This window comes from Sphingomonas sp., from assembly GCF_031361285.1.
In the GTDB taxonomy this organism is placed as follows: Bacteria; Pseudomonadota; Alphaproteobacteria; order Sphingomonadales; family Sphingomonadaceae; genus Sphingomicrobium.
The window spans coordinates 1-56,117 of the sequence record NZ_JANMCO010000072.1 but is presented as its reverse complement, the minus strand read 5'-3'; the positions used below and the strand labels follow the sequence as shown (position 1 = coordinate 56,117).

55 protein-coding genes, 1 tRNA gene and 1 pseudogene (1 of these 57 running past the window's edge) are annotated in these 56,117 nt (G+C 64.6%); 27 read left to right on the top strand and 30 right to left on the bottom strand.

Going from position 1 to position 56,117, the window contains the following annotated elements:
• Positions 1 to 922, top strand: the 3' portion of a protein-coding gene (locus tag RMO25_RS07450; protein WP_309661969.1) for a nitronate monooxygenase. 95 nt of this gene lie to the left of the window's left edge; the window shows 922 of its 1,017 coding nt (coding positions 96–1,017); its start codon lies beyond the left edge, outside the window; it ends in the stop codon at positions 920 to 922.
• Positions 923 to 1,021: 99 nt separating this feature from the next.
• Here the strand turns inward: RMO25_RS07450 and RMO25_RS07445 are convergent, their stop codons facing one another.
• Positions 1,022 to 1,234 carry a cold-shock protein gene (locus RMO25_RS07445; protein ID WP_309661968.1) on the bottom strand — a complete coding sequence of 71 codons (213 nt, stop codon included), beginning with the start codon at positions 1,232 to 1,234 and terminating at the stop codon, positions 1,022 to 1,024.
• A gap of 227 nt (positions 1,235 to 1,461) precedes the next feature.
• Between RMO25_RS07445 and ptsP the strand changes: the two genes are divergently transcribed.
• From ptsP to RMO25_RS07415, 6 genes are all read left to right on the top strand, one after another.
• The gene (gene ptsP, locus RMO25_RS07440) at positions 1,462 to 3,729 is read left to right on the top strand and encodes a phosphoenolpyruvate--protein phosphotransferase (RefSeq protein ID WP_309661967.1); all 2,268 of its coding nucleotides are present in this window, start codon (positions 1,462 to 1,464) and stop codon (positions 3,727 to 3,729) included.
• A gap of 69 nt (positions 3,730 to 3,798) precedes the next feature.
• The gene (locus tag RMO25_RS07435) at positions 3,799 to 4,692 is read left to right on the top strand and encodes a RodZ domain-containing protein (RefSeq protein WP_309661966.1); all 894 of its coding nucleotides are present in this window, start codon (positions 3,799 to 3,801) and stop codon (positions 4,690 to 4,692) included.
• Between the two features lie 66 nt (positions 4,693 to 4,758).
• Positions 4,759 to 5,664 (top strand): tetratricopeptide repeat protein, encoded by a 906-nt coding sequence (locus RMO25_RS07430; protein ID WP_309661965.1) that lies wholly within the window; start codon positions 4,759 to 4,761, stop codon positions 5,662 to 5,664.
• 105 nt (positions 5,665 to 5,769) lie between these two features.
• On the top strand, positions 5,770 to 6,732 hold the full coding sequence (gene tilS / locus RMO25_RS07425) for a tRNA lysidine(34) synthetase TilS (RefSeq protein WP_309661964.1): 963 nt from the start codon (positions 5,770 to 5,772) through the stop codon (positions 6,730 to 6,732).
• Positions 6,733 to 6,827: 95 nt separating this feature from the next.
• A complete protein-coding gene (gene ftsH / locus RMO25_RS07420) occupies positions 6,828 to 8,771 on the top strand; it encodes an ATP-dependent zinc metalloprotease FtsH (RefSeq protein WP_405051857.1) in 1,944 nt (647 codons plus the stop codon).
• Positions 8,772 to 8,894: 123 nt separating this feature from the next.
• On the top strand, positions 8,895 to 9,269 hold the full coding sequence (locus RMO25_RS07415; protein WP_309661963.1) for a hypothetical protein: 375 nt from the start codon (positions 8,895 to 8,897) through the stop codon (positions 9,267 to 9,269).
• Here RMO25_RS07415 and RMO25_RS07410 read toward each other — a convergent pair.
• Positions 9,266 to 10,303: a DUF3667 domain-containing protein gene (locus tag RMO25_RS07410; RefSeq protein ID WP_309661962.1), complete on the bottom strand. Its 1,038-nt coding sequence runs from the start codon at positions 10,301 to 10,303 to the stop codon at positions 9,266 to 9,268. The genes RMO25_RS07415 and RMO25_RS07410 overlap by 4 nt on opposite strands.
• A 63-nt stretch (positions 10,304 to 10,366) precedes the next feature.
• On the opposite strand from RMO25_RS07410, the gene RMO25_RS07405 reads away from it, so the two are divergent.
• From RMO25_RS07405 to RMO25_RS07365, 9 genes are read left to right on the top strand one after another with little or no spacing between them, the layout of a single operon-like run.
• Positions 10,367 to 11,029 carry a nicotinate-nucleotide adenylyltransferase gene (locus RMO25_RS07405; RefSeq protein ID WP_309661961.1) on the top strand — a complete coding sequence of 221 codons (663 nt, stop codon included), beginning with the start codon at positions 10,367 to 10,369 and terminating at the stop codon, positions 11,027 to 11,029.
• Positions 11,030 to 11,060: 31 nt separating this feature from the next.
• The gene (gene rsfS / locus RMO25_RS07400; protein ID WP_309661971.1) at positions 11,061 to 11,423 is read left to right on the top strand and encodes a ribosome silencing factor; all 363 of its coding nucleotides are present in this window, start codon (positions 11,061 to 11,063) and stop codon (positions 11,421 to 11,423) included.
• A 4-nt stretch (positions 11,424 to 11,427) separates the two neighbouring features.
• Positions 11,428 to 12,270, top strand: coding sequence for a serine hydrolase (locus RMO25_RS07395; protein WP_309661960.1), 843 nt, complete (start codon positions 11,428 to 11,430; stop codon positions 12,268 to 12,270).
• Complete coding sequence (locus RMO25_RS07390; protein ID WP_309661959.1) at positions 12,271 to 12,690, top strand: 23S rRNA (pseudouridine(1915)-N(3))-methyltransferase RlmH; 420 nt, start codon at positions 12,271 to 12,273, stop codon at positions 12,688 to 12,690.
• On the top strand, positions 12,687 to 13,868 hold the full coding sequence (locus tag RMO25_RS07385) for a peptidoglycan DD-metalloendopeptidase family protein (RefSeq protein ID WP_309661958.1): 1,182 nt from the start codon (positions 12,687 to 12,689) through the stop codon (positions 13,866 to 13,868). Before RMO25_RS07390 ends, RMO25_RS07385 begins: the two co-directional genes overlap by 4 nt.
• Before the next feature lie 31 nt (positions 13,869 to 13,899).
• Positions 13,900 to 15,246: a S41 family peptidase gene (locus RMO25_RS07380; protein WP_309661957.1), complete on the top strand. Its 1,347-nt coding sequence runs from the start codon at positions 13,900 to 13,902 to the stop codon at positions 15,244 to 15,246.
• A 15-nt stretch (positions 15,247 to 15,261) separates the two neighbouring features.
• Positions 15,262 to 15,786, top strand: coding sequence for a disulfide bond formation protein B (locus RMO25_RS07375; protein ID WP_309661956.1), 525 nt, complete (start codon positions 15,262 to 15,264; stop codon positions 15,784 to 15,786).
• Positions 15,783 to 16,319, top strand: coding sequence for a demethoxyubiquinone hydroxylase family protein (locus RMO25_RS07370; protein ID WP_309661955.1), 537 nt, complete (start codon positions 15,783 to 15,785; stop codon positions 16,317 to 16,319). The genes RMO25_RS07375 and RMO25_RS07370 overlap by 4 nt, the downstream gene beginning before the upstream one ends.
• Positions 16,320 to 16,373: 54 nt before the next feature.
• A complete protein-coding gene (locus tag RMO25_RS07365) occupies positions 16,374 to 16,781 on the top strand; it encodes a hypothetical protein (RefSeq protein ID WP_309661954.1) in 408 nt (135 codons plus the stop codon).
• Between the two features lie 5 nt (positions 16,782 to 16,786).
• Here RMO25_RS07365 and RMO25_RS07360 read toward each other — a convergent pair whose 3' ends face one another.
• Positions 16,787 to 18,547, bottom strand: a complete 1,761-nt coding sequence (locus RMO25_RS07360; RefSeq protein WP_309661953.1) for a DUF885 domain-containing protein — start codon at positions 18,545 to 18,547, stop codon at positions 16,787 to 16,789.
• A 191-nt stretch (positions 18,548 to 18,738) separates the two neighbouring features.
• On the opposite strand from RMO25_RS07360, the gene RMO25_RS07355 reads away from it, so the two are divergent.
• From RMO25_RS07355 to RMO25_RS07345, 3 genes are all read left to right on the top strand, one after another.
• Entirely contained in the window at positions 18,739 to 20,136 is a 1,398-nt protein-coding gene (locus tag RMO25_RS07355) for a peptide MFS transporter (RefSeq protein WP_309661952.1), read from the top strand.
• 28 nt (positions 20,137 to 20,164) lie between these two features.
• Positions 20,165 to 21,676, top strand: coding sequence for a peptide MFS transporter (locus RMO25_RS07350; protein WP_309661951.1), 1,512 nt, complete (start codon positions 20,165 to 20,167; stop codon positions 21,674 to 21,676).
• A 102-nt stretch (positions 21,677 to 21,778) separates the two neighbouring features.
• Positions 21,779 to 22,657, top strand: a complete 879-nt coding sequence (locus RMO25_RS07345) for a DUF6662 family protein (RefSeq protein WP_309661950.1) — start codon at positions 21,779 to 21,781, stop codon at positions 22,655 to 22,657.
• Between the two features lie 9 nt (positions 22,658 to 22,666).
• On the opposite strand, the gene smc is transcribed toward RMO25_RS07345, so the two are convergent.
• Genes smc through RMO25_RS07330 form a run of 3 tightly spaced genes read right to left on the bottom strand, consistent with a single transcriptional unit; the run spans position 22,667 to position 27,406 of the window.
• A complete protein-coding gene (gene smc / locus RMO25_RS07340) occupies positions 22,667 to 26,074 on the bottom strand; it encodes a chromosome segregation protein SMC (protein WP_309661949.1) in 3,408 nt (1,135 codons plus the stop codon).
• 20 nt (positions 26,075 to 26,094) lie between these two features.
• Positions 26,095 to 26,844 carry a thioredoxin domain-containing protein gene (locus tag RMO25_RS07335; RefSeq protein ID WP_309661948.1) on the bottom strand — a complete coding sequence of 250 codons (750 nt, stop codon included), beginning with the start codon at positions 26,842 to 26,844 and terminating at the stop codon, positions 26,095 to 26,097.
• 4 nt (positions 26,845 to 26,848) lie between these two features.
• Positions 26,849 to 27,406 carry a DciA family protein gene (locus RMO25_RS07330; protein WP_309661947.1) on the bottom strand — a complete coding sequence of 186 codons (558 nt, stop codon included), beginning with the start codon at positions 27,404 to 27,406 and terminating at the stop codon, positions 26,849 to 26,851.
• 150 nt (positions 27,407 to 27,556) lie between these two features.
• Between RMO25_RS07330 and RMO25_RS07325 the strand changes: the two genes are divergently transcribed.
• Positions 27,557 to 28,486, top strand: coding sequence for an A/G-specific adenine glycosylase (locus tag RMO25_RS07325; RefSeq protein WP_309661946.1), 930 nt, complete (start codon positions 27,557 to 27,559; stop codon positions 28,484 to 28,486).
• Between the two features lie 50 nt (positions 28,487 to 28,536).
• Complete coding sequence (locus RMO25_RS07320) at positions 28,537 to 29,178, top strand: cytochrome c family protein (RefSeq protein ID WP_309661945.1); 642 nt, start codon at positions 28,537 to 28,539, stop codon at positions 29,176 to 29,178.
• Between the two features lie 3 nt (positions 29,179 to 29,181).
• Here RMO25_RS07320 and RMO25_RS07315 read toward each other — a convergent pair whose 3' ends face one another.
• The 6 genes from RMO25_RS07315 to sdhC form a co-directional block, all read right to left on the bottom strand.
• Entirely contained in the window at positions 29,182 to 30,042 is an 861-nt protein-coding gene (locus RMO25_RS07315) for an LOG family protein (protein ID WP_309661944.1), read from the bottom strand.
• Positions 30,043 to 30,099: 57 nt separating this feature from the next.
• Positions 30,100 to 30,351 carry an inner membrane CreD family protein gene (locus RMO25_RS07310; RefSeq protein ID WP_309661943.1) on the bottom strand — a complete coding sequence of 84 codons (252 nt, stop codon included), beginning with the start codon at positions 30,349 to 30,351 and terminating at the stop codon, positions 30,100 to 30,102.
• A 201-nt stretch (positions 30,352 to 30,552) separates the two neighbouring features.
• The gene (locus RMO25_RS07305; RefSeq protein ID WP_309661942.1) at positions 30,553 to 31,512 is read right to left on the bottom strand and encodes an MBL fold metallo-hydrolase; all 960 of its coding nucleotides are present in this window, start codon (positions 31,510 to 31,512) and stop codon (positions 30,553 to 30,555) included.
• A gap of 99 nt (positions 31,513 to 31,611) precedes the next feature.
• Positions 31,612 to 33,411, bottom strand: coding sequence for a succinate dehydrogenase flavoprotein subunit (gene sdhA / locus RMO25_RS07300; protein WP_309661941.1), 1,800 nt, complete (start codon positions 33,409 to 33,411; stop codon positions 31,612 to 31,614).
• The gene (sdhD, locus tag RMO25_RS07295) at positions 33,408 to 33,803 is read right to left on the bottom strand and encodes a succinate dehydrogenase, hydrophobic membrane anchor protein (RefSeq protein WP_309661940.1); all 396 of its coding nucleotides are present in this window, start codon (positions 33,801 to 33,803) and stop codon (positions 33,408 to 33,410) included. Before sdhD ends, sdhA begins: the two co-directional genes overlap by 4 nt.
• A complete protein-coding gene (gene sdhC, locus RMO25_RS07290) occupies positions 33,800 to 34,195 on the bottom strand; it encodes a succinate dehydrogenase, cytochrome b556 subunit (RefSeq protein ID WP_309661939.1) in 396 nt (131 codons plus the stop codon). The genes sdhD and sdhC overlap by 4 nt, the downstream gene beginning before the upstream one ends.
• 187 nt (positions 34,196 to 34,382) lie before the next feature.
• Here sdhC and RMO25_RS07285 point away from each other — a divergent pair, with 187 nt between their 5' ends.
• From RMO25_RS07285 to RMO25_RS07275, 3 genes are all read left to right on the top strand, one after another.
• On the top strand, positions 34,383 to 35,672 hold the full coding sequence (locus tag RMO25_RS07285; RefSeq protein ID WP_309661938.1) for a methyl-accepting chemotaxis protein: 1,290 nt from the start codon (positions 34,383 to 34,385) through the stop codon (positions 35,670 to 35,672).
• A 130-nt stretch (positions 35,673 to 35,802) separates the two neighbouring features.
• On the top strand, positions 35,803 to 36,507 hold the full coding sequence (locus tag RMO25_RS07280; RefSeq protein ID WP_309661937.1) for an SDR family oxidoreductase: 705 nt from the start codon (positions 35,803 to 35,805) through the stop codon (positions 36,505 to 36,507).
• Positions 36,508 to 36,651: 144 nt separating this feature from the next.
• Positions 36,652 to 37,527 carry a 50S ribosomal protein L11 methyltransferase gene (locus tag RMO25_RS07275; protein ID WP_309661936.1) on the top strand — a complete coding sequence of 292 codons (876 nt, stop codon included), beginning with the start codon at positions 36,652 to 36,654 and terminating at the stop codon, positions 37,525 to 37,527.
• 433 nt (positions 37,528 to 37,960) lie between these two features.
• Here the strand turns inward: RMO25_RS07275 and ligA are convergent, their stop codons facing one another.
• The 8 genes from ligA to RMO25_RS07235 all read right to left on the bottom strand — a co-directional run bounded on the left by ligA (position 37,961) and on the right by RMO25_RS07235 (position 46,326).
• Positions 37,961 to 39,997 carry an NAD-dependent DNA ligase LigA gene (gene ligA, locus RMO25_RS07270; RefSeq protein ID WP_309661935.1) on the bottom strand — a complete coding sequence of 679 codons (2,037 nt, stop codon included), beginning with the start codon at positions 39,995 to 39,997 and terminating at the stop codon, positions 37,961 to 37,963.
• Position 39,998: 1 nt separating this feature from the next.
• On the bottom strand, positions 39,999 to 40,712 hold the full coding sequence (locus RMO25_RS07265; RefSeq protein WP_309661934.1) for a dienelactone hydrolase family protein: 714 nt from the start codon (positions 40,710 to 40,712) through the stop codon (positions 39,999 to 40,001).
• Positions 40,709 to 42,361 (bottom strand): DNA repair protein RecN, encoded by a 1,653-nt coding sequence (gene recN / locus RMO25_RS07260; protein ID WP_309661933.1) that lies wholly within the window; start codon positions 42,359 to 42,361, stop codon positions 40,709 to 40,711. Before recN ends, RMO25_RS07265 begins: the two co-directional genes overlap by 4 nt.
• A gap of 74 nt (positions 42,362 to 42,435) precedes the next feature.
• Complete coding sequence (locus tag RMO25_RS07255; protein WP_309661932.1) at positions 42,436 to 43,224, bottom strand: outer membrane protein assembly factor BamD; 789 nt, start codon at positions 43,222 to 43,224, stop codon at positions 42,436 to 42,438.
• A gap of 105 nt (positions 43,225 to 43,329) precedes the next feature.
• Positions 43,330 to 44,283, bottom strand: a complete 954-nt coding sequence (gene secF / locus RMO25_RS07250; protein ID WP_309661931.1) for a protein translocase subunit SecF — start codon at positions 44,281 to 44,283, stop codon at positions 43,330 to 43,332.
• A gap of 9 nt (positions 44,284 to 44,292) precedes the next feature.
• On the bottom strand, positions 44,293 to 45,885 hold the full coding sequence (gene secD / locus RMO25_RS07245; protein WP_309661930.1) for a protein translocase subunit SecD: 1,593 nt from the start codon (positions 45,883 to 45,885) through the stop codon (positions 44,293 to 44,295).
• Positions 45,885 to 46,220 (bottom strand): preprotein translocase subunit YajC, encoded by a 336-nt coding sequence (gene yajC, locus RMO25_RS07240; protein WP_309661929.1) that lies wholly within the window; start codon positions 46,218 to 46,220, stop codon positions 45,885 to 45,887. The genes secD and yajC overlap by 1 nt, the downstream gene beginning before the upstream one ends.
• Before the next feature lie 29 nt (positions 46,221 to 46,249).
• A tRNA-Pro gene (locus RMO25_RS07235) sits at positions 46,250 to 46,326 on the bottom strand.
• 100 nt (positions 46,327 to 46,426) lie between these two features.
• Between RMO25_RS07235 and RMO25_RS07230 the strand changes: the two genes are divergently transcribed.
• Positions 46,427 to 47,113 carry a TIGR02117 family protein gene (locus tag RMO25_RS07230; protein ID WP_309661928.1) on the top strand — a complete coding sequence of 229 codons (687 nt, stop codon included), beginning with the start codon at positions 46,427 to 46,429 and terminating at the stop codon, positions 47,111 to 47,113.
• On the opposite strand, the gene hslU is transcribed toward RMO25_RS07230, so the two are convergent.
• The 9 genes from hslU to RMO25_RS07185 all read right to left on the bottom strand — a co-directional run bounded on the left by hslU (position 47,110) and on the right by RMO25_RS07185 (position 53,312).
• Positions 47,110 to 48,405 carry an ATP-dependent protease ATPase subunit HslU gene (gene hslU / locus RMO25_RS07225; RefSeq protein WP_309661927.1) on the bottom strand — a complete coding sequence of 432 codons (1,296 nt, stop codon included), beginning with the start codon at positions 48,403 to 48,405 and terminating at the stop codon, positions 47,110 to 47,112. The genes RMO25_RS07230 and hslU overlap by 4 nt on opposite strands.
• Before the next feature lie 135 nt (positions 48,406 to 48,540).
• Positions 48,541 to 49,095 carry an ATP-dependent protease subunit HslV gene (hslV, locus tag RMO25_RS07220; RefSeq protein ID WP_309661926.1) on the bottom strand — a complete coding sequence of 185 codons (555 nt, stop codon included), beginning with the start codon at positions 49,093 to 49,095 and terminating at the stop codon, positions 48,541 to 48,543.
• Between the two features lie 59 nt (positions 49,096 to 49,154).
• The gene (locus RMO25_RS07215; protein WP_309661925.1) at positions 49,155 to 49,751 is read right to left on the bottom strand and encodes a TMEM175 family protein; all 597 of its coding nucleotides are present in this window, start codon (positions 49,749 to 49,751) and stop codon (positions 49,155 to 49,157) included.
• Positions 49,748 to 50,617: an alpha/beta hydrolase gene (locus RMO25_RS07210; RefSeq protein WP_309661924.1), complete on the bottom strand. Its 870-nt coding sequence runs from the start codon at positions 50,615 to 50,617 to the stop codon at positions 49,748 to 49,750. Before RMO25_RS07210 ends, RMO25_RS07215 begins: the two co-directional genes overlap by 4 nt.
• Positions 50,618 to 50,761: 144 nt before the next feature.
• Positions 50,762 to 51,307: a hypothetical protein gene (locus RMO25_RS07205; RefSeq protein ID WP_309661923.1), complete on the bottom strand. Its 546-nt coding sequence runs from the start codon at positions 51,305 to 51,307 to the stop codon at positions 50,762 to 50,764.
• Positions 51,304 to 51,729, bottom strand: a complete 426-nt coding sequence (locus RMO25_RS07200) for a hypothetical protein (protein ID WP_309661922.1) — start codon at positions 51,727 to 51,729, stop codon at positions 51,304 to 51,306. The genes RMO25_RS07205 and RMO25_RS07200 overlap by 4 nt, the downstream gene beginning before the upstream one ends.
• Positions 51,726 to 52,289 carry a glycosyl hydrolase 108 family protein gene (locus tag RMO25_RS07195; protein ID WP_309661921.1) on the bottom strand — a complete coding sequence of 188 codons (564 nt, stop codon included), beginning with the start codon at positions 52,287 to 52,289 and terminating at the stop codon, positions 51,726 to 51,728. The genes RMO25_RS07200 and RMO25_RS07195 overlap by 4 nt, the downstream gene beginning before the upstream one ends.
• A 204-nt stretch (positions 52,290 to 52,493) precedes the next feature.
• Positions 52,494 to 52,634, bottom strand: a complete 141-nt coding sequence (locus RMO25_RS07190) for a hypothetical protein (RefSeq protein WP_309661920.1) — start codon at positions 52,632 to 52,634, stop codon at positions 52,494 to 52,496.
• A gap of 12 nt (positions 52,635 to 52,646) precedes the next feature.
• Positions 52,647 to 53,312 carry an SMI1/KNR4 family protein gene (locus RMO25_RS07185; protein WP_309661919.1) on the bottom strand — a complete coding sequence of 222 codons (666 nt, stop codon included), beginning with the start codon at positions 53,310 to 53,312 and terminating at the stop codon, positions 52,647 to 52,649.
• Between the two features lie 186 nt (positions 53,313 to 53,498).
• Here RMO25_RS07185 and RMO25_RS07180 point away from each other — a divergent pair, with 186 nt between their 5' ends.
• Complete coding sequence (locus RMO25_RS07180) at positions 53,499 to 53,948, top strand: hypothetical protein (RefSeq protein WP_309661918.1); 450 nt, start codon at positions 53,499 to 53,501, stop codon at positions 53,946 to 53,948.
• 141 nt (positions 53,949 to 54,089) lie between these two features.
• Complete coding sequence (locus tag RMO25_RS07175; protein WP_309661917.1) at positions 54,090 to 54,545, top strand: hypothetical protein; 456 nt, start codon at positions 54,090 to 54,092, stop codon at positions 54,543 to 54,545.
• A 4-nt stretch (positions 54,546 to 54,549) separates the two neighbouring features.
• Here RMO25_RS07175 and RMO25_RS07170 read toward each other — a convergent pair.
• A pseudogene (locus RMO25_RS07170) lies at positions 54,550 to 56,117 on the bottom strand (helicase-related protein); the annotation flags it as partial.

The window sequence follows — 56,117 nt, the reverse complement described above, 5'->3', positions numbered from 1 at the left end:
GCTTAGCGAACGCCATCTGGTCGCGGCCATTTCCGACGCCGGCGGCTTCGGCGTCATCGCTTGCGGGGCGATGTCGCCCGACCTGCTCGACACCGAGATCGCGGAAACCAAAAAGCGCACGGCCAAGCCGTTCGGCGTCAATTTGATCACCATGCACCCGCAATTGAACGAGCTGATCGACACCTGCACCAGGCATCAGGTGACTCACGTCGTCCTCGCCGGTGGGCTCCCGCCAAGCGGCTCGATCGACCGCATCAAATCGGGCGGGGCCAAGCTCGTCTGCTTCGCCCCCGCCCTCAGCCTCGCCAAGAAATTGATGCGCTCGGGCGCCGACGCTTTGGTCATCGAGGGCATGGAAGCCGGTGGCCACATCGGCCCGGTGTCGACTTCGGTGCTGGCGCAGGAGATACTGCCCCACGTCGCCCACGACATCCCGGTGTTTGTCGCCGGTGGCATCGGCCGCGGCGAAGCGATCGCCGCATACCTCGAGATGGGCGCGGTCGGGGTTCAACTGGGCACCCGCTTCGTTTGCGCGACCGAAAGCATCGCCCACGCCAATTTCAAGAAGGTCTTCATCCGCGCCTCGGCCCGCGACGCCATCCCGAGCGTCCAGATCGATCCGCGCCTGCCGGTAATTCCGGTCCGCGCCTTGAAGAACCGTGAGATGGAGAATTTCGCCGCCAAACAGCGCGAGGTCGCGCAAAAGCTCGACGACGGGGTGATCGCCATGGCCGAAGCGCAGCTGCAGATTGAGCATTATTGGGCCGGCGCGCTCCGCCGCGCCGTCATCGACGGCGACGTCGAAACGGGATCGGTGATGGCTGGGCAGTCGGTTGGCATGGTGACGCGCGAGAAACCGGTCGCCGAAATCATTAAAGAGCTCGCCGACGAAGCCGCCGCGGCGCTAGAGAGCCGGGGCTAAATGCGAACGCACGCTAACCGCCCCAACGAGTCGCAAGCGACCCGTTGGGGCGGTTATTTGATTCATACGGCGTGATTGCAGGCGGTCGCCCGCCGGCTATTAGGCGTCGGCCGACTTCAGGTTGGTGGCCCTCATCTTCCCACGCTCGTCCTGTTCGATGTCGTAGGACAGCCGCTGATTCTCGTTCAGCGTGCTCATGCCGGAGCGCTCGACGTCGGAGATATGGACGAATGAGTCCGCTCCGCCGTCTTCAGGCTGGATGAAGCCGAAGCCTTTTTGTTGGTTGAAAAACTTTACCGTGCCGATCGGCATATCAATGCTCCTTCTCTTCTAAAAATTCGAGGATCGAAGTTTCTTGGCTTTGGCCAGCGCAGAATAGTTCCCAGCGGGCAACCCCTAACTTTCGCTCAACGCCCGATGCACAGCTTCGGTTCACCCGCAACTCCGTTCGAGGCCCCCCTTCTACCGATGGCGGACGTCACCGCAACTATCCGCGAGCCGATTGGCGCCGCGCGGCCCCATCTGATAGCGGTCCGGGGATGCCGCAAGCCGCCGCCACGTCCGCCCGCGAAATCCTCACCGGGCTGCACGAGGTGATGGCCGCGCGTGGTAATGCGCAGTCCAAGCTCGATCGCGTCGTCGACCTGATCGCCGAGGCGATGACCAGCGAAGTCTGCTCGATTTACTTGCTGCGTGACAACAAGCTTGAGCTGTACGCCACCCATGGACTTCGGAAAGAAGCGGTCCATGTCACTCGCCTGGCAATGGGTGAAGGACTGGTCGGCGCCATTGCAGAGGAAGGCCGCATCCTCAACCTCGCCGAGGCCGCCAGCCACCCCCAGTTCGTTTACCGGCCCGAAACTGGTGAGGAGAGTTTTCACAGCTTTGCTGGCGTGCCGATCATCCGATTGGAAAACCCGATCGGCGTGCTGGCGGTGCAGCATGCCGACCCGCGCCGCTACGAAGAGGTCGAGATCGAAGCGCTGCAGACGGTGGCGATGGTGCTGTCGGAAATGATCGCCGCCGCCCGGCTGGTCGACGGCGCGCGCCGCGGCCGCATGCGCAGCGCCGGCCCACTGCGCCTGTCCGGGCTCAAGCTGGTCGCCGGCATGGCCAAGGGCGAAGCCGTGTTTCACCAGCCGCGAGTGATCGTCGAGCACACCGTCGCCGAGGATACCGAGGCCGAGCGGGCGCGAGTTTACGCCGCCTTCCGCCGGATGCGCGAACAGATCGACACCATGACCAAGGAAGCCGAATTCGGCACCGTCGGCGAGCATCAGGAGATCCTCGAGACCTATCGCATGTTCGCTTACGACGAGGGCTGGTCGCGGCGAATCAACGAAGCAATCGACAGCGGCCTGACCGCCGAAGCGGCGATCGAGCGCGTCCAGCAACGCACCCGGTCGCGGATGCGGGAAATCGACGATCCTTTGCTCCAGGAGCGGATGCACGACCTCGAGGATTTATCGAACCGGCTGTTGCGCATCGTCTCGGGACGGATGGGCACCGCCGCCCAGACCGGACTGACCCGCGATACGGTGCTGATCGCCCGCAACCTCGGTCCAGCGGAGCTGCTCGAATACGACCGCCGGCGCCTGAAAGCAGTACTGCTCGAGGAAGGTTCGCTGACCGCACACATGACCATCGTCGCTCGCGCCATGGGCGTACCAGTCGTCGGTCGCCTCGCCGACATCCGCCATAGCGTCAATGACCGCGAAGTGATCCTGGTCGACGGCGACAACGGCAGCGTCATTATCCGTCCCAATCGCCAGCTGACCTCCGGCTTCGATCATCGCATGGCTTTGAGCCAGAAGCGCCGCGCCCAGTTCGCCGCGATACGCCAGCTGCCGGCATCGACCAGAGATGGCGTTCCGATCAGTGTCATGGTCAACGCCGGCCTCGCCGAAGATGCCGCCGCGCTCGAATTGACCGGCGGCGACGGCATCGGGCTGTTCCGCACCGAATTCCAGTTCCTGGTCTCGGCCACCCTGCCCGGCCGCGAACGGCAGCAGCGACTCTATACCAAAGTGCTGGAATCCGCCGGCGACAAGCCAGTCACCTTCCGCACGCTGGATATTGGTGGCGACAAGGCCCTGCCTTATCTCGCCGACGCCAAAGATGAGGCCGAGAATCCGGCAATGGGCTGGCGCGCGCTGCGCCTGTCGCTCGACCGATCGACGCTAATGAAAGCGCAGGCCCGGGCCCTGATCCAAGCCTCCGGCGGTCGCGTGCTGCGCGTGATGTTCCCGATGATTTCCGAACCGTGGGAATATGAGGAGGCGCGCAGCCTGATCGAAGAACAGCTCGAATGGGCGCGCAAGTCCAAACGCAAGCTCCCGACGCGGGTCGAATATGGCGCCATGCTCGAAGTGCCGGCCCTGGCCGAAATGCTCGACCAATTGCTGCCGCGCATCGATTTCCTGTCGATCGGCACCAACGATTTGACCCAGTTCCTGTTCGCCGCCGACCGCGCCGACCCACGGCTGGCCGAACGCTATGACTGGCTGAGCCCAGCAATCCTGCGATTCCTCAAACGCGTCATCGACGCGGCCCGTGAGGCCAAGGTCCCGGTGCGCTTGTGCGGCGAAATGGGCGGTCTGCCGCTGGAAGCGATGGCCTTAATCGGAATTGGCGCAGAAAGTTTCTCAATCACGCCAGCGGCCGTCGGTCCGATCAAGGCGATGGTCCGCTCGCTCGACGCTTGTGCGGTTCGCCAACGCCTCGACCATTTGCTCAAGCGCCCGCCGCGCAACTTGAGGAAGGCGCTGACCGACTGGGCGCGGCGCCATTCGGTGGCGATTACCTGATTAGGATCGTCGGGTGAGGCCTTCACCGGCAGTTGACACTCCGCCTGCACCCTTCGAAGGTGATCGGCGATGGCACGCAAAAAAGGGCAGGCAATGGTCGAGACGACCGACGAAGCGGTGAACGATCTGGCTGAGGCGGAGGTCGCGACCGTCGGTCAGCGCCTGCGCATTGCAAGAGAGAAAAAAGGCCTGTCGCTCGAGGATGTTGCGGCCCAAACCCGGATCCCCCGGCGCCATCTCGAAAGCCTCGAGACCAGCGATTGGGAGCGGCTTCCGGCGCCGACCTACACCAACGGCTTTGCCAAAAGCTATGCCACTGTAGTCGGGCTCGACCGGGTCGAGATCGGCGAGCAGCTCCGCGGCGAAATGGGCGGCATGCGCCCGACGACGATGGCAGAGGTATTCGAACCCGCCGACCCGGCGCGGACCATGCCCAAGTGGCTGGTGTTCGGCGCAATTGCGGCGGTAGTCCTGTTGGTGGCGGTGATGAGCTGGCTCAGCCAGCGATCGGTCCAGGGATCGGACGAGACGGCCACGGACAATGCCGCGGCCCTCGCCTCGGCCGCCCCTTCCGAGGCTGTTCCTGCCGTCGCCCAGCCGGCCGCGCAGGGTGCGGTGGTGATCACCGCCAACGAGCCGGTGTGGATCCAGGTCAAGGACGGCGCGACGACGCTCAAGGCGGGAGTATTGGAGGCCGGGCAAAGCTTTGAAATACCCGCCACTGCAACTGCCCCCAAGCTGACCACCGGCAAGCCCGAAGGCTTGCGCATTGCGGTCGGGACCGCCGATGCTCCGCCGGTCGGGCCAGCCGCGACTACCGTGCGCAACGTCAGCCTATTGGCTGCCGATCTGATGCGCGGCCCGCCAACGCCTGCCGCTGCCGCGCCGACCGTCCGCCAGGCCCCACCTGGCAATCCACCCGCGCCAGCCACTCCGCCGGTCGTTGAAAACACGACCCTTTAGCCAGATTCATCGCCGCGAAAGCTGGAGTTCCGCAGGGTGACGCAACTGTTCAGATTTGGGAGCACCATGACAGCCACGCGGCTCCGCTCGACGATCGCGATCACGGCCCTTCTAGTGGGCGTAACGCCAGCATTGGCGCAGCGCGAACAAGCGACGCCCGAGCAGCGCATCGAGCGACTCGAAAAGCAGTTGCGCCAGGTCCAGCGGCAGGTTTTCCCCAAGGGGCAACCGGCGGACACAGCGAGTTTTTCCGATGAGCCGGCGGCGACCCAATCGTCTTTCCGGACGCTTGACGAGCGCCTCAACGGGCTGGAGCGGCAGCTGGCCGACGTCTTGCGCCAGTCAGAAGAGAATGGCCATCGCGTCGTGGTCATGGAAACCGAGCTTGGACAACTGCGGTCGGACCAGGAACAAAGGATCGGTGCGCTCGAACGGGCCGCCGCTGCCGCAACCCAGGTTCCAGTGTCGGTGCCAGTCGCGGAACCGGCCGAGCTCGTCCAGAAACCCAAACCCCTGGTTACGACAGGCCAGAAACCCGCACCGGCGCAGCCAGTTGCGACCATTGCCCTCGACCCCGCCAACGACCCCGCCGAAATTGCCTATGACGAGGGCTTCCAGCTGTGGCGGGCGGAGAAATATGACGCGGCGATTGCGTCGCTCAAGGCATTCAGTTCTGCTTATCCCAAGCATCGTCGGACAAGCTGGGCCAATAATCTTGCCGGGCGCGCCTTGCTCGACAAGGGCGAACCGCGCGCGGCGGCCGAAGCGCTGCTGGCCAATTATCGCTCCAACCCGAAGGGCGAGCGGGCGCCCGACAGCCTCTATTATCTCGGTCAGGCGCTGATGCAGCTCAAACAGCCGACACAGGCGTGCAAGGCCTATTCGGAGCTTGAAGCGGTCTATGGCACGACTTTGCGCGCGGAATTGAAGCGCCTGCTCCCCCCCGCCAAGGCCGACGCACGCTGTAGCTAGGTCGCCATTCCACGACTCGTTCGGGGCGGGCTCGACGAAGCCCTGCCCTTCCTCGATTGCGAAGGGTAAGGACTACACTTCAACACGCTCGGGGCGAACGATGCCGTGACCAGTTCAAAGATTCTCGATGCTGCGACGATGGCGCGCTTCGCCGCCGACCTCGATGCCTTGGTCGCGCCGGGGTCGAAACTCGGCGTCGCGGTGTCGGGCGGGCCGGACAGCCTGGCGCTATTATTGTTGGCTGCGGCAGTGCGTCCGCAGCTCATCGCAGCCGCGACGGTCGATCACGGTCTGCGGCCGGAGAGCCGCGCCGAGGCCGCGATGGTCGCCAGCTTGTGTGCGCAGCGCGACGTTCCCCACAGCATCTTGACGGTCGCCTGGCCGGCACCACCGAAAAGCAACCTGCAGGCGCGCGCCCGCGAGGCCCGCTACGACTTGCTCGGCAATTGGGCGCTCGAAAGCGCACTAGGTGCGATTGCCACGGCCCACCATCTCGACGACCAGGCGGAAACGCTGTTGATGCGGCTGGCCCGCGGGGCCGGCATCGGCGGGCTCGGTGCAACGCGCGTCAGCCGGCCACTTATCGCGAATGTCCAGATTGTCCGTCCATTGCTCGGCTGGCGCAAGGCGGACTTGGCGGCGGTGGTTGCGGACGCCGGGGTAACGCCGGTCGACGACCCGTCCAATCGCGACCCGCGGCACGACCGGGTGCGGATGCGCGAATGGCTTAAGCGCGCCGATTGGGCGGACCCGGAGCGGCTAGCGGCCAGCGCCAATTGGCTCAACGAAGCCGACGAAGCGCTCGACTGGGCCCTCGCCCCACTTGTCCAAGCGCGAGTTACTCGCGACCAAGCGACACTGTCGGTCGACGCCTCCGAAATGCCGCGGGAGCTGCAACGTCGGCTGCTTTTGGCTGCCTTCGCCGAATTAGGCGCTGCCAAACCACGCGGGCCGGAACTCGCCCGGGCCCTCGACACGCTTCGCAAGGGCGGCAAGACGACACTTTCGGGCCTTAAGATCGAAGGCGGCCCAACCTGGCGATTGCGGGCCGCTCCGCCCCGCCGCTGAGTTTCGTTCACCCGCTTCTAAGCATTGGATTGTTATTGGGGCTCGAAGGCCTATTTTAAGGCAACGGCCATGGCGGTCGAGGCGCGAGAGAGATTATGAGCGAGAAGAAACCCGGCAATCCCTGGACCAAGAGCTTGCTGATCTGGGTCGGCGTGCTGTTCGGCCTGGTCCTGTTCGTGCAGATGATCGAAGGCCCGCGCGCCGCTGCCAACCCCGCGATCCCATATTCTGAATTCGTCCGCCAAGTGGACTCGGGCAGCGTCCGCTCCGTCACGACGTCGACAATTGCCACCGGCAACCAGGTCATCACCGGCAAGCTTGCCAGCGGCGAGACGTTTCGCACGCTGGCGCCCGCCGACGCTCAAGTGACCGATCGACTGTTGAAAGGCGGCGTGCAAATCCAAGCCCAAGAAGCCGAGCAATCCTCTTTCTGGCTGATTCTGCTTTACCAGTCGCTGCCGTTCCTGCTGATCCTTGGCATCAGCTTCTTCGTCATGCGCCAAATGCAGAAAAATGCCGGCTCCGGCGCCATGGGCTTCGGCAAGAGCCGCGCGCGCATGCTGACCCAGAAGGAAGGCCGCGTGACCTTCGCCGACGTCGCCGGCATCGACGAGGCTCGCGAAGAACTGCAGGAAATCGTCGAATACCTGAAGGACCCGGGCAAATTCGCGCGGCTGGGCGGCAAGATCCCCAAGGGCGCGTTGCTGGTCGGCTCGCCTGGCACCGGCAAGACGCTGCTGGCCCGCGCCATCGCTGGCGAAGCGGGTGTGCCGTTCTTCACGATTTCAGGCTCGGACTTTGTCGAGATGTTCGTCGGCGTCGGCGCCAGCCGTGTCCGCGACATGTTCGACCAGGCCAAGAAATCTGCGCCGTGCATCGTCTTCATCGACGAAATCGACGCGGTCGGCCGCCATCGCGGCGCCGGTCTCGGCAATGGTAATGACGAGCGCGAGCAAACCTTGAACCAGCTATTGGTCGAGATGGATGGGTTTGAGGCTAATGAAGGCATCATTATCGTGGCGGCGACCAACCGCCCCGACGTGCTCGATCCGGCGCTGCTCCGGCCAGGCCGCTTCGACCGCCAAGTCATCGTCCCGCTGCCTGACATCGAGGGACGCGAAAAAATCCTTGAGGTGCATATGCGGAAGGTGCCGCTGGCGCCCGACGTTGATCCACGGGTAATCGCGCGCGGCACACCGGGTTTTTCGGGCGCCGACCTGGCGAACATAGTCAACGAAGCGGCATTGCTTGCCGCGCGCCTAGGCAAGCGACTGGTGGCGATGGCCCAGTTCGAATCCGCCAAGGACAAGGTGATGATGGGGACTGAGTGGAAGTCGCTCGTCATGACCGATGATGAGAAGAAAATGACCGCTTACCACGAAGCGGGGCACGCGATCGTCGCGATCCACGAAGCCGCGTCGGACCCGATCCATAAGGCGACCATCATTCCGCGTGGCCGCGCCTTGGGCATGGTCATGCGGCTGCCTGAGCGGGACAGCTACAGCTATCATCGCGATAAGATGTACGCGAACCTTTCGATTGCGATGGGCGGGCGGGTCGCCGAAGAAATCATCTTCGGCCACGACAAGGTTTCGTCGGGCGCATCGAGCGACATCCAGCAGGCGACCAAGCTGGCCCGTTCGATGGTTACCCAATGGGGCATGTCGGAGAAACTCGGCCCGTTGCAATATGAAGAGCAGCAGGGCGAAACCTTCCTCGGCTACTCGCAGACCCAGCGCCAGACCATGTCTAACGAGACGGCGCAGGTGATCGACACGGAAATCCGCCGATTCGTCGAGGAAGGCCTCGATCGCGCCAAACATTTGCTCAACACACACATCGACGAATTGCATTCGCTGGCCAAGGCGTTGCTCGAATATGAAACGCTGTCGGGCGAAGAGATCAAGATCGTCCTCGCCGGCGGCTTGATCGACCGCGGCGGTGCCGCGCAACCGAGTATCCCGACGGCTGGCTCCTCGATACCGAAGGCTCGACGCAAGCCGCAGGGCCTGGGCGGCCCCGCGCCAGCTGTCGCCTGAGCCCCGATTCACCTGCCATTCACCCGCCGCCGGCAATCGCGGCGGCGGATTAAGCGGTTAAGGATTTGGCATGAAATTCGGTTTGGCCGCGGTCGCCGCGCATGCCGGAAGGAGCCTGTTCACTTGCGCAAATTGATGTTGGGGGCGGCGTTCGCGATGGCCCCCTTGACCCCCGCCGGTGCGCAAGATGTTGCCACTTTCCTGGTGCGCGTTCACTCGCTTCAGCGGCTTGGCCCGTTCGCCTTGCTGACGCCCGATTTCTATCGTCTCAAGCATCTGGTTGAAGCGGATGGAGAATCGCTTAAGGCCGAATATGAGCTGGCCAAAACGGAACGCCGGCCGACCCATTTCTGCCCGCCCCAGGCGGACAAGCCCCGAGTCAGCAAGGACGAATTCCTTGCCCAGCTGGATGCAGTAGCGGCGGACCAACGCGCGACGACTGATACCAAAGATGTCTTGCGGACCTTGTTGGAGCGCAAATACCCTTGTCCAGCTTAGCCAAGCACGCCCAGGGCAACCAACAGAATGAAGAAAAGAAGCGCGGCGACAAAGGCGAAAATAGTCAGTGCGGTTGTCCGCCACAGCGCGCCAAAACGCCCAAGTTGATAGGCCCCCTTCAATTGCCGGTACATGTGAAATGGCGGCACTAGGAAAAGCAGGCCGGCAATCCCCGAGGAACCCGCTACGACTAATAGGCCGCCGGCTATCACCAGCATCATCATGAAGGACAGGGAATAGGTCACGAAGACGGTGTGATCGTAGAGGCGATATCGACGGCTGAACGGAAATAACAGCCACAGGAAAGGGATCGACAACGGGATCAGCAGCCAGCTGAACTTCGAGGCCGCATCCTGCACTTTGTAAATCGCAAGCTCAGGGTTTTTTTGCGCTTTCCCGATCACCTCGCGCAGCCAGGCCGGCGTCTGGTCATTACTACCCGCTTTCGTCGTAAAACCGCCGTGACGGACATTCTCCAGCTGCGCGAGGCCCGTCTTTTCCGAAGCTATCTTGCGGTCGAGAGCAGCGACGGCCGCGCCGGCAGCGGTCGCGGCGCGCTGTTTCTCGAGCTTGGCGATGCCGGCTTTCTGCTCTCGGACCGCGGTACCAATGCCAGTATCGATCGCGCTCGGCGCGTTATGGTCAAGCGTGCCGGTCAAGTTGAGCACCGCGAACGTCAGGAAGACGCTGAATAAATAAAGCGCGATTGGCGACACGAACCGGGCGCGCTCGCCGGCGATATATCGGCGGGTCAGCTCGCCCGGCCGCCAGGCGAGCATGGGCAGCGTTCGCCAGATCTTGCCTTCGAAATTGAACAAACCCTGGACCATGTCCTGGAAAAAGCCGCGCAGCGACCGGTGGACGTGAGCTTTTTGCCCACAGACCGCACAATAAGCGCCGGCCAGTTTGGTCCCGCAATTGAGGCAATTGGCTTCGTGCGTATGGTCGCTCGCACTTTGGCCGGCGCGCGGCTCAACCGCTCCGGCCAGCACCGCTCCCGTTACTGCGTCCCCCAAAGCCTCCAGATCAGGCATACGGCTCCCCCCTGACCGCCCATATTAGGCACACCGCATCGGCCATGCTAGCTGCTCGGGCCGATGAAGCGCATCGGACTTCTCGGCGGCTCGTTCAATCCGGCGCACCGCGGCCATCGCCGGATCAGCCTTGCCGCGTTGCAGGCGCTGGACCTTGATGAAGTGTGGTGGCTGGTCTCGCCCGGCAACCCGCTGAAATCCACCACCGGCATGGCGCCCTATGCCGCACGCCTCGCTTCCGCCAAGCGGATGGCCCGCCTCGCGCCGATCCGGGTCAGCGACTTCGAGGAGCGGGCGGGCACCCGCTACACCATCGACACGCTGACCAAGCTCTTGCGGCGCCATCCCGGCGACCGGTTCATCTGGCTCATGGGTGCCGACATCATGGCCCAGTTCCATCACTGGAAATTATGGCGCCGAATGGCGAAAATCGTTCCAATTGCGGTAATTGCCCGCCCGGGCTATGATGGCTCTGCCCGCGCGGCCCGCGCGATGGGCTGGCTGCGACGGTTCGTCCGACCTTCGAGCCAGGCACGCAACTGGACGGATTGGAGTGCACCGGCGATTTTGCTGCTTCGCCTGCCGCCTGATCCGACTTCCGCCACAGCCCTTCGCGCGCTCGACCCCAATTGGCACCGCCGCCCGCAAGCTCGTCGTTCCGAGCCCCGGGTCGACGGTACGCCATCTTCAGTCAGGAGAACACTTGTCCGATCGTCCCCCAATTAGTCCGAGCAGCGGGACCGCCAACGGCCGCCCTTTGATCGACGTCGAGGATTTGCATCGCCTGGTCCTCCAGTCGCTCGACGACGACCAGGCAGTCGAGGTCATCTCGATCCCGTTGGCCGGCAAATCGAGCATCGCTGACCATATGGTGATTGCCTCGGGCCGGTCGACGCGTCAGGTTGCGTCGATGGCCACCAAGCTCGCCCAAAGGATCAAGGACCGCGTCGGCCGCTCGCCGCGATTGGAAGGGCTGCCCGCGGCGGACTGGGTGCTGATCGACGCCGACGACGTCATCGTGCATTTATTTCGCCCCGAAGTGAGAAGTTTTTACAATTTAGAACGTATGTGGGCGTTCGGTGACGAACCCAATCTGGGTGCCACGGCTCAACGCGGGTGAGAACATGCGATTAACTGCAGTCTTCCTGTCGCTTCTGGCCTTTGCCGCCCAGCCGGCGGCGGCAGAGTCTTCACCGAGCCTGTGGAACCTCGAGCGGCAGCTATCCTTTCTGGTGGCCGGGTCTTCGGGGGACGTCGGCATCGCCGCGCTCGATCTCAACAACGGCACCAGCGTCAGCATTCGTGGCAATGAACCCTTCCCGATGGCCAGCACGGTCAAGGTAGCGGTTGCGGCGCTCTACCTCTCGCAGGTCGATCATGGACGGCGCTCGCTTGACGATACCATAAGCGGCCAATCGGCGCGCGGACTGATGGAACGGATGCTGATCCACAGCGACAATCAGGCGACCGATATTCTGTTAAAGAACATCGGCGGGCCGCGGTCGGTCCATGACTGGTTGCAACAGAATGGCGTGACCGGCGTCCGAGTTGATCGCACCATTGCCCAGCTGTTGAGCGACCCACGCGATTTGTGGGACCGCCGCGATTCCAGCACGCCGCAAGCGATGGTCGAGCTGTTGCGGCGGATTTACAAGGCGGATCTGATCAAACCCGAAAGCCGCAACTATCTGTTGGGCCTGATGAGCCGATGCGAGACCGGCAAGAACCGCATTCGGGCGCTGCTGCCGACCGGCACGCCGGTCGAGCATAAGACGGGAACGCTGGACGGCCTGACCGACGATGTCGGCTTCATCACCATGCCCGACGGCCACCGGATCGTGGTTGCGGTGTTCGCCCGCGGTGGAACGAACCGGCCGCGGACTATCGCCGAGGCCGCTCGCGCGATTTACGACGGTTTTGCGAGCGCGATTGCCCGGCCTTTCACGACCGGGACCTTTTCGCGCTAGATGCTTTTGCACATCGTTGCCCGCGGCAAGATCGGTGGGTCGCCGGAAGCCGAGCTTGTCGAGCGCTATTTGAAACGCATTGCCTGGCCGTCCAAGGTCACCGAGCTTGGCGAACGCACCCCGCTTCAGCCACTGCCCGCCAACTGCATTTCGATTGTCCTCGATGAACGCGGCCCGGCGCTGTCCTCAACCGACTTGGCGCGCAAGCTCGAAGGCTGGCGCGACGCCGGCAAGCGCGAGGTACGGTTCCTGATCGGCGGCGCCGACGGCCACACCGAAGCCGAGCGCACCAACGCCGACCTGCTGCTCTCCTTCGGGCCGGCCACCTGGCCGCACCTGCTGGTCCGGGCGATGCTCGCCGAGCAATTGTTCCGGGCGACTTCCATCCTTGCGAACCATCCCTATCATCGCGACGGATGAACCGCTTAGCGCCCTTGCTGCTTGCCGCGCCTCTACTGCTGGCGGCCAGCGCGCCGGTGCAACCAGAGTCCGAAACCGTTGACCAGGCGCTGAGCGCGGCGCGCGCCGAAGCGCGGACCGCCGACGTTCGCGTTAGACAGCTTGAACAGGCGGCAGGTCGCGCTCGTGGCGAGGCGGCGCAATTGCAGGCGCGGCAGGCCGTGGCGGCCGAGGCGATTTCCGCGGCTGAGTCGCGGATCAGCGCCGCCGACGCCGAACGGCGAATTATCGCTGCTCAACTGGCCACTCGCCGCCAGCATCTTGCGGAACAGCAGCGGCCGGTATCATCGCTGCTGGCCGGATTGGCGATGATGGCGCGCCGCCCGCCATTGCTCGCGCTGGCCAGCGATTCGAGCATGGAGGAGTTCGTTCGGGTGCGTCTTCTCCTCGATGCCAGCCTGCCGGTGATCCGCAAGCGCACCGCGGCACTGACGGCGGAGCTGGCCGAAGGACAACGTCTGGAACGCGCCGCTCTGGCGTCCCGCCAGGCCGCCGCCCGCAGCCGCGACGAGCTGGCGGCGCGGCGGCGCGAATTCGCGCAACTGGAAGCGCGTGCCCTGCAGTCGGCGGCGCTGAGCGGCAGCGCGGCGGTCGGTGTCGGCGACGTCGCGCTCGCCCGGGGCGAGGATATCGAAAAATTGTCCGGCGAAGCGCAGCGCCACCGCTCGGCCGTGCAAATCGCCGCTGAACTTGTCGCGCTCGGCCCCGCTCCGCCGCGGCCGACGGCACCGCAAGGGCCGGTCCCGCGGCCGCCGCTCGATTATCGGCTTCCGGCCGACGCTCGCGTCATTGGCGGGCTGGGGGAGGTCAATGCGAGCGGCGTCAAGGCGCGCGGCCTGACCCTGGGCACCGAACGCGGCGCCACGGTCGTCAGTCCGGCCACTGGAATCATCCGCTTTGCCGGCCCGTTTCGCGATTATGACGGCATAGTCATCATTGACCATGGCGGCGGTTGGATGAGCCTGATTATCAACCTCGCTTCTCCGTTGCGGCCCGGGGCGAGGGTCGCGGCGGGCGATCGGCTCGGCCGCGCACTGGGACCGTTAGGCGTGGAACTGTCCCATAATGGGCAACATGCCTCGCCGGCCCTAATCGCAGGTTCATCTGCACCACTGTCAAAAGACGCAAAAGGCGGCTAATCTGGAACTGCCCCCACAGGACGTATCAACCATGACCCTGACCCGAAAACTGCTTCCGCCTCTGGCCCTGGTCGGCGCGCTCGCGCTGATCCCGGTGACCACCAGTTCGCTCGCAGCCGCGGATGTCGCCAATTATCGCGAGCTGGAGACGTTCATGAGCGTCTATGAGCGGGTCAAGGCCAATTATGTCGACCCGGTCGACGATCATACTTTGATCAAGGGTGCGATCGACGGCATGCTTGCCGCGCTCGACCCGCATTCAAGCTATGCCGAAGCATCGGATTTCCTGACGCTCAAGACGACCACCGACGGCAATTACGGCGGGCTCGGCCTGACCGTTTCGACCGAAGACGGCGCGGTCAAGGTGATCACCCCGACCGAGGACACGCCGGCGTGGCGCGCGGGCATCAAGGCCGGCGACTACATCACCCACATCAATGGCGAGCTGCTTTACGGTCTCAGCCTCGACGAAGCGGTTGACAAGATGCGCGGCGCGCCCGGCACCGCAATCAAGCTGACCATCGTCCGCCCGGGCCGCGACAAGCAGTTCGACGTCAGCATGGTCCGCGAGCGCATCGAGCTCCGCCCGGTCAAATGGGAGATTAAGGACGGCGTCGGCTATATCAACATCAATACCTTCGCCGCCAACACCGGCGATGCTACCAAGGCGGCACTGGTGGCGATCGACAAGGCAACCGGCGGCCATCCGCTGGGCTATGTCGTCGACTTGCGCTCGAACCCGGGCGGCTTGCTCGACCAGGCGATCGACGTCAGCGACGCGTTCCTCGACCATGGCGAAATCGTCTCGCAACGCGGTCGTGAGAAGGACGACATTGAGCGCTACTACGCCAAGCCAGGCGACCTGGCGCACGGCCTTCCGGTCGTCGTCCTGGTCGATGCCGGCACCGCTTCCGCGGCCGAAATTGTCGCCGGAGCGCTGCAGGACCAACGCCGCGCCATCGTCATGGGCGAGCGCAGCTTCGGCAAGGGCTCGGTGCAGACGGTCGTCCAGACCGGCCCGCAAAGCGCCCTGAGGCTAACCACTGCCCGCTATTATACGCCGTCAGGCCGTTCGGTTCAGGCCGGCGGCATCGATCCCGACATCGCCGTCCCGCAGTTATCCGACGCCGATTACAAGGATCGTCCGCGAGTGCGCGAAGCGGATCTTCGCCGCCATTTGCTGAGCGAAGCCAAGGCCGACGACAAATTGCTTGAGCATGATGATGCGGTCGACCCGCGCTTCTCGGCAAGCGCCGAGCAGCTCGAAAAGAAGGGCGTCAAGGATTTCCAACTCGATTATGCGGTGAAGACGCTGCGACGGCTTGCTCCGGGCGGTGCCGCAATGGCCTCGGTCGATAGCCGGCCGAAGTCGCGCTAAGCCGAAAGCGGCTTGATGAGCGATGCCGCACTTGCCCGCCAGCCGGCGCCCACTGCCATGACCGGACCGGTGATCGGCCGCTGGATTGCGCTGCTGCTCCCCGTGGCGCTGCTCGGCGGTGCGCTGGGATCGCAATATCTCGGCGGACTGTACCCGTGCGAAATGTGCTATTGGCAGCGCTGGCCGCACGGTGCCGCAATCCTGCTTGCCGCCCTGGCCTTTACCGCCCCGACGGATTCCCAACGGACGCGCTCTTTGACCTTGCTGGCCGCCGTCGCCATCGCGATCTCTGGCGCGATCGGAGTCTATCACACCGGCGTCGAACTGGGCATTTTTGAAGGCATCACCACCTGCGCTTCGACCGCCAAGGCCGCGTCAGCGGTGGACCTTCTGAAGGCGATCATGAAGACACCTTTGGTGCGCTGCGATCAGGTGCAATTTGCGTTTATTGGCGTTTCGATGGCCGGCTGGAACGCAATCCTGTCCCTTGGAGGCGCCGCGACGATTGCCTGGCTGACGCTCCATCGGCGCGGCGCATGAGCGGCTGGCGTCCCGGTGACCGGCGTTTCGACCGCGCGTCGATGCTGCGGGTCAACCAGGCCGGCGAATATGGCGCAACGCGGATTTACGCCGGCCAGCTGGCCGTGCTCCGCCGCAATTCATCGGCATCCAAGCTGATTGCCCGCATGGACGGGCAGGAACAGCGCCACTTGGCTCGCTTCAACGCGCTGATGGCCGAGCGGCGCGTGCGGCCGACCGTGTTGCAGCCGGTGTGGAATATCGCCGGATTCGCGCTCGGCGCGGCCACGGCCCTGTTGTCCGAGCAAGCGGCGATGGCTTGCACCGACGCGGTCGAGACCGAGATTGATCGCCATTACGGCCACCAGCTCGACGAACTTGGTGACGACGACCCCGAATTCGCCGCCGATATCACGGAATTCCGCGCCGAGGAGCTCGAGCATCGCGATGCCGCCCGCACGGCTGGCGCTGCCCAGGCATTCGGCTATCCCGTGTTGACCGCGACGATCCGTGCCGCATGCCGGGTGGCGATCGGCCTTTCGAAACGAATCTGAGGAACTTGTGCGGGCTCTCGCCCGCTTTAAACGCTTGAAAGGATGTCGTTGGACATGACGAAATTGCTCTTCCCGCTCGCTGCGGCCGCTGTCCTGACGGGTGGCATCGCCACGCTGCCCGCACCCGCGCTGGCCCAAAATAGCGACAGCGTCAGCGAGATTATCGTCTATGGCAACGATCCGTGCCCACGGTCGACCGACGACGCCATCGTGGTCTGCGCGCGCAAGCCTGAAGGCGAGCGTTACCGGATCCCGGAAAAGCTCCGCAGCTCCGGGTCGCGCCAGAGCCGCCAGGCCTGGGCCAATCGCGCCCGCGCCCTGGAAACCGTTGGCGCGACCGGAATCAACAGTTGTTCGCCAGTCGGACCGGCCGGATTCACCGGCTGCATGACGCAGGTGATCAAGCAGGCCCGCGCCGACGCCCGAGACAATACTGCTCAGAGCACCGCTCCCGAACAGTAGGCAGTTTAAGTTCGGACTTTCTCCGCGGCGATCCACGCGTTGATCTGCGCGTCGAGCGCGTCCAGCGGCACCGCCCCCTGGCCCAGCACCGCGTCGTGGAAACGGCGCAGGTCGAACTTGCCGCCGAGCGCCTTCTCCGCCCGCGCGCGCAGCTCGCGAATTTTGAGCTCGCCGATCTTGTACGCCAGGGCTTGCCCGGGATTGGAAATGTAGCGATTGACCTCGGCGTCGATATTGGCGTCGGTCAGCGCCGTATTGTCTTTCATGAAGGCGACCGCCTGTTCTTTCGACCAGCCCTTGGCATGGAGGCCGGTGTCGACCACCAGCCGGCACGCCCGCCACATTTCGTAGCTCAAGCGGCCCATGGTCTTTTCGGGCGTATCGTAAATGCCAAGCTCGATCCCGAGCCGTTCGGAATAGAGGCCCCAGCCCTCGACGAAGGCGGTGAAGAAGGTCGCATATTTGCGCAACGGGGGCAGGCTCAGCTCCTGCTGGGTGGCGATCTGCATGTGGTGCCCGGGCACCGCCTCATGCGCGGTCAGCGCAGGCAGCTCCCACAACGGGCGCTGATCAAGCTTCGACGTATTGACGTAATAGGTCCCGGCAATGCCTGCATCAGGGCTGCCCGGCTGGTAATAAGCGGTGGTGGTCCCTTCGGCTGTCTCGGCCGGGATGGCGCGCACGCCGTAAGGCAGGCGCGGGAGCCGGGTGAACAGGCTTGGCATCTTGCCGTCGATGGTCTTGGCGGTCAGCGCCGCCGCGCCCATCAGTTCGGTCGGAGAGTGCGCGAAATATTTCGGGTTGGACCGCATCTCGGCGATCATGGCCTCGCGGCTGGCGAAGCCCGCCTGGCGCGCGACATCGACCATCTCGGCGCGAATTCGCGCGACTTCCTTGAGGCCGAGCGCGTGAATCTGCTCGGGCGTCATATCGGTGGTGGTCTGCTGGCGGACCAGGAAGGCGTAATATTCCTTGCCCTTCGGCAGTGCGGAAACGCCGACCGACTGGCGGCACTTGCCGGCGATTTCGCTGCGATAGGTCTCGGCCCAGGATTGATAGGCGGGGTTGATCTTGCCCGTGATCACCGCCCGGGCGCGGCCCTGCAGCGCCGCCCAATCATTCTCGGCAATCGATCCGGGGCGCGGCGCAGCGAACGGTTCATAGAAGCGGGATTTCGTCGCGTCGGCCGCGATCACGCCGGTGATCGTCTGGGGAAAACTGGTCAGCGTGACGCACGGCTGGACAAAGCCCTGCGCCGCGGCCTGGCGGCTGATCGCCACGCCATTGGCCATCTGCGCCGGCACCTGGTCAAGCCGCGCGAGATAATTGTCGTAATCGGCAAAGGTCCGGAACGGCAGGCCTTCGCCGAGCCCGGCATAGTTTTGGTGAAAGCTGCCCAGCGTCGAGTAAAGCATCGCCCGCTCACCGAACCGGTTGCCCTCGACCACGTCGGCCAGCGCTCGCTTCAAGATGCGGTAATTGGCCTGGTCTTCCGGCAACAGGGTGGCGACGTCGATGCGGGCGAGCTGGTCCAAGAACGCCTGTGCCTCGGCCGCCTGGCGATCGAATTCGGCCAGGGTCAGGACGCCCAGCTGACGATCGTAGGTGGTCACGCCAGCCTGGCTCGCGGACACCGGATTGTCCTTCAGATACGCCGCCCACACGGCGTCCATCAGCGAATGGAAGTCTTCGGTCGGGCCGGCCAGCGCCGGCGATGCGAGGGCCAGCGAAATGGCGGCGGTCAGCGCGAACGATCGATAATGCATGAATGTTTCCCCTTGTCAGGCAGGCGACATTAGCGACCCCATCGCTTAGCTGCGACAAGCAAAACCTGACGCCTGTGTCCTGTCATTTCCGTCGACGATTATGTGAGCTTCGCCGACAAACTTGGCAATTGCGCTTGTGCTGCCCGTTGCAGCTGTTAGCCAGTTGCCGGAGGTTTGGGGAGAGTGCCAGCGTGACGTCGGCCGAAGCCACTCTCGATGCGCTTCCCGCCGCTGTCGACGACGAGCACGCATTTCTCGGTCATCCGCGCGGCCTCGCTTATCTCGGCTTCACCGAAATGTGGGAGCGCTTTTCCTATTACGGCATGACCGCGCTCCTGGCGCTTTACATGGGCCAGCAGTTACTGCTCCCGGGCCACGCCGAGCATGTGCTTGGCCTCGGCGGCTTGCGCCATGCGATGGAAGTTCGCGGGCCGATGTCGAACCAGGCCTTCGCCTCGCTGGTGTACGGCTGGTACAGTGGTCTGGTTTATTTCACGCCGCTGTTCGGCGGCATGATTGCCGACCGCTGGCTGGGCACTCGGGCGACCGTCGTCCTCGGCGCGCTGCTGATGAGCGCCGGGCACATTGCCATGTCATTCGACCAGAGCTTCCTGATCGCCTTGGCGCTGCTGATCGTCGGCTCGGGCTGCCTCAAGGGGAATATCTCAGCTCAGGTTGGCCAGCTCTATCCGCTCGACGCGGAATCGCGACGCACGCAGGGCTTCACGATCTTCTCGGCGGCGATCAACATCGGCGCGGTGGCCGGGCCGCTCGCTTGTGGCGGCGTGGCGGCGGTCTACGGCTGGCACGCCGGCTTTGGCCTCGCCGCGGCGCTGATGATCGTCGCTCTGATCATCTATCTTTCTGGCCAGCGTCACCTGCCCGATGGCCGGGTACGTCGCGCAAACTCGCCGACGCTGCCGCCGCTGACCGCTATCGAACGGCGCCGGACGTGGCTGCTGATCGGAGTCATCGCACTAACCGTCCTGCCCAACGTCGCTTACCCGATGATCTGGAATATCGGCATCGTCTGGATCGACGGCCACGTCAGCCTGGCAACGCCGTTCGGCGCCGTACCGGCATCGTGGTTCAACTCGGTCGACGCGTTCGGCAGCATTGTCGCCGTGCCACCTCTGGTCGCGTTGTGGCGCTGGCAGGCGCAACGCGGGCTAGAGCCGCGGGCAATCGCCAAGATCGGCATCGGGTCGGCAATGGTTGGGGCGTCGGCTCTGCTGCTGGTGGTGGGTTGCCTGTTGCCCGACGCTGCCGGCAAGGTCTCGGTGATCTGGGCGCTGCTTTGCTACTTCGGGATGGGCTTTGCCTTCATTTATTACTGGCCGGTGCTGCTCGCTTTGATCTCCGAAGCCGCGCCACCGAAGGTCAATTCGACAATGATGGGTGGGGCATTTTTGTCGTTGTTCGTCGGCAGCGTGCTGATGGGCTGGGTCGGCAGTTTTTACGATACAATGAGCCCCGCCGCGTTCTGGACGCTCGACGCCGCGATCGGCTTTGCCGGGGCGCTGATCGTCCTCACCCTCAACCGCTCCATTGCGCGAGCTTTGGAACCGCACCCGGACGCGAAGGCTTAAAGCCAAGCGCAGAGACAAGGACGATACAATGAGTGTAGCCGACGTCGAACCCGATTTCGAACATTTCGACCGCGATGACCGCGCCTTCGTCGGCCACCCTAGGGGCCTCGGCTACCTTGCTTTCATTGAGGGCTGCGAGCGCTTTTCATACTATTCGATGCAGACGCTGCTGACCCTGTACATGGTCAAATATCTGCTGTTGCCCGGTCATATCGAGGGCGTCATCGGCCTCGATTGGCTGCGGTCATGGCACTATCAGGGCCTCGACGTACAGCCGCTGTCGTCGGCGATTTTCGGCGACTACACCTCGCTGGTTTACCTGATGCCAATCCTCGGCGGCATCATCGCCGACCGATTTTCGGGGCGCCGGGTGGCGTTGTTCGCTGGCGGCGTGATCATGTCGATCGGCCATTTCCTGATGGCGATCGAAGGCGCGTTCCTGTTCGCGCTGCTGGCGCTGATCATCGGCGTCGGCTTGTTCAAAGGGAATATCGCCAGCCAGGTCGGCGCGCTGTACAAGGAGAACGACCTCAGGCGCGCGATGGCGTTCCAGATCTTCTACATCGCCATCAATGTCAGCGTGATCATCGCGCCGTTGATCAGCGGTACGCTGGGCGAAAAAGTCGGCTGGCATTACGGCTTTGGTACCGCCGGTATCGTCATGGTGCTCGGGGTCTTATTGTTCCTCAAGGCCCGCCCTCACCTCCCGGTCGAGGAGGGTGAAGACAAGTCCATTCGAGCCGGCAAGACGCTCGGCGCATCGGCGCTGGCAGCGGTCGCGACGCTGGTCGTGATCGGGGTGGTGTTCGCGGTCGGCATCCTGATTGCGCTGGTCGCGCTGGTGCCGCTGTATTTTGTCCTTACCCATCGCCTCGCCAAAGAGGAAAAAACCCGGGTGCTGGCTTTGGTCCTGCTGATCCCGGCGATGGCGGTGGCGCTGCTGACCAACCAGGAAATCTTCAACGCCTATCTGGTCTGGGCAGACCAGCATTTCCAGCTAACCTTTTTCGGCACCACTTTGCCGACCAGCTGGATGATCACCATCGATGCGGCCCTGAGCTTCACGATGCTGGTCGCGGTCGCGGCTTTCTTCAAATGGTACGGCAAGGATCACAAGGAGCCCGACGAAATGGGCAAGATGATCATCGGCAGCTTCTTCACCATCGCCGGCGGCCTGTGCCTGTACATCGCCGCGTTGACTCAGGGCGACGGCAAGATCGGCCTGTTCTGGCCGCTGATGTTTCATTTGCTCAACAGCATCGGCTTCTCGTGCATCCTGCCGGTTAGCCTCGCTCTATTCTCGAAGATCGCGCCGCGGGCGATCAACGCGACGGTCATCGGGCTTTATTACCTGGCCTTCTTCTCGGCGAACAAGATGGTCGGCTATGTCGGCGGGCTTTATTCGAGCCTGCCGACGACGACCTTCTGGCTGATCCATGTCGCCAGCGCCGGCGTCGGGCTGGTCGCGTTCGTGCTGTTCAAGGTGCTGGTCAACGACCGCATGAACGCCGCCCACGCCGCCGAGCCGGCGGCGGCCTAGCGCCGCTCAAGAGTGCTTTAGCCAACGTCTGAATATTGCCTTATTGCAATTGCGAATAACTCGCATTAGCGAGGCTGTAATTCGCATTGATAAGGATTTCCCATGATGAATCGTCGCTCCGCCGCGCTCGCCGCGGCGGGAATTGCTGCTCTCTGGGCCAATCCGGCTCGGGCCGAGGGGGTCGATTTCGGCTATGTTTACGGCGCGGAGACGCTCGAGGCCGGGGAGACCGAACTGACGTTTTGGGCAACTGACCGGCGCGGCAAGTCGCAGGGACATTATGATGCCCAGGACTATAAATTCGAAGTCGAGCGCGGAATCACCGACAATATCCAGGTGTCCCTCTATGCGAAATTCGCCAGCCACCACATCCGCGGGCTCGCGCCTGAATTCGCCGATGTCGATCGTGACTTCGCCTTCCAGGGCCTGCAAGCGGCCTTCAAGATCAAGGCGCTCGACCCGTCAAAGCACGGCATCGGCCTCGCCTTCTACGTCGAACCGGGCTGGACGCGGGTGCACAAGATCGCCGGTGAAAACGTCACCGAATATGAGCTCGAGCTCAAGGCGATCATGCAGAAGAATTTCCTCGACGGCCGGCTGGTCTGGGCGACCAATCTGACGCTGGAGCCCGAGTGGGAACGCGAGGACGAAGTGATCGCACCGGGCGCGGGCGACAAGACATGGAAAAAGGAGCTCGCGTTCGAGGCAACGACCGGCCTTGCCTATCGTGTCGCGGAGCACTGGTCGCTGGGTCTCGAAGGCCGTTACCGTAGCCAATATCCCGACTGGACCAGCGGTCTGCGCCGCGAGAATTATGCGGTATTCGCCGGTCCGACGGTCCATTATTCCGCCGGGAAACTCGGCGTCACCGCGACCTATCTGCCGCAGCTGTTCGGGTCCCCCAACCGCGGCGGCTCCGCCCTCCAGCTCGACGACAATGAGAAGCGCGAATTCCGCCTCAAGGTCGGCTACGAATTCTAGGACAAACGGCTATTCCGCGGCGAGCAGAGTCGCCGCGCTCAGGTCAACCGAGACCAAGCGGCTGATGCCCTTTTCGATCATCGTCACGCCGTACAGCCGGTGCATGCGGCTCATCGTCACTGCATTGTGGGTGACGATAAGATAGCGCGTATCGGTCTCCTGCGTCATCCGCTCAAGCAAGTCGCAGAAGCGCTCGACATTGGCGTCGTCCAGCGGCGCGTCGACCTCGTCGAGCACGCAGATCGGCGCCGGGTTGGTCAGGAACAGAGCGAAGATCAAAGCGATCGCGGTCAGCGCCTGCTCGCCGCCGGACAGCAAGGTCAGCGTTGACAGGCGCTTGCCCGGCGGCTGGGCCATAATCTCCAGCCCGGCCTCCAGCGGATCGTCGCTCTCGACTAGCTCAAGGTGTGCCTGGCCGCCGTCGAACAGGGTCCGGAACAGGCTGCGGAAATGGGCGTCAACCTTCTCGTAGGCGGCGAGCAACCGCACCCGGCCTTCGCGGTTGAGGCTGCCGATCGAGCCGCGCAGGCGGTGGATCGCCTGGGTCAGTTCCTCGACTTCCGCCGCGCCCGAAGTCCGCGCTTCGTCGATCTCGGCCAGCTCCTGCTCGGCGACGAGGTTAACCGGCCCCAGCCGCTCACGGTCGGCGGTCAAGCGCTCAAGCTGCGCCGATTCGGCGTCGGGATCGCGCACTTCGTCGGGGTCGAAGCCGAGCTTTTCGGGCAGCCGCTGGGGCACGCATTCGAAGCGCTCGACGCAGATCCGCGCATATTCCGCGCTACGCGCTTGCTGCGCCTCGGCCCGCGCCGCTTCCGCCGCCCGGGTCTCGCGCGCGGCGGTTAAGGCCTCATTCCCCTGCCCGACCTCGCCGACCGCCTCGGCCAATTGGCGTTCGGCATTCTGCTCGGCTGCGGTGGCCTTGGCGACACTAGTCTGGTTGTCGGCGATCGCCAGCTCGAGCTGATCGATCTCGCTGCTCAGCCGGTCGGGATCGCCGTGCAATTCGGCGCGCTCGGCTGCCTGGCTCTTGCTCCGCTCGACCGCCTGGAGCAGCCGCGCTTCGGCGTCGCTTTGACGCTTGCGCCATTCGCCCTGCTCGCGGGCGGCAGCGCCATGGCGCTCGCGATCGGTGGCGGTTTCCCGCGCCCGCGTCGCCGCCTCGGCGCGCTTGTCGGCGACGGCCGCAGCGGCCACCCCCGCAATGTCGCGTGCGGCCTGCAGCTCATGTTCGAGCACCGCCGGATCAGGCAGCGTCGCAAGCGCCGTTTCCGCCGCCGTCACGGCCTCAGCCGCGGCAGCAATAACCGGGGATAGATCGCCCAGCCGCTCGGCAAGCGCGGTGCGCTGCGCCGCCAGCCGCTCGATTGCGGCGGCGGCGCTATCGCTGGCGCGCGTCGCCTCCCGCGCCTCTTGTTCGGCCCGTGTCGCGGCCACGCGGGCTGCTTCTCCGGCAGCGCGAAATTGCTCGACCTGCTGGATCGCGGCATCGCGTTCCTGCTCGGCTTGGGCAAGCGCCTTTTCGAGGACCGGCAGCTCACGCGCCAGTTCAACCAGTCGGTTCGAGCGGATCAGCCGCTCGGCCGCCGCTGCACCGCCACCAGTCGAGACAAACCCATCCCAGCGGCGCAGCTGGCCATCGCGGGTCACCAGCCGCTGGCCAACCGCAAGCTCCTGACCCTCGTCCGAATCGCTGACGCCTACCTGGCGGAGCCTTCGCTCAAGCTCGGGCGGCGCCCGGACATGGTCAAACAAGGGGGTTAGATCGTCCGCTAAGGCCGGGTCGCCGGCCGATGCCTTGCTTCCCTGCCAGCGGCGCGGCCCATCGCCGCCGACCACCGCATCGGCATCCTCGCCCAGCGCGGCGGCCAGCGCGCGCTCATAGCCGGGATCGGCGGACAGGCTGACGATTGCCGCGCCGCCGCCACGGTCGAGCGCACGGGCCAGCGCGCTATGTTCGGACTTGGCCGCGGACAGTGTGGCCCGAGCGGCGGCGAGGACGCTTTCGGCGGCATCGCGCCGGTCAGCCGCTTCGGCGCGTCCTCGCTCAGCCTCGGCGCGGCTCGCGTCCGCTTCTTCCAAAGCTTTGGCCGCGGCTTTGGCCTTGCGCCCCGCATCGTCACCCGCGGCCCGATGCGAGCTCCCATCGCCGAGCTCCTCGAGCTGGGCCGCCAGCCGCTGCCGCTCTTGCCCCGTGCGCGCGACCTGCGCTTGCGCCGCCTCAAGCGCCGCCTCACCGACCCGGCGCTCAGCGCGCATCGCCGCCTGGCGGGCGAGCAGTTCGGCCAGCCCCGCTTCGGCATTGCGCGACCCGGTCTCGACTTTGCCCAGTTCGGCCGCGATACGCCCCGCGATCGCCTCGGCATCGACCAGCCGCCGCTCGATGACCCCACGCTCTTCGTCGAGCTGGGCAATGGCCCGCGCCGCGTCGCCCTGCAGCGCTTCCTCGCGCGCAATGTCGGCGGCGAGCGAAATATCCAGCCGCTCGAGCTCCTCGAGCCGGCGCATGACCGTGTCCCGACGCGCCCTCGCCGAAGCCAGCTGGTGGGCGAGATTGAGCGCCGCGTCGCGGGCGGCGCCAAGCGCGGCGCGGCGCTCGGCCAGCTGCGCGTTTGCTTCGCTTTGCCTGGCCAAGGCGTCGGCCACGACGGTTTGCAGCACCGTAACCTGTTCGCCCGCGGCGTTCGCTTCGCGATTGGCGCTCTCGGCTGCGCGGTCGGCCTCGGCCCAGCGGGTGTGGACCAGCCGCGCCTCAACGCTGCGGATCTTGTCGCTCAGCTGGCGATAGCGTTCGGCCGCCCGGGCTTGGCGGCGCAATGCCCCGGCCCGTGCTTCCTGCTCGGCGAGGAGTTCGCCCAGCCGCGCGAGATTGGCTTCGGTCGCGCGAAGTTTCTGTTCGGCGTCCTTGCGACGAGAATGCAGGCCCGAGATGCCGGCGGCTTCCTCAAGCATTTGGCGGCGCTCAGTCGGCTTGGCCGCGATGACCGAGCCGATCCGACCCTGGCTGACCAACGCCGGCGAGTGCGCGCCCGTTGCGGCATCAGCAAAAAGTAATGCGACGTCCTTGGCGCGCACATCGCGGCCGTCGATCCGGTATGCCGAGCCGGCGCCGCGCTCTATCCGCCGGGTGACTTCGCTTTCTTCGGCGCCACCGTCATTCTCGCGTTCGACCAGGATCGAAACTTCGGCGAAATCGCGCGGCGGCCGGGTCTCGGTACCGGCGAAGATGACGTCGTCCATGCCGCCGCCACGCAGGGATTTCGGGCTGCCTTCGCCCATTGCCCAGCGAATGGCTTCCAACAGGTTCGATTTACCGCAGCCGTTGGGCCCGACGATCCCGGTCAGGCCCGGCTCGACACGCAGCTCAGACGGCTCGACGAAGCTTTTGAATCCGCTGAGCTTCAGCCGCCGGATACGCAACTTGGTCCCCCCTCCGGGCGCTAGCCGCCGACGGCCTTGCGCAGCTGCGGCTCAAGCGCTTCCCAGGTTGCCGTCTTGTCGAGCATTTTGCCGTTGATGATGAAAGTCGGCGTGCCCTGGAAATCCGGGAACTGGGTCGTGGCATCGCTGTTCATCTGGACTAGCCGGTTAACCTCGGCTTCGTTGGCCAGGCAGGCATTGGCCTTGGCCGACGGAACCCCGCGCATCGCCGCCCATTGCTGGAACCCGGCGAGCTTGGCGATTTCGACGAATTGCTGGTTCGGCGGCAAATTGCCCAGCGCCTGCTGTTGGGCCGGCGGCACCGCCTGCAGCTTGGCGATCCAATTGTTTTGATCTTTGTACATCGCCCGAGTCAGCGGGAAGAAGCCCTTGGGTCCATTGCAGCGCGTAATCAGTGCTCCGGCAAGGTCATAGGGATCGCGCACATAATTACGGAATTCATAGGCAACCCGGCCGGTCTTCACGAAAGTGTTGATCAGCGGCCCGGCGCCTTTTTCATCGAACTCGCGGCAGTGCGGGCAAGTCATCGAGCCGAATTCGATCAGCTTCACGGAGGCGTTGGGATTGCCCATTTGGAACCCGCCGGCAGCCGTCGCGGTGACCGTTTGAGTCCAGTCGCCACCCTTGGGCGCCGGGACGGGCTTGGCTTCGGTCGCGTTGGAACCGCTCGAGTCACTGGTCTTGACCGCATTGCATGCAGCGGTGGCGAATATGGCCGCGGCGGCGACCAGGAGATAGGTGGACTTCATGAGCTCATTCACTCCGGATGATGACGGGGACGGGGGTATCTTCGGGTTTGTCGACCAACGGCGGCCCATTGCTCGATTCCAGTCGCGCGGCGAGCGCTTCAAGACATGCCCGAAGCTCGGGGTCAACAATTTGCCGCAAGCCTTCGCCAAGTTCCTTGGGCACGGCCCGCAGCGCGGGCCGATTAAGCGGCGGCGGCGATGCCGGCGGGCGGCCCTGGCGGAACACCAGGCGATTGACCGCCTCATAGCCGAAAAAACGATTGACCCGATCGATGATCAGTGGGGTCAAATGTTGCATCAACGGCGCATGGGCGCCTTCGACCAGCAAGGTCAGCACCCCGCCCGATTTGCGGCCCGCCGGAAAGCGGATCGATTCCGGCGACGAGACCTTGGCATAGCGCTCGCCAACGATCTCGCCCCAGCGGCTGACCACCGCGCCCTGGACGAACCCGAAGCGCTTGAACGCCGTATCGCCGATCTTGCCGAGAATGTCCCCGGCCGAGCGGGCGCGGCCGCCGCGCGGCGCATCATTTGAGCTGGTCGGTCGGTGGGGCTTCGACATCGCCGACGACCATGCCATAGCCGGAGCGTGCCCGCCAATGCCGCAAATCGCCTGATTGCATATTATCTGCAACACGCGCGGCGGTTGCCATGGCGCGCGCTCCCGGGACAAGCGCCCACCGATCCTTATTTGGTCTGGCTGAGCGAGGTCATGCTTCAGCAGACAACGGTTGCCGCGGTGACTCCACGGTTCGAGCAATTCGTTGCCCGCTGGCCGACTATCGACGCATTGGCCGAAGCGAGCGACGAGGCCATTCTCGCCGAGTGGGCAGGGCTCGGCTATTACGCCCGGGCCCGCAATCTCATCGCCTGCGCCAGGCAAGTTGCGGCCAAAGGCGGCTTTCCGACCACCGAGCGCGAGCTGCGAACATTGCCCGGGATCGGCGACTATACCGCCGCCGCTATCGCCGCGATCGCCTTCGGCCACGACGCAGCCCCCATCGACACCAACGTTACTCGCGTGATGGCGCGGCTTTACGGCCTGAAACAGCCCAGCGCGAACGCCATCCGTGCGCTCGTCGAAGCCATTGTTCCGCCTGGGCAGGCGGGCAACTTCGCCCAGGCGATGATGGATCTGGGCGCGACGATCTGCCGAACGAGGGCGCCGGACTGCCCGGCCTGCCCATGGCGCGGTGACTGCGCGGCCTTCGCCAGCGGAATGCCCGAAACCTATCCGGAGCCGAAGGCCAAGCGGGTTCGACCGCAGCGCCACGGCATCGCTTATTGGATCGAACGCGACGGCGCAGTGTGGCTGGTGCGACGGCCGGCAAACGGGTTGCTCGGCGGGATGGCGGCGCTGCCGGGCACCGCCTGGACCGGCCGGCCGCAGCAGCTGACTAGGCAGCCGCTCACCCAAGTCCGCCACGTCTTCACCCATTTCGCCCTTGATCTGGCGGTGGTGGCGGCGGTGGAAATGGCGGGTGATGGCTGGTGGCACCCGGTCGAGCAGCTCGACCAGGCCGGCCTACCGACGCTCTACCGCCGAGCCGCGGAGCAAGTCCTTGCTCGGGCCGGGGAGCGCTCCACGGCCATTGCGAGCCTGCCAACCCGCCTGCTTGAAGAAGCCCCAACTCCTGCCTAAAGGGCAAGCCACTCCAAGACATTCGTCGGCTCGGCCGAGCGGAGATCTGAATGAACGACCGTTTCTCGACCATTTCCGGCTGGGTGCTTTTTGCGGGCATTGTCGCGCTTGGCTCATCGATCGTCAGCGGCCTGTATTTCAATGACGAGCGGCCCGAGAAAATGGGCTTTCCGATCGAGGGTGTCGTGGTCGAAGGCGAAGGCGGCGCAGCGGCCGAAAAGCCGATCGATTTCTCCGTCGCCGACGCTGCCGCGGGCGAGCAGGTGTTCAAGAAATGCGCTGCTTGCCACAATGCGGACAAGGGAGGTGCCAATCAGCTTGGCCCCAATTTGTGGGGCGTCCTCGGTGAGGAGATCGGCAAGGGTGCCAATGGCTTCGCTTTCTCCGACGCACTTTCTGGCAAGGGCGGCGCCTGGAACTTCGCCAATCTGAGCGAGTGGCTGACCAGCCCCAAGAAATTCGCCCCCGGCACCAAGATGACTTTCGCCGGTCTGAGCAAATCCGAAGACCGCGCCAACGTCATTGCTTTCCTAAACGCTCACGGCGATTCGCCGCAGCCATTGCCCGCAGCTCCCGCCGCTGCGGCCCCAGCAGCTCCTGTCGGTGCCGCCGCCGCGGGCGCCAGCAAGGATGCAAAACCGCCGGTTACCCTTGGGCAGCCAGCGGCGCCGACAGACTCCAAGAAGCCCTGACGCTTAGTCCTTTTCGTAGTAACGCCGGACGAAATCCCAGGCTTCTTCCGCCTCTTCGCACCAGTGGATAAGGTCGAGATCGCCGGGCGAAATCACCCCTTCGTCGACCAGCGCCTGGAAATTGACCACCGTGTTCCAGAATTCGCGGCCGAACAGCAGGATCGGCAGCGGCCGCACCTTGCCGGTCTGGATCAGCGTCAGCAGTTCGAACATCTCATCAAAGGTGCCGAAACCGCCGGGGAATACCGCAACGGCCCGGGCGTGAAGTAGGAAATGCATTTTCCGCAACGCAAAATAATGAAACTGGAAGGACAGTTCCGGAGTCACGTAGCGGTTGGGCAATTGCTCGTGGGGCAGGACAATGTTGAGGCCGATGCTGTCGCGCCCTGCGTCGGACGCGCCGCGGTTGGCGGCTTCCATGATCGCCGGACCACCACCCGAGCAAACGACGAAATGGCGCCAGCCGTCTTCGTCCACGTCACACTGGCTAGCGAGCCGCGCCAGGTCATAAGCGACCGTGTAATAACGCGATTTGGCCTTGAGCCGCTCGGCCACCGCGCGTTGCGAGTCGTTGGTCGCGGCGGCGATTAGGGCATCGGCCGCGGCCGGTTCCGGAATCCGCGCCGAACCGTAGAAGACAATCGTCGACCCGATTTTGGCTTCTTCGAGGAACAGTTCGGGCTTCAACAGTTCGAGCTGGAAGCGCACCGGGCGCAAATCCTCGCGCAGCAGGAAATCGGTGTCCTGGAAAGCCAGCTTGTAAGCGGCGCTTTCGGTTTGCGGGCTCGACGGCACATGTTTGGCAGACTGCGCGTCGACCTTGGATGTGGGGAAAATCCGCTTCGGCGGAACACTGTCAGTCATGACGAGGCGTCTAGCCGAGCCGAACGCATTACCCAATATCTGTCAGGCACCGATCGCTCAGCTGGCCGCGGCCTCGCCCCGAATGCCGCTCCAGTCGATGCGCCAGGTGTCGTACGTCACCCCGGTCAGCGCCGCGAAGAGTAGCAAGGAGCCGATCAGCAGCGAATAAGCTTCGAGGTTCAAGAGGATATAGAGCACTGCATAGAGGGCGATCAGCAACCCGCCGATCAACCCTGCCCGACGCCAGCTCTTGAGCACTGCGGCAGAATAAGCGGTGTTGAGACCAGTGTCCGGCCCGCTGCTGGTCATCCCGACCGCAACCGAGACCGTGGTGGAAAACGGCTAAAGCGTCACTCGCAGCCGCGATGTGGTCCAGGAATTGAGTCTTTCGCCCGAGACGGTCGATTTCACCACCGCGAACAAGCCCGAGCGGCGCAAGGGTTCGATCTACGAAGTCGTGGTCTATGACGCAAAGATGTAACGAAAATGCACGGTTCGTCGTCAAGTTTTCTATTTCAGCGGCTTACAATAATGCCGCTGCTCTGCCGGCGACGCGCGCAGCCGGCTGTCGATGTAATAATCGGCCGCCTCGTCGACATAGGCCTTGTGGCCGGTGTCGATGAACTTCGCCGCGTCACGATCCCAGCCGGCGATGCACTGCTTCTTGTCCGCTGCCGACCGGGCGCAAGCGAGCAGGTTGTTATACGCTGTCCGCCATTGCAGGAAATCGGCTTTGGTCATCGGGTCGCCGTGGCCGGGGATAAGCGTCGTGAACGGAACCTTGGCGATCGCATCGAGCGCTTTCGCCCAGCCGTCGGCGCAAGCCGTGTCCATGAACGGTACGATGCCAACAACAAGGTCGCCGACGACGGCAAGCTTGATCTTGGGGTCGTAGAACCACAGGTCGGCCTCGGTTGCCGCGAACGGCGCCACGCGGACGTCGAGCGTCCTTCCGGCGATTTTCATTTTGGCCGATTTGAGCACGGGCCGGGACGGGCGGATGCTGTCGGGCTGATCCATACGGGCCAGAAACCGTCTGATCTCCGGTAATCGCGCTGCCGGAGTCTTGGGATCGGTAAGCCTGGACTCGGCACCTTTGCGCCCATCGGCAAGGAAGGTCGCGAGTGCACCGTCGATCGCATTGGTCGCATAGACGTCGGCGTGCGGATAAACCTGGCGGATGTCATAATTGCCAGTCGTGTGGTCGAGGTGCCAGTGGCTATTGATGATCGCCGCAATCGGTCGCCCACGCGCCTCGGCAAAAGCGAGGATCGCCGCTGAATGCTCGGGGTGGCGGCCAGTGTCGACCACAATCAGCCCCTTCGGCGCATCGAGGATGATGGTGTTGCCGTCCGGCCCCTTATCCGCCGGAATCTGGCCTGGAATGAAATGATAAGCGGGCGCCTTGGCAAAGCCCGAAACGCCACAGCCGGCAAGCAGCAAGCCCAGCGCAACAAAGTGACAACGCATGTCGGTCTCCCCTGATCCTGTAGCGGGCAGGGTAGCGGCGGCGTCACTGCGGTGAAATGGAACTCGGCAACCGGTCACGTGGCGGCGACGAACGGTCGCTTAATAAACCCGCGCCTTGGGTTTGATGTAGTCGATTTCGTCGGTCAGCGTGAACTCGTGCACCGGGCGGTAGTCAATTTTGACGCCCCCGCCGGCGCCACCCCAGCCGTCGAGCCAGGCGACGCTGTGCTTCATCCATCTTTTGTCGTCACGATCGGGATGATCCTCACGCATATGGGCGCCGCGGCTCTCGGTGCGGTTGGCGGCGCAATGCATCGTCACCACCGCCTGGGCGAGGAGGTTGTCGAGCTCGAGCGTCTCGATGAGGTCGCTGTTCCAAATAAGGCTGCGGTCGGTGACGCTGACGTCGGCCATCCGTTTGAACACTCCGTCGATGTTGGCGATGCCCTCGGCCAGCGTCTTGCCAGTGCGGAACACCGCGCAGTCGGACTGCATGGTCCGCTGCATCGCCTCGCGGACGGCGGCGGTCGGGCTCTTGCCGTCGGCTTGGCGAAATCGGTCGAGCCGGGCAAGCGCGAGGTCGCCGGCGTCCTTGGGAAGGGCGTGTTTCAGTGCATTGGGCTTGATCACTTCGGCCAGCCGCAGGCCGGCGGCGCGGCCGAACACGACCAGGTCGATCAGGCTGTTGGACCCCAGCCGATTGGCGCCATGGACGCTGACGCACGCCGCCTCGCCGACCGCGAACAGCCCCGGCACGACGGACTCGGGATCGCCGTCCTTCAAGGTGACAACTTCGCCGTGATAATTGGTCGGGATGCCACCCATCGAATAATGGACCGTGGGCGCGACCGGGATTGGCTGTCGGGTCAGATCGACGCCGGTGAAAGTCTTGGCGGTTTCGGTAATTCCGGGCAGCCGCTCGGCGAGGATCTTGGGGTCGATATGGTCGAGATGGAGCCAGATATGGTCCTTGTGCTCGCCGACCCCGCGACCTTCGCGGATTTCCATCGCCATCGACCGTGACACGACGTCGCGGCTGGCCAAATCCTTGGCGTGCGGCGCGTAGCGCTCCATGAAGCGCTCGCCCTCGGAATTGGTCAAATAACCGCCTTCGCCCCGCGCGCCCTCGGTGATCAGGACGCCGACGCCGTAGATCCCGGTCGGGTGGAACTGGACAAACTCCATGTCCTGCAGCGGCAGGCCGGCCCGCAGCACCATCGCATTGCCGTCGCCGGTGCAGGTATGGGCTGAGGTCGACGTATAAAAGATGCGCCCGTAACCGCCAGTCGCAAGCACCACCGCCTGCGCGCTGAACCGGTGCACCGAGCCATCGTCGAGGCACAAAGCAACGACGCCCCGGCACACCCCGTCGACCATGATCAAGTCGAGCGCGAAATATTCGATGTAAAAGGTGGCGTCATACTTGAGGCTTTGCTGATAGAGCGTGTGGAGCATCGCGTGGCCGGTACGGTCGGCGGCGGCGCAGGTGCGCTGCGCCGGTGGGCCCTCGCCCATATCCTGAGTCATGCCGCCGAATGCCCGCTGATAGATGCGCCCGTCGGCGGTTCGACTGAACGGCAGCCCCATATGTTCGAGCTCATAGACCGCGGCCGGCGCTTCGCGGCACAGGTACTCAATTGCGTCCTGGTCGCCGAGCCAGTCGGAGCCCTTGACCGTATCGTACATGTGCCAGGTCCAGTGATCCGGCCCCATATTGCCAAGGCTGGCGGCGATCCCGCCTTGCGCGGCGACGGTGTGGCTGCGGGTCGGGAAGACCTTGGTGATGCAGGCGGTCTTCAGTCCCTTTTCGGCCGCGCCCATGGTCGCCCGGAGCCCGGAGCCGCCGGCGCCGACGACGACCACGTCATAGTCATGGTCGATGATCTTGTAGGTGCTCAAGCCACGCCTCCGAAGGCAATCCGGCCCAAGGCGAACAGGGCCAGCGACGCGCCGCCGATCGCCATGAACAGCAGCAAAGTGTTGAGGGCAAAGCGGTTGCCTTCGTCATGGACATAATCGTCGACCACTACCTTCATCCCATCGAGTCCATGCTTGAACGCGACAATGACGAGCAGTGCCATCGGCACCGCGCCGCTGGGGGCGGCGAGCCACTCGGACAGCGTCGCCTGATCGTGCGACGGCAAGAACAATAAGGATGCCATTAGCCACGCACCGAGCAGCAACAGGGCCGCGCTGGTGACGCGCTCGGTCAGCCAATGCCCACCGCCCTCATGCGCGGATCCCAGACCAGCGACCTTGCCCAATGGAGTCGCGCTTTGACCCAGGCTCATCGAATTACTCCCAAATTGGGGATCCAGACGAATAACGTCAGGAACAGCGACCCAGCCAGGGTCAGCACGGCGAAGCGCTTGTTGGTTTCAAGCGCGAAACCGGCGCCGCTATCCATGACCAGGTGACGGATACCCGACAGGAGATGCTGGAAAAAGGCCCAGGTCAGGCCGACCAGGACAATCAATCCGATCGGGTTCGCCGCGGCCTTTGCGAAGCTCGCATAAGCGTCGGCGCCGCCCGCAATCGCCATCAGCCACCACACCAGGATGGCAAGTCCGGCGAAGGTCAAGGCCGCGCCGGTCATCCGGTGCAGGATTGAAACCAGCATGTGCGGCCCCCAGCGCCAGACGCCGAGGTGCGGGGACAGGGGCCGGGGATGTTGGCTGGCCATGCGGCGGGGCCTTTCTCGGGTTAAGCTTGACCGGCACCGCCCTGGGCGGCGCCGAGTGTCGTCCGCTTAGGGCGCTGACCGTTCCGAGGCAAGATTCAGGCCGTCCCCTAACCCGGTCTTAACCATTGCCGGAGCAAACAGCGCTCGCATCAAGATTTGCAGCGCGATTCAAGACGGAGACCTACGAATGAGCGGCGACATTGGACATCTGCAGCGCCTGACCGAACAGCAGGTCGCGTCGCGGCTTTCCTCATATGGCGAGGACGGCCACTTCGAAGCGTCGCTCCGCCGCTTGTGGAATGATGCCGGGCAGGTCATCGCGGCGGCATCGCTCAGCCATTTCGGCGACGATGTCGGCAGCCTTGGCGCCGATCAATTCACCAAGGCCGTCAACGAGGAATGGGTCCGCGGCTTCGCCGAGCAAGGCGTCCGGATGTTCTCCAATAAGCGCAGCGTGCCCGAATTCATCGCCGCCCGCGCCCGTATGGCCAAGGAAGTGATCCGCAATTTCGACGAATGCTTTGCCGGCCGCGCCGACGACCGGATCGACGCGATCGACGCTTTTTATCGCGTGCTGAGCTTTTCCGAAGACATCATGCTGGCCCAGATCGCGCTCCTCGAAGCCAATGACGCCGCCGATCAGCGCGGCCGCCAGAGCGAGCAGTTCGAGCGCCGCGTTGCCGACTTGGTGCGCAGCAGCACCGAGCAATCCAAGGCGCTGACCGAGCGCACTCGGGCAACCGCCGCTTCGGCTCGTGGCATGCTCGGCAAGACCAGCGAAGTCGCCGCCGCCGCTGAACAATCCGCCGTTGCCATGCGCGAAGCCGCCCAGACCGCCGCCGGCCTGATTCGCGCCATCGAAGACGCTCGAACCGAAGTCGAAACCGCGGCGGGCGTTGCCGTCCGCGCTGGCGGTCAGGCCGAACAAGCGGTCAAGGTTAGCCAAGCGCTGTCGTCCCACGTCGAAGCGATCGAATCGATTTTGAGCCTGATCCGCGACATCGCCGGCCAGACCAACCTGTTGGCCTTGAACGCGACCATCGAGGCAGCCCGCGCCGGCGACGCCGGCCGCGGCTTCGCGGTCGTTGCCCAGGAAGTGAAGAGCCTCGCCAGCCAGACCGCGCGGGCGACCGACGACATTACCAACAAGATCACCGCCATCCAGCAGGCGACCCGCCAGACGGTCGAGGCCAACAGTTCGATCCAGGGCACCGTCGAGGAAGTCCAGGTCTCCGCCGACCGCATTCGCGAAGCGATGGAATTGCAGGCCCAGACCGTGACCATGATTACCGCCGCCGTCGATGAAACCGCGCTGGCGGCGGATTCGATGAGCTCGACCATCGCCGCGATCCGTTCTGACACCGAAAATGTCGCCAAGGACATCGACCAGGTCGAGGCCGGCTTCGGCCGCTTCAGTGAGCAAATCGCCGACTTCAAGTCGACCACCAAGGAGTTCGTCAGCGGCATCGCCGCCTAGTCTCCTCCCCGTTTTCGGGGAGGTGGCAGGCCGAAGGCCTGACGGAGGGGGTTCGGAGCCCCACGACACGACCTCTCACCACTTCGTGGTCCCCCTCCCCGTTCCGGGGAGGATGCGCTAACGGCACCCCATGAACATTCTCGTCACCGGCGCCAGCCGCGGCATTGGCGCCGCCGCTTTCGCACTGCTCAAATCGACCGGCCATCAGGTCATCGGCCATTCCACGCGTGGCAGCGACGAATTGATCGCCGCCGACCTTGCCGATCCCGAGGCACCCCGCGCCTTGTGGAATGCCGCGCTCGAGCGATTGGACGGCCGTATCGACGTGCTGGTCAACAATGCCGGCATCTATGAAGCCGTCGCCGACGACGCGGCCGACTCCGAATGGCACGCGTCATGGGCGCGAACGCTAACCATCAACCTGCAAGCTCCAGCCGATTTGAGCCGCCTCGCTATCGGGCATTTTCGCGGACGCGATGGTGGCGGGCGAATCGTCAACGTCGCCAGCCGCGCTGCCTATCGCGGCGATTCGCCCCAGCATTGGCATTATGCCGCGTCCAAATCCGCCATGATCGGCATCACCAAGACCATCGCCCGCGGCTATGCCGCCGAGCAGATCCTCGCCTTCGCCGTCTGCCCCGGCTTCACCGTGTCCGAGATGACCGAGGAATATTTGAAAGGTCGCGGCGGGGCGCAGGTCATCGCCGAAATTCCCCTCGGCCGCGTCGCCACCACCGACGAAGTCGCCGAGGCCATCCGCTGGCTCAGCGTCGACGCCCCCGCGGCCGCCACCGGCACCGTGATCGACGTCAACGGCGCCAGCTATGTTCGCTGAAATTCCTCCCTATGCGAAGCATGGGGAGGGGGACCATTCACCGCAGAGGGAATGGTGGAGGGGTATGAGGCGCGGCGCCATTTACCCCTCCACCAGCTGCGCTGGTTCCCCTCCCCGCCGCCATGTGGCAGGGAGGAACTGACAGTGAGCTGGCGGGCGACTTTGCCCTGCACGCGAGCACAGGCCGAGGGGCTGCCCGACGCGGATGACCACTTCGGTGCCGTCCCACCCGTCCTGGTCGCCGACGAGCCCGATCCGGCGCAACCCGACGCCTGGCTGCTCCACGCTTATTTCGACCATGAACCGACGGCGGACGACCTCGCGGCTCTCGCCCGTCTCGGCAGCGGCCCCGCCACCATCGAGCAGTTGGGCGAGGACGATTGGGTGACGATGAGCCAGTCTGGCCTGCAACCGATCCGCGCCGGCCGCTTCTTCGTTCACACCCCGACCCACGCACCCGATGGGGCCGCGATCAATTTCGAGATCGACGCCAGCCTCGCCTTCGGCACCGGCCAGCACGCGACCACGGCGGGCTGTTTGGAAGCGCTCGACCGGCTCGAGCGTGACGGGCGGCGCTTCACCAATATCGCCGACATCGGCACCGGCACCGGCCTGCTGGCCTTCGCCGCCATGGCGCTGTGGCCCAATGCGCGCTGCATCGCCACCGACATCGACCCGATCAGCATCGACGTGACGCTGGACAACGCCCGCATCAACCACGTCGCCATCGGCCACGCCCCGGGCGAACTCCTGCTCGCGGTCGCCGACGGCATGGATCACCCGATGCTCGCCACCCGAGCCCCCTTCGACCTGATCATCGCCAACATTTTGGCGGGGCCACTGATAGAGCTTGCGCCGGCTTTCGCAGCCAGCGCTACGCAAGGTGCGAACGTGGTGCTGGCGGGCCTACTCGACACTCAGGCGGACGCGGTAATCACGGCTTATCAGGCGGAGGGGATGACCGTCAGCGAACGCGGCAATGGGGAATGGCCCGTGCTGACGCTGGAAAGTGCGAACTGACCCTCAATCGGAAAGTCCGCTTTCGACCCATTGCGGACATTAGAGCTACGCGGCAGAAGTAGTCCATGAGCGTACGGGCGACACTCGGAGCAGTATTTCTTCTCCTGTCAGGATGTATGACGGAGCCGACAGCGTCTGACGACCCAACGACGGGTTTAACAATCAGCGGCCCACGTAAATCACTGGATGCGTTTCTCTTGTCGGCGGATGCTGTACCGCACAAATGGGTCGTGGAGAGGCGGTGGCCGAGGGACCGTGGCTCACAGGCAGTCCGATTAAGGTGGCCCAGTCGACCTTCGCCGAACGACGTGGGAACGATTGTCCTGCTTGTTCAGATGGCACAGGCAAATGGATTGGGGATTTCAGATACTGAGATCGTCGAAACACAGCATTAGGGCAATGTCCTCTTTCCACCCAAAACGGGCATTAGCTCTTAAGCCCTAGCCACAATCTGAGCCCACTTCGCCTCATCGATCACCCGCACGCCAAGCTCCGCCGCTTTCTTGAGTTTCGACCCCGCGCCCGGCCCCGCTACCACCAAATCCGTTTTCGCACTCACCGATCCCGCCGAGCGTGCGCCCAATCGCTCGGCCTGGGCCTTGGCCTCGTCGCGGCTCATGGTTTCGAGGCTACCGGTGAAGACGATGGTCTTGCCGCTCCACTCCGTCGCGCGCGCCGAACTGACGAACGACTGCGGGCGGACCTCCGACAGCAAATCGTCGAGTACCTCGCGGTTGTGCGGCTCGTGGAAGAAATCGACCAGCGCCTCGGCCACCACCGGGCCAACACCATCGACCGCCGGCAGCTCGGCTTGGGCCTGGTCGCCGGTCGCGGCGCTCCGCAGCGCTTCGACCGTCCCGAACGCGCGCATCAAATCCTTGGCGGAGACGATGCCGACATGACGAATGCCGAGCGCGAACAGGAACCGCGCCGGCTCCGGCGCGCGCCGCGCGTCGATTGAGGCGAACAGAGTATCGACCGATTTCTCTTTCCAGCCCTCACGGGTCAGCAACTCGTCGCGGTGCCGGTGCAGGCGGAAAATATCGGCGGGCGAATGCAGCCAGCCCAGTTCGACGAATTCGACGATGCTCTTCTCGCCCAGGCCGTCAATGTCGAGCGCGCCGCGGCTGACGAAATGCTTGAGCCGTTCGATCCGCTGGGCCGGGCAGATCAGCCCGCCGGTGCAGCGGACGTCGACTTCGCCTTCCTCGGCGACTGCTTCCGATTCGCATTCGGGGCAATGATCGGGAAACACATAAGCTGGCCGCTTCTCCTCCCTCGTCAAATTCTCGACCACCTGGGGAATGACGTCGCCGGCGCGCTGGATGCGCACCCGGTCGCCGACCCGAAGCCCAAGCCGGGCGATCTCGTCGCGGTTGTGCAGCGTGACATTGGCGACCATCACCCCGCCGACCCCGACCGGCTGCAACCGCCCAACCGGAGTCAATTTGCCGGTGCGGCCGACCTGGATGTCGATCGCCTCGAGCGTGGTTTCGGCCTTCTCGGCGGGGAATTTGTGCGCCAAACCCCAGCGCGGCGCCCGCGCCACCTGGCCCAGCCGCTCCTGCCAGTCGAGCCGGTCGACCTTGTAGACCACCCCGTCGATGTCGAACGGAAGCTCGGCGCGCATCGCCTCGATCCTGGCATATTGCGCCAAGGCTTCGTCAATCGTTTCGACCGCGCGCAATAGGGTGCTGACCGGAAAGCCGAAACCGGCAAGCCGCGCCATCGCCGATCCTTGGGTGTGGCCAAGCGGCTCGGACAATTCCCCCCAGCCATGCGCGAGGAATCGCAGTGGCCGCGCGGCAGTGATGCTTGGGTCCTTCTGCCGCAGCGAACCAGCCGCCGCATTGCGCGGATTGGCGAACACCTTGCCGCCCGCCAGTTCCTGCCGCGCGTTGAGGGCGGCGAAGTCGGCCTTCGACATATATATCTCGCCGCGCACTTCGAGGATATCGGGCGCGCCAGAGATACGTTGCGGAATGTCGCCGATCGTCCGCACATTGGCGGTGACGTCTTCGCCAACCGCGCCGTCGCCGCGCGTCGCCGCCAGCACCAGCTGACCACTCTCGTAGCGTAGCGAACAGCTCAGCCCGTCGATCTTGGGCTCGGCGGTCATCGCCACCGGCTCGTCGGCCCGGAGCGACAGGAACCGCCGCACCCGCGCAACGAATTCACCCACTTCCTCTGCCGAGAAAGCATTCTCGAGGCTGAGCATCGGCCGGGCGTGGGCGACCTTGGCCAGCGACGACGTCGGCGCCGCGCCGAGCCGCTTCGACGGCGAATCGGCCCGCACCAACTTTGGATATAGCGCCTCAAGCGCCGCATTCTCGCGGACCAGCGCGTCATAGTCGGCGTCGCTGATCTCGGGCTGGTCCTGGTCGTGATACAGCCGGTCGTGGCGCGCGATTTCTTCCGCCAGCGACGCCAGCCGCTCCGCCGCTTCGGCTTCGGTCAGTTTGCCCGCCATCTCAGCCGAACAGTTCCTCGAGGAAATTGATCAGGCTGGTCCACGACCGCTCGGCGGCGAGGGCGTTGTAGCGCACCCCGTCGATCTCCAGGCTCGCCGCGTCGGGGTTGGTGAAGCCGTGAGCGACATTGCCGTAGGCGTGGATCTGCCAGTCGGCGCCGGCCTCGGTCAGCTCCTGGCCAAGCGCCACCACCGCCTCGAACGGCACCATCGGATCATCCCAGCCGTGGAAAGCGACAACCTTGGCCTTGATCGGCTGCGGCTCGAGGCCGGGCGGGTCGAACAGGCCGTGGAAACTGGCGACGCCCATGATGTCGACCCCGCTCCGCGCCAGGTCCAGGGCGCACTGCCCGCCGAAGCAATAACCGATGGCGACAATCCGGTCTGCCTCGACGGCGTCGAGTTCGCGGACCTGCTCGAGCACGGCCAGAAGCCGCTGTCGCAAGCTGGCCCGATCGCTGCGCAAGCGCTTCAATTCGCCGAAACAGGTGTCGCGCGGCGCGCCGTGGAAGGGCTTGCCGAACAGGTCGGCGACAAAGCCGGTATAGCCCAAATGGACGAGCTGGCGGGCAAAACCCAATTCGAGCTCGGAGACCCCCATCACGGTCGGGAAGATGATGATCCCCGGCCGCCGCGCATTGTCCCGCCGCGCCACCAGCACGCCTTCAAGCGCCTCGCCGTCAAACTGCAGAGCTACCGGTGTTTCGCGTGTCATGCCGCCTCCATCAATCGCGCCGCTTGCGCCCGCGCTTCGTCGGTGACCAAGGCGCCCGACAGCATTCGCGCAATCTCCTCGCGCCGCTCGGGCTCATTCAGTTGGCGCACGGTCGTGCGGGTGCCATCCGGGCCATGGCTTTTCTCGATCCGGTAATGGTGCGTCGCGCGGGCCGCCACCTGGGGAGAGTGAGTCACTACCAGCACTTGCGAATTTTGCGCCAGCCTGGCCAGGCGCTCGCCGACCGCGCTGGCGACCGCGCCGCCGACGCCGCGGTCAATTTCGTCGAAGATCATGGTCGATGCCGTGCCGGCCTCGGCGAGCGCGACCTTCAGCGCGAGGATGAAGCGCGACAATTCGCCGCCCGAGGCGATCCGGGTCAGCGGGCCGAGGGGCGCGCCGGGGTTGGTGGAAACCTCGAACTCGACCCGGTCGGTACCCGACGGCCCTGCTTCTGCCGTGGCCATGGCGGTACGAAACCTCGCCGAATCGAGCTTCAATGGGGCAAGTTCGGTGGCAACCGCCGCGTCAAGCGTTTCGGCCGCCGCCTGCCGGGCAGCGCTCAAAGCCGCGGCCGCGCCTGCATAGGTTTCGCGCGCCATCGTCAACTCGGCGTCTAGCTGTGCAATCCGCTCGCCGCCTTGTTCGATCAGCGCCAGTTGCCCGCGCATTTCTGTCCCCAGCGCGGCCAGCGCATCGGCCTCGACACGGTGCTTGCGGGCGAGCGCGCGGATGTCGAACAATCGGGCTTCGGCCGCTTCGAGCCGCGCCGGATCGAACGCCAATGCATCGGCCGCCCGCGCGATCTTGTCCTCGCCGTCGCAGGCTTCGATCAGCGCCCGGTCGAGCGCCGCCAGCGCCTCGGCCAGCAGCGGATGATCGGTCGCGCCGCGCTCGATCCGCCGTGCCGCCAGCCGCAGCTGGGCCAGCGCGCCGTCCGATCCACCGAGCAATTCGTCGAGCCCGGTCAGCGCCTCGCCGGCCTTGGCGCCGGCCTGCATCGCCGCCCGCTCTTCGGCCAGCCGCGTTTCCTCACCAGTCTCGGGGCTCAGCGCCTCGATCTCGGCCGAGGCGTGAGTCAGCCAGTCGCGATCGCGAATGGCTTCGTCGGCGGCGGCGCGGGCTAGGCCCAGTTCGCGTTCGAGCTGGGTAACGCCAACCCACGCTTTTTCCACTAGGCTCGCGTCGAGCTGGCCGAACGCGTCGAGCAACTGCCGGTGGCCCTTAGGGTTAAGCAAGCCGCGATCATCGTGTTGGCCGTGGATCTCGATACTGACCGCGGCGATGTCGCGCAGCACCGCGGCGGATACCGAAGTGGCGCCGGCGAACGCGCGGCTGCCGCCGTCGGCCTTGAGCGTGCGCCGCAGTAACAACGGCTCGCCCGCTTCACATTCGACGCCATGTTCAGCGAGCAGCAGATGGACTGGGTGGTCGCGTGGCATCTCCAGTTCGGCGGAAACGGAGGCGGCTTCGACGCCGCTGCGCACCAGCCCGGCATCGGCCCGCGCGCCAAGCGCCAGCCCGAGCGCATCCAGGAGGATCGATTTGCCGGCGCCGGTCTCGCCGGTGAGCACGCCAAGGCCGGGCTCGAACTCGAGTTCGAGCCGGTCGACCAGGACGACGTCCCTGATGGCGAGTTGCCTTAGCATCGCGCCTGTCTAGTGGATCAGTGCAGTGCGGCCAATCGCCCACTGCTCGCCCGGATGGGTGCTGGAAAAGGCGTCTAGCTGCGGATGCCCTTGGGCTCTTTGAAATAGATCAGCCGATAGGCGCGATTGTACCACGGGCTGCCGGGATAGTTGGCGCCCAGGACCACCGCCGCCTTGCGCGCCTCGAGCGGGATGCCGAGCGCTAGATAGCATTCGACCAAGCGCTCGAGCGCTTCGGGCGTGTGGCTGCTGGTCTGGTATTTGTCGACGACTTCGCGGAACCGCGAGACTGCGGCGAGCCAATTGGCTGACCGCTGATAGAAACGCCCAACTTCCATTTCCTTGCCGGCCAGATGGTCGTTGATAAGGTCGAGCTTCAACCGCGCATCGGCGGCGTAGCGGCTCTCGGGGTAGCGACGAACGAGCTCGCCGAAGGCGTCGGCGGCTTGCTGGGTGATGCCCTGGTCGCGAGTCACATCCGCGATCTGCTGGTAAAAGCTCATCGCCACTAGATAGTGAGCGTAGGGCGCTTCCTTATTGCCCGGGTGGATGGTGAGGAAGCGCCGCGCGGAACTCACTGCATCGGGGTATTTTTTAGCTAGGTAGTAGCTGAAGGAGCTCATCAGCTGAGCCCGCCGGGCCCATACTGAATAAGGGTGCTGGCGCTCGACTTCGTCGAACATCTTGGCCGATTCCTCGTAGCGACCCTGGTCCATGCTCCGCTTGGCGAGCGCATAGAGAGTGTTGACGTCGCGCGCGACATAGGCGGTGTCGCCCTTCGCCTTGTTGCGGGCGCAACCGGCGGCGGGAAGGATAGCTGCGCAGACGACAAGCATCGCGGCACTGCGGATTATTTTTGACATGGCATCCTCATTAGCGCGGCCCCCGGCTGAGGCCAAGCAGCGCATCTTCTCTTCGCGTCGCTATGACGAACCTGAGATGAACGCTGCAATTCATGAAATTGATAGTCAGGCCGCCTGCGGATCAGGCGCGTCACGCTCATCGGCCGACCTTAGGAAACTGTCGGGCTCCATCCCCAGCCATACCAGCATCGGCGCGGAGATGTAGATCGACGAGTAAGTGCCGATCAGGACGCCCAGGAAGATTGCGATGGCAAGGCCGAAAATCACTTCGGGGCCGATCAACATCAACACCCCAAGCGCAATCAGCACGGTCAGCGACGTGACGACGGTTCGCGCCAGCGTTTCATTCAGCGACAGGTTCAAGAGCGGCAGAATCGCCATTTTACGATATTTGCGTAAATCCTCGCGAATACGATCGTAAATGACCACTGTGTCGTTGAGCGAATAGCCGACGATGGTGAGGAACGCGGCAACGACGTTCAGATCGACCTGCAACCGGGTGAAGGCAAAGAACCCCAGGGTCATCGCTACGTCGTGCGACAAAGTGACTAGCGCGCCGACGCCGAACTGCCATTCAAACCGGAACCAGATGTAAACGGCAATGCCCAGCATCGCGAGGGCGATCGCCAGCGCGCTGTTGCTCGCCAGCTCCTCACTGACTTTGCCCGACACCGTATCTACCGAATCGACATGGGCACCGGGATATCCGGTGGTAATCAACTGTTTGACCCGGGTCGCGGCAACGTTCGCGGCCGCGTCCCCGCCAGCTGGCTTGGGCAGCCGAATCTGGAAGGTCTTCGGACCCCCAAACTCCTGGATGCTGGCTTCGCCGAGCTGGAGCTGGTCGACGCGGGTCCGCAGCTGCTCGACGTCGATCGGTTGGGGAAAGGTCGTGCGAATCATCTGGCCACCGACGAAATCGACGCCGAGATTGAGGCCGCGCCAGGCGGTGAAGGCGAGCGACGCGACCGTCAGCGCGATCGACAAGACCAGCGCGACGTTGCGCCAGCGCATGAAGTCGATGTTGGTGTTGTCCGGGACAAGTTTGAGGAGTTTCATCGGACAGCCTTAGATATGAAGGACGCGCGGACGGGCGCGCCGAACCCACAGCGCCACCAGCATCCGGGTGAAGTAAACCGCGGTGAACACCGAGGTGACGACGCCGATCAACAGGACGACGGCAAAACCGCGCACCGGGCCGGATCCGAAAAAGGCCATCAAGGCGGCGGAGATGACGTGGGTGACGTTGGCGTCGAAAATCGCCCGGAACGCCTCGCGATAGCCGTTCTCGATCGCGTCGAGGACCTTGCGCCCGCGCCGCACTTCTTCGCGGATGCGCTCGTTGATTAGCACGTTGGCATCGACCGCGGCGCCGATGGTGAGGATGAAACCGGCGATTCCAGGCAGCGTCAGGGTGGCGTTGAAAATTGCCATAGTGCCGAGGATCAGGAACGCGTTCACGACCAGCGCAGCGGTCGCATAGATGCCAAAGCGGCCGTAGGTCACGAGCATGAACAGGATCACCAGCAGCGTCCCGATGATGCTGGCGATGACGCCTTTGTGAATCGAATCCTTGCCGAGGTCGGGTCCAACCGTGCGCTCCTCGATCACATTGAGCTTAACCGGCAATTTGCCCGAGGCGAGGGAAATCGCCAACGCGTTGGCGCTTTCGACCGTGAAGCTGCCGCTGATTTGCGCCTTGCCGCCCAAAATCGGTTCGTTGATGTTGGGTGCCGACAGCACTTTGTCGTCGAGGATGATGGCGAACGGCTTGCCGACATTTTCCTGCGTGACGCGGCCAAAGCGGTGCGAGCCGGCCGAGTTAAACGTAATCGAAATGACCGGACGCCCGTCCTGGTCGCGGTCCTGGTGCGCATCGGTCAATTGCTCGCCAGAGACCATCACCCGCCGCTTGACCGCGATCATGCCCGTTCCGTCAGCCAGCGGCAGGACCTGCGCGCCCGCCGGGGCGTGCCCCTGGGCGACCTGCTGCGGATCGGCGGTCAGGTCGACCAGCTTGAATTCCAGTCGGGCGGTCTGGCCGATCAGCTTCTTGAGCGCTTCGGGATCCTCGACGCCCGGAACCTGGACGAGGACGCGGTCGGTGCCTTCGGTGATGACCGTAATTTCCTTGGTGCCCCCCGGATCGATGCGGCGGCGCACAACATCGCGGGCGACGCTCATCGCGTTCTTCAGCGCCTGGGCCGAGCCGCTGGCGGTGGGGATCAGGACGACGCGCGTCGAATCGACGACCTGGACGTCCCAGTCGCGATTGCCGGTCAGCTGGACCGGCCGGGTGAGGGTGCGCATCCGTTCCACCGCGGCGTCGAGCTGGGTCGGATTGCGGACCATGAAGGACAATCGTCCGCCGGTCGTCGACACATCGCCGATCTCGATCCTCGGATCGCGCCGCAGCTCGGTCGTGACCGAATCCTCCATCGACTGCAGGCGCTGCTTAACTGCATCGGCGGCGTCGGCCTCGAGCAGCAAATGGCTACCGCCAGCGAGATCGAGCCCGAGGTTGATTTTCGCGTGCGGCAACCAGGCCGGCCATTGGCTGGCGAGCGACGTTCCGGAAATCAGGCTGGGGATGGAAAATAATACGCCGGCCGCGATGACCAGCGAAATCAGCCAGACTTTCCACCGTTGGAATTCGAGCATCAGTCGTTGGCCGGCTTGGTATTCGGCCGGACCACCTGGCTCAGCGTCGACTTGATCACTCGGACCTTGACGCCGTTGGCGATTTCGACCTCGGCTTCGTCGTCCATCACCTTTGTAACCCGGCCGCGGATGCCGCCGCCAGTGATCACGTCATCGCCCTTCTTGACCGCGGCGATGGTCGCTGCATGCTCCTTCACCCGCTTTTGCTGCGGGCGAATCATCAGCAGATAAAAGATCACGAAGATCAGCAGCCATGGCATGATCCCGACCAGAATCCCGGACGGGCTGTTGGGCGACATGGCGGTGCTCTGCATCAGGAGCGAGGTGGTGGACATAAAGGACGCCGACTTTCCAATGGACGGGATGGTCGGGGCGACTGGATTCGAACCAGCGACCCCCACACCCCCAGTGTGATGCGCTACCAGGCTGCGCTACGCCCCGACCGTTTGCCGCTTTAGAATGTCCGGGGACATCCGTAGGGGCGGCGACGGGGCATCTAGTCAGCCGGGCCTCTCAAGGCAAGGCGCAAGCAGGAGGTCGAGTGGCACGGCGACGGCAAAATTCGCAGCGATGGCTAGGCCGGGCGGTACTGACACTGGCGGCAATCCCCGCCCTTTATTTGCTCGCGGCGCTGTTGGGCTCACTGATACCGGTCAATCGCGGTTGGCAAGAGCCCGACCAGGGCGTCACCATTTACCTGGCCGACAACGGCATCCACAGCGACCTCATCTTGCCGGCGGCGGCCGCGGGGCTCGATTGGCATCCGTTGGTGCCGCAGCGCGATTTCGCCGCGCCCGACCCCGCCGCGCGCTGGGTGGCGTTCGGATCGGGCGAGGAGCGCGTCTATCTCGAAACACCGCGGTGGCGCGACATCAAGCCAAAGACGATCTGGTCGGGGCTGGTCGGCGGCCGGCGGGTGATGCACGTCGAATGGGTCGACAATCCGGGCTACGCGGTGCGCGCCATCCGCCTGCGGCCCGAGGAATACCGCCGGCTGTGGGCGGCGATCCGCTCGGACTTCGCGCTCGATGTCCGTGGCCGATCGCAACACCTCACCCACCCCGGCTACGGCCCGACCGATGCTTTTTACCGCGCGACGGGCAAGGCGAGCGCGATCCGCACGTGCAACAGCTGGATCGCCGACCGCCTCCGCCTCGCAGGCGTCAAAACCAGCCTGTGGCCTCCGTTTGTCCAGGGCCTGGTGTGGCGCTATCGGGAGACACCCTAAAGCACGTACCTAGACAAATCGGCGTTCCTGGCGATGCTCGCTAGCTGCTGGTCGACGAACGCCGCATCGACGGTCAGCGTTTCGCCACCGCGGTCTTCGGCGGTGAAGCTGATGTCTTCGAGCAGTTTCTCCATCACCGTTTGCAACCGCCGCGCACCGATATTTTCGAGCGACTCATTCACTTCGGCGGCAATCCGGGCCAGCGACTCGATGCCGTCGTCGGTGAAATTGACGGTCACATTCTCGGTCGCCAGCAGCGCCTGATATTGCTCGGTCAAGCTGGCCCGCGTCGCCGACAGAATGCGGACGAAATCGGCCTGCGTCAGCGCTTTCAATTCGACCCTGATCGGCAGCCGCCCCTGGAGTTCGGGCAGCAGGTCGGCGGGCTTCGACTGATGAAACGCGCCCGAGGCGATGAACAGCATGTGGTCGGTCTTCAACGGCCCGTATTTGGTCGCGACCGTGGTGCCCTCGATCAGCGGCAGCAGGTCGCGCTGGACACCTTCGCGGCTGACCGATCCGCCGCGCACGTCGCTGACCGCGATCTTGTCGATTTCGTCCAAAAAGACGATGCCATTGGCTTCCGCGTCGGCGAGCGCGACGCGGTTGATGTCGTCGGGGTCGATGCGCTTGTCGGCTTCTTCCTCGGTCAACCGGGCGAATGCGTCGGGTACCTTGAGCTTGCGCCGCTTCTTGGGGGCTTGGCCCATCGCCTTGCCCATCATCGATTTCAAATCGAAGACCTGGGCGCCCATGCCGGGGATTTCGAACGGCATCGAAGATTCTTCCTCGACTTCGATCTCGACTTCGGCGGTGGCGAGGCTGCCGTCGGTGAAGCGCTGCCGGAAGCTGGCGCGGGTCGCCTCGCTCGATCCCTTGCCGGTCAGCGCGTCGAGCAATTTCTCCATCGCCGCATCCTCGGCCGCCGCCTTGACCGAAGTGCGCCGCCGCTCGCGCTCCAGCCGCACGGCTTCCTCGACGAGGTCGCGGGCGATCTGCTCGACGTCGCGGCCGACATAGCCGACTTCGGTGAACTTGGTCGCCTCGACCTTGACGAACGGCGCGTCGGCCAGCTTGGCCAGTCGCCGGCTGATCTCGGTCTTGCCGCAGCCCGTCGGCCCGATCATCAGGATGTTCTTGGGCGTCACTTCCTCGCGCAGCTCGGGCGACAATTGCTGCCGCCGCCAGCGATTGCGCAGCGCCACCGCGACGGCTTTCTTGGCGTCGTCCTGCCCGACGATATGCTCGTCCAATGCGGCGACGATCGCCTTGGGGGTAAGTTGGTCGTTCATTCTATCTCCTCCCCTCCCGTTCAAGGGAGGGGCTGGGGGTGGGTGGCGCAGACGGCGGCTCGATGCCGTCGACTTCGCTTAACTGCTTCGGGGCCAATGCTCGCTTCGCTCGCACCCACCCCTCAATCCCCTCCCTCATGAGGGAGGGGAGGAAGACTCGACGCTTTCGATGGTCAGCCGGTCGTTGGTGAACACGCAGACTTCCGACGCAATCTGCATCGCGCGGCGGGCGAGGACTTCGGGATCCTGTTCGTAATCGACCAGAGCCTTGGCTGCGGCGAGCGCATAATTGCCGCCCGACCCGATCGCCGCAATGCCGCCCTCGGGTTCGAGCACGTCGCCGTTGCCGGTTAGGATCAGCATCACCTCGGCGTCGGCGACGATCATCATCGCCTCCAGCTGGCGGAGATATTTGTCGGTCCGCCAATCCTTGGCGAGCTCGACCGCGGCGCGCATCAGCTGGCCGTTATATTGCTCGAGCTTCTTTTCCAGCCGCTCGAACAGCGTGAACGCGTCGGCGGTCGCACCGGCGAACCCGCCGATGACTTTCTCGTCCGCGCCCAATCGCCGCACTTTCTTGGCGTTGGGCTTGATCACCGTATTGCCGAGGCTCACCTGGCCGTCGCCGGCAATCACCGTGCGGCCGCCTGTCTTCACCCCGAGGATGGTTGTTCCGTGCCAGCTTTCCAAATGCCCGCTCCTTCGTCGGCAAAGGTGGGTAGCGGGCGGCGGGCTTGCAAGCTTGCGGGCTAGGGCCGCTCGCCGCGATGCTCGGCGATATGCTGCCGCTCGATCCGCGGATCGGGGACCAGCCAGACAATCGCGATCGCGACGTAGATGGCAAGCGACAGCCGCGGATCGACGAAGGCAAGCCCGATCCCGGCAAGATAGCCGAGCGCCGAAAGCTTCGCCTTCACATCGCCGCCGACCGCCTTGGCGAGCGCGCCGTCGCGTCCGTGGAGGCGGATGATCGCTGCCTCGAGCAGCTGATAAGACAGCGCAGCCCCGGCCACCACCATGCCGTACGCTGCGGTCGGCAAGGCCGAGAAACCCGCCTCACCCGTCCAGCGGATGACGAACGGCATCAGCGACAGGAAGAATAATAGCGCGAGATTGGCCCACAGCACCCGCCCGTCGACATGCGTCGCCGTGCTGAGCACGTGGTGATGGTTGTTCCAGAAGATGCCAATGTTGATGAAGCTGAACAGATAAGCGAGCAGCATCGGCGACACCGCCCGCAGGCCGGCGAAGGTCGGCTCGGGAGGCAGCGGCAGCTCGAGCACGATGATCGTGATGGCGATCGCCACCACCCCGTCGGTCAGCGCATTGAGGCGGTCGGGCTTCATTGCGAATGGGCCTTGAGGAACGCGACGCTGTCGGCCAGCGCCGGGTTCGAACGGCGGAAAATCGGCGACAGCGCCTTGACCGTGTCGACGTGGCTGCGCCCGATATAGCGTTTGAGCTCGACCGTCGCTCCGGCCTTGGCCAGCGCGGCGGCGAGATGTTCGCTGTTGTATGGGCGAACCACGGTGTCGGCGGTCCCCGTGACCAGCAGCATGGGCGGCGCGTCGCGCCGGACGAAGCTGATTGGCTGGGTTTCGCTCGGCCGCGGCCAATTACCCAGCGCATCGCGCCCGCGCTGCTCGGTGAACGGATAGAAGTCATAGGGCCCGGACAGAAAGGCGGCGGCGCGAATGATGTGGGGATCAACCCCGGCAGCGACGAGATAATGGCGATCGAGCGCGATCATCGCACCGATGTAGCTGCCCGCCGAATGACCGGCGAGCGTGATCCTGGCGGGATCGCCGCCAAACTCAGCCGCATGAGCGCGGGCCCATTTCACCGCCAGCGCGCCATCCTCGATGAAGTTCGGGAACCGCACATCGGGCACCAGCCGGTAATCGGGGACTATGGCGACGAAGCCCTGACCGGCAAAGGCGCGACCGGCAAAGCCATAGTCGCCGCGCTCGCCAGCGACCCAGCCGCCGCCGTAGAAGAACAGCACCACCGGCAACGCCTTGCCCGGGTGGCGGGTACTTGGCACCCAGACGTCGAGTTTCAGCCGGGGATTGGGTCCATAGGGTACGCCGCTGGCCGCGAGTTCGACCGCATCGCCGCTGGGCGCGATCCGGCTGATGCCGTTGAGCAGGCCAACCGGCGTGCAGCCGAGCAGCAAAGCAAGCGCGACGGCCGCCGTCCCGGCACCCGCCATCGCGCCGCGCCGGCTTAGCCATTGCCTCCGGCCGCTGCGGCGCTGGTGGTTGTTGACGATCGCTCGGCGCCCTTCAATTGCTCGTTCGGGCGGTTGTAGCGCAAGCAGCCACCGCCGAACAACGACCGCCACGCGACGCGACGGCTAATGGGTCGTGGCCGCACTGCCGTTGTCGATCGCCGACTGGGCCTTCACCCACTTGATCAGTTCGTCGAGCTGGATGGCTTCTTCGGTGGCGAGGAGCCGGTCGGCGACAGGAAATCCGTCTTCTTCGGCGGCACGACCAGTCGCGCCGGAGGTTGCGCCGGCGGCGGGCACAGCCGCTGTTCGGCCAATGCCGCCAGCGGTTGCGGGCGCTGGCTGGGCGAGCTGCAGGCGCTGAGCCCGAGCGCGAGCATCAGCCAGCCGAATTTCGAAGTCATTGGCGGTCCTTTCAGAGATATTGCGCTGGGCCGCGGCGACCCGGCCGGCGTTGACGACGTCAGCGGCCCGCGCGGTTGCGGCGGCGGCGCGGTAATTGGCGATCGTCTGCGCTCGCGCGCTTTGCTCGCCTTGATACAATTGCTCGAAGCGGCCGGATTGCTTGTGCCAATGGCGGGCTTCGCCGGCCTTCACGATGGACAAGCCGAGCAGCAGCAGCGAAGCGACGATGCCAAGCATGCCCTGAAGGTTGAGGATGCGCGGGATCATGCCGGTTGCTCCGCTTGCGCGGCCGCTGGCGGGACGACAATGGTGCCCAATTGCGCCGCCGCTTTGGCTGCGGCCGCGCCGTCCGCGCTCAAGGAGATGCTGACGCCGTCGCGCGACAGCCGCGCTTCCATCGATCCGCCCCGCGCGATCGCCACCATACCCACCGCCAGCAGCGCCGACAGGCCGATCACCGCATATGCGACATCAAACAGCCCGCCGACGATCGCCATTTGGACCGGGGCCAGGCCGTTGCGGTCGAAATGGCCGTCGGCGGTGTGGACGATCCACAGCAGCGTGCAGGTCAGCGCGACCATCCCGCCAAGCATGCCCCAGGTCATCAGCGTGCGCCGCTCGGCCTCGGTCAGGTCGAGCAGCGTCGGCGCCCCCAATAGCCATTTGAAGAGGGCGCGAATGCGGCTCACTTGGAACCCGTCCGGTTCGCAAGCCAGCCGTAGAGAAAGGCTTCATTGGCCGGCCGGCGCTCGGCCAGTAGCAGATAGCGCTCGCCTTGCAAAGCTTCCAGCGCGCGCCGCAGCACGGCCTCGCCGTCGCTCTTGCCGCGCACGCCGAGAAACGCGTCGAGCGCCGCCAGCGTGCGTGGTCCGGCGCGGCCATCCGGCACCAGGTCGGAATAATCCTTGCCGTTGCGATTGAGTGCGGTCAGCGCCCGCTGCAGGAAGGTCGTCGCCACCGCCGGGCCCATGTTGGCGCCGGTGTCGAACAGCTCGGCGGCGACCTGCGGCGCGCGCTTGGCGAGCTCGTCGAACCGCGGGCGCAGCCAATAAAGTCGCTTATAAATCGCCGCCGCCTCGTCGCGCGGCAACAAGGCCATCGCGCCCGAATAACCGTGCGCGCGCGCCACCGCCTCGGTGATCCCGAACCGGGTCGGCCCGCCCTTGTCGTCGGGATGATTGACGTAGCCACCCTCGCGCTCAATCAACTCCTCGATTAGCCGGTCGATCGCACTTCCCGCCTGGTCCACTTCGCTTCTCCCGACCCGATTACTCCGAGTCGCGCGATAATAACCACATAGGTTAGCTGTAGAAAAATGAAATCGACCTGATGACGAAATCGGGGCCACACCTGCGCTGGCTTTCCTATTGCGGACGACATTCTCGTCTGGGACGATCTCGAGCACCTCGATCGGGAAAGCGCCGGGAAGACCAAGACGAGGGTAAGCGCCGCGCTAGACCTTGCCGAAGCGGCGACGAACCTCGTCCTCCCAACCCTCGTCGGGCAATCCTTGCGCGGCGCGCTCCGCCGGACTCAATCTTCCGTACGATTCGATCAGATTGCGAACGTGCGTGCCCAGCGGATCGCGCATCATGTCGTCCGTGCTTTACCGCATCCTCTCCATCGCCGTCGGCGCACCGAGCCATTTTTCAAACAGCTCGCCGATGCCGGCGGCGTCCTGCTTGAACGAACGCTGCCAATATTTGTCGCTGGCGCCTTCAATCTCTTCCGGATCCCAGAAAATCACCGCGCCGCTATCGCGGTCGACGCAAATCTCGCCCGGATCGTCATGGCAAATGGCAAGAAGATTGGCTGGCCAGGCTTGGCCTTGCGGGCCGAACGGTTCGTCGGTCATGTCCTTATACTGGCCGGCAAGCTCATCGAGCGAATAGAGCCCGTCGCCCGGCCCAAAGCCGCCATTGCCAATTTCGAGATAGAGCTGGCGAAGCGCGCCCGGGATCGCGAACCCCAGCGCGACTTCGGCCGCCATCAATTGCTCGGCGGTCGCCGGTGGCGGCAGCGGGGTGGAGTCGCGGCCGGTCGCCCGATCGCCGACCGGCATTGGGCTGACGACACCGAAACCCTTCATGACGTCGGCGAACTGGCCCATGAAGCCCTGCAACGCCGCCCCTTGCCCGCCGATCTGGCCAAGCAGCGAGCCGAGATCGACCGCTTGCGAACCAATGCCGCTGGCGTTGGTGCGGCGGTCGGGATCAGCAGCGCGCGCCTTGAGCCGCGCCACCAGCGTGTCGTCGAGTTTATCCGTGCCCATGTGCCAGCTCCGCGCGAATCGAATGACGGCCTAGTCTTATCCGGTAAAAAGCCGCTGAACAGTTGCGCTTGACTTCGATTTACCATTGCCGCCTCTTCCCATTGCCGGACCGGCTCTTGGACCATCCGACCCGTGATGCGTTGGCTGGCGGCACCACAGCCGCCGCGATCATGGAGGGGGAACGCAATGGACGATGCCACTCGCGCCACCGCGCCGGTGCACCTTTGGGTGATTGGCTTACTCGGCATTTTGTGGAACGGTTTCAGCGGGTTCGACTTCGCCATGACGGTCACCGCCAACCCGGCCTATCTCGCCAATTACGGCCCCGATGTGACGCACTATTTGCTGAGCATGCCGGCCTGGTACGTGGCATTCTGGGCCTTGGGGGTGTGGAGCGGACTTGCGGGCTCGCTGCTGCTGCTGGCCCGCAGCAAGCACGCGGTATCGCTGTTGGCGCTGTCACTCGTCGGGCTGTTGGTGACGACCGTTTATCAATTCCTGCTGTCGGCGCCGCCGGCGGATTACACCACCACCAACATGTTGCTGAAGATGCTCCTCGCCTGGGCCGTCGCCATTGGTTTGTTTCTCTACGCTCGCGGCTTGCAAAGCCGGGGATTGCTCGGCGAGCTCACCTAGCTGCACCGCCGCCGAACAGCGCGCTTGACTTCGATTCCGCGTTGTCGCCACTTTCCCCCGCCGGACCGACCGAACGTCGTCCGGCCCGTTCCGCGTTGGCCGGCAGCACTAAATGCTGCCACGAATGGAAGGGGGAACGCCATGGAAAACACCGGACAAGCGCGCGTGCCGATGCACTTGTGGATCGTTGGCGGACTAGCGACGCTGTGGAACGTGTTTGGCTGCTACGACTATCTGATGACACGCCTGCACAACACCGATTATCTGGCCAAAATGATGCCGAGCGTCGATCCTAACGCCATGCTCGCCTGGGTCGACGGCTTCCCGATCTGGGCGCAATTCGGCTGGGGCCTGGGCGTCTGGGGCGGCCTCGCCGGCGCGATCCTCCTCCTCCTGCGCAGCCGTTGGGCGGTCTGGGGCATGGGCCTGTCGCTGGTCGGCGCCATTCTCGGCCTCGGCTACCAGATCGTCGCCGCCCCGCCGCTCGCCGGCGCCGACGACATGATGTCCAAGGCGATGCCCTACGTAATCATCGCGATCGCCGCCGCTTTGTTCCTTTATGCCCGGGCGATGCAGCGGCAAGGCGTGCTTCGATAGGGCCTTACCGCGACCCGCCAAACCGCGTGCGCTGAGTTTTCCCAAACCGGCCCTTCCTGGTCCCTGGCTTACCTTCGCTGGAGCGGGTCGGGCCGCGCGGGGCGGCGCGTTGGGGGTGGGGGATGCCGAGGTCGTCCTCCTCCAGTCGGCGGATCTCGTCGCGCAGCTGCGCCGCTTCTTCGAACTCGAGATCGGCGGCGGCGTTGCGCATCCGGCTCTCGAGGTCGGCGATGTAGGCCTTGAGGTTGTGGCCGACGAGATGCGGACGCCCCTCGTCGCCGGTGTCGACCGTCACCCCGTCGCGGTTGGCGAGGTGCGCCATGATATCGCTGATGTTGCGCTTGATGCTTTCGGGCGTGATGCCATGTGCTTGATTGTAAGCGAGCTGCTTTTCGCGCCGCCGGTCGGTTTCGTTGAGCGCCCGCTCGATCGACCCGGTGATAGTGTCGGCGTAAAGAATCACCCGCCCGTCGATGTTGCGTGCCGCTCGGCCGATGGTCTGGATCAATGACGTTTCGGACCGCAGGAAACCCTCCTTGTCGGCGTCGAGGATCGCAACCAGCCCGCACTCTGGAATATCCAGCCCCTCGCGCAGCAAGTTGATCCCGACCAGCACGTCGTAAACGCCAAGACGAAGCTCACGGATCAGCTCAATCCGCTCCAGCGTCTCGACGTCGCTATGCATGTAGCGGACGCGTAATCCCGCCTCGTGCAGATATTCGGTCAGATCCTCGGCCATCCGCTTGGTCAGCGTCGTCACCAAGGTCCGATAGCCGGCCTTGGCGACCTTTTTCGCTTCATTGACGAGATCATCGACCTGGTCCTCGACCGGCTTGATCTCGACCGGCGGGTCGATCAGCCCGGTCGGTCGGATCACCTGCTCGCTGAACACGCCGTCGGTGGCGTTCATTTCCCACGGCCCCGGCGTCGCCGACAGGAAGGTCGTCTGCGGCCGCATCGCGTCCCATTCGTTGAACCGCAGCGGCCGGTTATCGATGCAGCTTGGCAGCCTGAAGCCATATTCGGCGAGCGTGATTTTGCGGCGGTGGTCGCCCTTGGCCATGGCGCCGATCTGCGGCACCGTCTGGTGACTTTCGTCGACGAACAGCAAGGCGTTGTCGGGCAGATATTCGAACAAGGTCGGCGGCGGCTCGCCGGGCAGCCGGCCGGTCAGGAAGCGCGAGTAATTTTCGATCCCGGCGCAGCTGCCGGTGGCGGCAATCATCTCCAGGTCGAAGTTGGTTCGCTGTTCGAGCCGCTGCAATTCGAGCAGCCGCCCTTCCGCCTCCAGCTCTTTCAAGCGCTCGGCAAGCTCGTGGCGGATCGCCTCCATCGCCTGTTTCAAGGTCGGCCCGGGCGTCACATAATGCGAGTTGGCGTAGACTTTGATCGTGTCGAACGACGACCTTCTTGCCGGTCAGCGGGTCGAATTCGACGATGTCCTCGATCTCGTCGCCGAAGAAAGCGATCCGCCAGGCGGTGTCCTCATAGTGCGACGGGAAGATCTCCAGGCTGTCGCCGCGGACTCGAAAATTGCCGCGCGCGAATGCAGCATCGTTGCGCTTGTACTGC

Coding starts and splice junctions, on each gene's coding strand:
- RMO25_RS07345 (WP_309661950.1), top strand. CDS start 21,779: ATGATGAATCGTCGCTCCGCCGCGCTCGCCGCGGCGGGAATTGCTGCT.
- ptsP (WP_309661967.1), top strand. CDS start 1,462: ATGCCGCAAGCCGCCGCCACGTCCGCCCGCGAAATCCTCACCGGGCTG.
- RMO25_RS07330 (WP_309661947.1), bottom strand. CDS start 27,406: ATGTCGAAGCCCCACCGACCGACCAGCTCAAATGATGCGCCGCGCGGC.
- RMO25_RS07210 (WP_309661924.1), bottom strand. CDS start 50,617: ATGGCGGGTGCCGGGACGGCGGCCGTCGCGCTTGCTTTGCTGCTCGGC.
- ligA (WP_309661935.1), bottom strand. CDS start 39,997: ATGGCGGGCAAACTGACCGAAGCCGAAGCGGCGGAGCGGCTGGCGTCG.
- RMO25_RS07405 (WP_309661961.1), top strand. CDS start 10,367: ATGAAGCGCATCGGACTTCTCGGCGGCTCGTTCAATCCGGCGCACCGC.
- RMO25_RS07380 (WP_309661957.1), top strand. CDS start 13,900: ATGACCCTGACCCGAAAACTGCTTCCGCCTCTGGCCCTGGTCGGCGCG.
- secD (WP_309661930.1), bottom strand. CDS start 45,885: ATGCTCGAATTCCAACGGTGGAAAGTCTGGCTGATTTCGCTGGTCATC.
- secF (WP_309661931.1), bottom strand. CDS start 44,283: ATGAAACTCCTCAAACTTGTCCCGGACAACACCAACATCGACTTCATG.
- RMO25_RS07350 (WP_309661951.1), top strand. CDS start 20,165: ATGAGTGTAGCCGACGTCGAACCCGATTTCGAACATTTCGACCGCGAT.
- RMO25_RS07185 (WP_309661919.1), bottom strand. CDS start 53,312: ATGGGCACGGATAAACTCGACGACACGCTGGTGGCGCGGCTCAAGGCG.
- RMO25_RS07265 (WP_309661934.1), bottom strand. CDS start 40,712: ATGACACGCGAAACACCGGTAGCTCTGCAGTTTGACGGCGAGGCGCTT.
- RMO25_RS07205 (WP_309661923.1), bottom strand. CDS start 51,307: ATGATCCCGCGCATCCTCAACCTTCAGGGCATGCTTGGCATCGTCGCT.
- RMO25_RS07430 (WP_309661965.1), top strand. CDS start 4,759: ATGACAGCCACGCGGCTCCGCTCGACGATCGCGATCACGGCCCTTCTA.
- RMO25_RS07285 (WP_309661938.1), top strand. CDS start 34,383: ATGAGCGGCGACATTGGACATCTGCAGCGCCTGACCGAACAGCAGGTC.
- RMO25_RS07435 (WP_309661966.1), top strand. CDS start 3,799: ATGGCACGCAAAAAAGGGCAGGCAATGGTCGAGACGACCGACGAAGCG.
- RMO25_RS07325 (WP_309661946.1), top strand. CDS start 27,557: ATGCTTCAGCAGACAACGGTTGCCGCGGTGACTCCACGGTTCGAGCAA.
- RMO25_RS07190 (WP_309661920.1), bottom strand. CDS start 52,634: ATGATGCGCGATCCGCTGGGCACGCACGTTCGCAATCTGATCGAATCG.
- RMO25_RS07360 (WP_309661953.1), bottom strand. CDS start 18,547: ATGCATTATCGATCGTTCGCGCTGACCGCCGCCATTTCGCTGGCCCTC.
- RMO25_RS07395 (WP_309661960.1), top strand. CDS start 11,428: ATGCGATTAACTGCAGTCTTCCTGTCGCTTCTGGCCTTTGCCGCCCAG.
- RMO25_RS07255 (WP_309661932.1), bottom strand. CDS start 43,224: ATGTCAAAAATAATCCGCAGTGCCGCGATGCTTGTCGTCTGCGCAGCT.
- yajC (WP_309661929.1), bottom strand. CDS start 46,220: ATGTCCACCACCTCGCTCCTGATGCAGAGCACCGCCATGTCGCCCAAC.
- RMO25_RS07320 (WP_309661945.1), top strand. CDS start 28,537: ATGAACGACCGTTTCTCGACCATTTCCGGCTGGGTGCTTTTTGCGGGC.
- RMO25_RS07215 (WP_309661925.1), bottom strand. CDS start 49,751: ATGAAGCCCGACCGCCTCAATGCGCTGACCGACGGGGTGGTGGCGATC.
- RMO25_RS07375 (WP_309661956.1), top strand. CDS start 15,262: ATGAGCGATGCCGCACTTGCCCGCCAGCCGGCGCCCACTGCCATGACC.
- hslU (WP_309661927.1), bottom strand. CDS start 48,405: ATGAACGACCAACTTACCCCCAAGGCGATCGTCGCCGCATTGGACGAG.
- RMO25_RS07385 (WP_309661958.1), top strand. CDS start 12,687: ATGAACCGCTTAGCGCCCTTGCTGCTTGCCGCGCCTCTACTGCTGGCG.
- RMO25_RS07410 (WP_309661962.1), bottom strand. CDS start 10,303: ATGCCTGATCTGGAGGCTTTGGGGGACGCAGTAACGGGAGCGGTGCTG.
- RMO25_RS07335 (WP_309661948.1), bottom strand. CDS start 26,844: ATGAAGTCCACCTATCTCCTGGTCGCCGCCGCGGCCATATTCGCCACC.
- RMO25_RS07370 (WP_309661955.1), top strand. CDS start 15,783: ATGAGCGGCTGGCGTCCCGGTGACCGGCGTTTCGACCGCGCGTCGATG.
- RMO25_RS07365 (WP_309661954.1), top strand. CDS start 16,374: ATGACGAAATTGCTCTTCCCGCTCGCTGCGGCCGCTGTCCTGACGGGT.
- RMO25_RS07310 (WP_309661943.1), bottom strand. CDS start 30,351: ATGACCAGCAGCGGGCCGGACACTGGTCTCAACACCGCTTATTCTGCC.
- RMO25_RS07305 (WP_309661942.1), bottom strand. CDS start 31,512: ATGCGTTGTCACTTTGTTGCGCTGGGCTTGCTGCTTGCCGGCTGTGGC.
- RMO25_RS07445 (WP_309661968.1), bottom strand. CDS start 1,234: ATGCCGATCGGCACGGTAAAGTTTTTCAACCAACAAAAAGGCTTCGGC.
- RMO25_RS07315 (WP_309661944.1), bottom strand. CDS start 30,042: ATGACTGACAGTGTTCCGCCGAAGCGGATTTTCCCCACATCCAAGGTC.
- sdhD (WP_309661940.1), bottom strand. CDS start 33,803: ATGAGCCTGGGTCAAAGCGCGACTCCATTGGGCAAGGTCGCTGGTCTG.
- RMO25_RS07390 (WP_309661959.1), top strand. CDS start 12,271: ATGCTTTTGCACATCGTTGCCCGCGGCAAGATCGGTGGGTCGCCGGAA.
- sdhC (WP_309661939.1), bottom strand. CDS start 34,195: ATGGCCAGCCAACATCCCCGGCCCCTGTCCCCGCACCTCGGCGTCTGG.
- RMO25_RS07175 (WP_309661917.1), top strand. CDS start 54,090: ATGGAAAACACCGGACAAGCGCGCGTGCCGATGCACTTGTGGATCGTT.
- recN (WP_309661933.1), bottom strand. CDS start 42,361: ATGCTAAGGCAACTCGCCATCAGGGACGTCGTCCTGGTCGACCGGCTC.
- RMO25_RS07180 (WP_309661918.1), top strand. CDS start 53,499: ATGGACGATGCCACTCGCGCCACCGCGCCGGTGCACCTTTGGGTGATT.
- RMO25_RS07280 (WP_309661937.1), top strand. CDS start 35,803: ATGAACATTCTCGTCACCGGCGCCAGCCGCGGCATTGGCGCCGCCGCT.
- ftsH (WP_405051857.1), top strand. CDS start 6,828: ATGAGCGAGAAGAAACCCGGCAATCCCTGGACCAAGAGCTTGCTGATC.